General features: G+C 51.3%; 39 protein-coding genes and 2 other annotated features. Of the genes, 21 read left to right on the forward strand and 18 right to left on the reverse strand.

The window, feature by feature from the left end; genetic code table 11:
• Positions 1-108: 108 nt before the first annotated feature.
• A complete protein-coding gene (locus HOLDEFILI_RS11965; RefSeq protein ID WP_006059980.1) occupies positions 109-720 on the forward strand; it encodes a hypothetical protein in 612 nt (203 codons plus the stop codon).
• 86 nt (positions 721-806) lie between these two features.
• Here the strand turns inward: HOLDEFILI_RS11965 and HOLDEFILI_RS11970 are convergent, their stop codons facing one another.
• Positions 807-1,007, reverse strand: coding sequence for a cold-shock protein (locus HOLDEFILI_RS11970; RefSeq protein WP_006059981.1), 201 nt, complete (start codon positions 1,005-1,007; stop codon positions 807-809).
• A gap of 438 nt (positions 1,008-1,445) precedes the next feature.
• Here HOLDEFILI_RS11970 and HOLDEFILI_RS11975 point away from each other — a divergent pair, with 438 nt between their 5' ends.
• Entirely contained in the window at positions 1,446-2,639 is a 1,194-nt protein-coding gene (locus tag HOLDEFILI_RS11975; protein ID WP_006059983.1) for an FprA family A-type flavoprotein, read from the forward strand.
• Between the two features lie 222 nt (positions 2,640-2,861).
• On the opposite strand, the gene HOLDEFILI_RS11980 is transcribed toward HOLDEFILI_RS11975, so the two are convergent.
• The 6 genes from HOLDEFILI_RS11980 to HOLDEFILI_RS12005 form a co-directional block, all read right to left on the reverse strand.
• A complete protein-coding gene (locus HOLDEFILI_RS11980) occupies positions 2,862-4,652 on the reverse strand; it encodes an FAD-dependent oxidoreductase (protein ID WP_006059984.1) in 1,791 nt (596 codons plus the stop codon).
• Positions 4,653-4,754: 102 nt separating this feature from the next.
• Positions 4,755-5,312 carry an FAD-binding protein gene (locus tag HOLDEFILI_RS20380; RefSeq protein ID WP_279625256.1) on the reverse strand — a complete coding sequence of 186 codons (558 nt, stop codon included), beginning with the start codon at positions 5,310-5,312 and terminating at the stop codon, positions 4,755-4,757.
• On the reverse strand, positions 5,197-6,474 hold the full coding sequence (locus tag HOLDEFILI_RS11990; RefSeq protein ID WP_006059986.1) for an FAD-dependent oxidoreductase: 1,278 nt from the start codon (positions 6,472-6,474) through the stop codon (positions 5,197-5,199). The genes HOLDEFILI_RS20380 and HOLDEFILI_RS11990 overlap by 116 nt, the downstream gene beginning before the upstream one ends.
• Positions 6,471-7,751 carry an extracellular solute-binding protein gene (locus HOLDEFILI_RS11995; RefSeq protein ID WP_006059987.1) on the reverse strand — a complete coding sequence of 427 codons (1,281 nt, stop codon included), beginning with the start codon at positions 7,749-7,751 and terminating at the stop codon, positions 6,471-6,473. The genes HOLDEFILI_RS11990 and HOLDEFILI_RS11995 overlap by 4 nt, the downstream gene beginning before the upstream one ends.
• Positions 7,748-9,514 carry a sensor histidine kinase gene (locus HOLDEFILI_RS12000; protein ID WP_006059988.1) on the reverse strand — a complete coding sequence of 589 codons (1,767 nt, stop codon included), beginning with the start codon at positions 9,512-9,514 and terminating at the stop codon, positions 7,748-7,750. The genes HOLDEFILI_RS11995 and HOLDEFILI_RS12000 overlap by 4 nt, the downstream gene beginning before the upstream one ends.
• A complete protein-coding gene (locus HOLDEFILI_RS12005) occupies positions 9,511-11,022 on the reverse strand; it encodes a response regulator (protein WP_039864913.1) in 1,512 nt (503 codons plus the stop codon). The genes HOLDEFILI_RS12000 and HOLDEFILI_RS12005 overlap by 4 nt, the downstream gene beginning before the upstream one ends.
• A 324-nt stretch (positions 11,023-11,346) precedes the next feature.
• Between HOLDEFILI_RS12005 and HOLDEFILI_RS12010 the strand changes: the two genes are divergently transcribed.
• The 4 genes from HOLDEFILI_RS12010 to HOLDEFILI_RS12025 all read left to right on the forward strand — a co-directional run bounded on the left by HOLDEFILI_RS12010 (position 11,347) and on the right by HOLDEFILI_RS12025 (position 15,151).
• Positions 11,347-12,351 carry an ABC transporter permease gene (locus HOLDEFILI_RS12010; protein WP_006059990.1) on the forward strand — a complete coding sequence of 335 codons (1,005 nt, stop codon included), beginning with the start codon at positions 11,347-11,349 and terminating at the stop codon, positions 12,349-12,351.
• Positions 12,348-13,319 (forward strand): iron chelate uptake ABC transporter family permease subunit, encoded by a 972-nt coding sequence (locus tag HOLDEFILI_RS12015; RefSeq protein WP_006059991.1) that lies wholly within the window; start codon positions 12,348-12,350, stop codon positions 13,317-13,319. Before HOLDEFILI_RS12010 ends, HOLDEFILI_RS12015 begins: the two co-directional genes overlap by 4 nt.
• Complete coding sequence (locus HOLDEFILI_RS12020; protein WP_006059992.1) at positions 13,313-14,065, forward strand: iron ABC transporter ATP-binding protein; 753 nt, start codon at positions 13,313-13,315, stop codon at positions 14,063-14,065. Before HOLDEFILI_RS12015 ends, HOLDEFILI_RS12020 begins: the two co-directional genes overlap by 7 nt.
• Before the next feature lie 129 nt (positions 14,066-14,194).
• Complete coding sequence (locus HOLDEFILI_RS12025) at positions 14,195-15,151, forward strand: siderophore ABC transporter substrate-binding protein (protein WP_006059993.1); 957 nt, start codon at positions 14,195-14,197, stop codon at positions 15,149-15,151.
• A gap of 98 nt (positions 15,152-15,249) precedes the next feature.
• Here HOLDEFILI_RS12025 and HOLDEFILI_RS12030 read toward each other — a convergent pair whose 3' ends face one another.
• The 3 genes from HOLDEFILI_RS12030 to HOLDEFILI_RS20100 all read right to left on the reverse strand — a co-directional run bounded on the left by HOLDEFILI_RS12030 (position 15,250) and on the right by HOLDEFILI_RS20100 (position 18,751).
• Positions 15,250-16,863: a peptide ABC transporter substrate-binding protein gene (locus HOLDEFILI_RS12030; RefSeq protein ID WP_006059994.1), complete on the reverse strand. Its 1,614-nt coding sequence runs from the start codon at positions 16,861-16,863 to the stop codon at positions 15,250-15,252.
• A 190-nt stretch (positions 16,864-17,053) separates the two neighbouring features.
• Positions 17,054-17,262: a binding site (T-box leader), on the reverse strand.
• Positions 17,263-17,471: 209 nt separating this feature from the next.
• Positions 17,472-17,825 carry an OB-fold nucleic acid binding domain-containing protein gene (locus tag HOLDEFILI_RS18495; RefSeq protein WP_050766979.1) on the reverse strand — a complete coding sequence of 118 codons (354 nt, stop codon included), beginning with the start codon at positions 17,823-17,825 and terminating at the stop codon, positions 17,472-17,474.
• 104 nt (positions 17,826-17,929) lie between these two features.
• A complete protein-coding gene (locus HOLDEFILI_RS20100; RefSeq protein ID WP_006059996.1) occupies positions 17,930-18,751 on the reverse strand; it encodes a prepilin-type N-terminal cleavage/methylation domain-containing protein in 822 nt (273 codons plus the stop codon).
• Between the two features lie 138 nt (positions 18,752-18,889).
• Positions 18,890-19,098: a binding site (T-box leader), on the forward strand.
• A gap of 37 nt (positions 19,099-19,135) precedes the next feature.
• Here HOLDEFILI_RS20100 and metG point away from each other — a divergent pair.
• The gene (gene metG / locus HOLDEFILI_RS12045; protein ID WP_006059997.1) at positions 19,136-21,064 is read left to right on the forward strand and encodes a methionine--tRNA ligase; all 1,929 of its coding nucleotides are present in this window, start codon (positions 19,136-19,138) and stop codon (positions 21,062-21,064) included.
• Between the two features lie 113 nt (positions 21,065-21,177).
• On the opposite strand, the gene HOLDEFILI_RS12050 is transcribed toward metG, so the two are convergent.
• Positions 21,178-21,645: a hypothetical protein gene (locus HOLDEFILI_RS12050; RefSeq protein WP_006059998.1), complete on the reverse strand. Its 468-nt coding sequence runs from the start codon at positions 21,643-21,645 to the stop codon at positions 21,178-21,180.
• A gap of 188 nt (positions 21,646-21,833) precedes the next feature.
• Here HOLDEFILI_RS12050 and HOLDEFILI_RS12055 point away from each other — a divergent pair, with 188 nt between their 5' ends.
• A complete protein-coding gene (locus HOLDEFILI_RS12055; RefSeq protein ID WP_006059999.1) occupies positions 21,834-22,151 on the forward strand; it encodes a hypothetical protein in 318 nt (105 codons plus the stop codon).
• Between the two features lie 91 nt (positions 22,152-22,242).
• Positions 22,243-22,803 (forward strand): YdeI/OmpD-associated family protein, encoded by a 561-nt coding sequence (locus HOLDEFILI_RS12060; RefSeq protein WP_039864953.1) that lies wholly within the window; start codon positions 22,243-22,245, stop codon positions 22,801-22,803.
• 212 nt (positions 22,804-23,015) lie between these two features.
• On the opposite strand, the gene HOLDEFILI_RS12065 is transcribed toward HOLDEFILI_RS12060, so the two are convergent.
• The gene (locus HOLDEFILI_RS12065) at positions 23,016-23,543 is read right to left on the reverse strand and encodes a TetR-like C-terminal domain-containing protein (protein WP_039864915.1); all 528 of its coding nucleotides are present in this window, start codon (positions 23,541-23,543) and stop codon (positions 23,016-23,018) included.
• Between the two features lie 125 nt (positions 23,544-23,668).
• On the opposite strand from HOLDEFILI_RS12065, the gene HOLDEFILI_RS12070 reads away from it, so the two are divergent.
• The 3 genes from HOLDEFILI_RS12070 to HOLDEFILI_RS12080 all read left to right on the forward strand — a co-directional run bounded on the left by HOLDEFILI_RS12070 (position 23,669) and on the right by HOLDEFILI_RS12080 (position 24,970).
• A complete protein-coding gene (locus HOLDEFILI_RS12070) occupies positions 23,669-24,040 on the forward strand; it encodes a hypothetical protein (protein ID WP_006060002.1) in 372 nt (123 codons plus the stop codon).
• 116 nt (positions 24,041-24,156) lie between these two features.
• The gene (locus tag HOLDEFILI_RS12075) at positions 24,157-24,795 is read left to right on the forward strand and encodes a hypothetical protein (RefSeq protein ID WP_156788931.1); all 639 of its coding nucleotides are present in this window, start codon (positions 24,157-24,159) and stop codon (positions 24,793-24,795) included.
• Positions 24,773-24,970 carry a hypothetical protein gene (locus HOLDEFILI_RS12080; protein WP_006060004.1) on the forward strand — a complete coding sequence of 66 codons (198 nt, stop codon included), beginning with the start codon at positions 24,773-24,775 and terminating at the stop codon, positions 24,968-24,970. Before HOLDEFILI_RS12075 ends, HOLDEFILI_RS12080 begins: the two co-directional genes overlap by 23 nt.
• A gap of 278 nt (positions 24,971-25,248) precedes the next feature.
• Here HOLDEFILI_RS12080 and HOLDEFILI_RS12085 read toward each other — a convergent pair whose 3' ends face one another.
• The 3 genes from HOLDEFILI_RS12085 to HOLDEFILI_RS12095 form a co-directional block, all read right to left on the reverse strand.
• Positions 25,249-26,661, reverse strand: a complete 1,413-nt coding sequence (locus tag HOLDEFILI_RS12085; RefSeq protein WP_006060006.1) for a S10 family peptidase — start codon at positions 26,659-26,661, stop codon at positions 25,249-25,251.
• 100 nt (positions 26,662-26,761) lie between these two features.
• The gene (locus HOLDEFILI_RS12090) at positions 26,762-27,631 is read right to left on the reverse strand and encodes a damage-control phosphatase ARMT1 family protein (RefSeq protein WP_006060007.1); all 870 of its coding nucleotides are present in this window, start codon (positions 27,629-27,631) and stop codon (positions 26,762-26,764) included.
• Between the two features lie 252 nt (positions 27,632-27,883).
• Positions 27,884-29,695, reverse strand: a complete 1,812-nt coding sequence (locus HOLDEFILI_RS12095) for an FAD-dependent oxidoreductase (RefSeq protein ID WP_006060009.1) — start codon at positions 29,693-29,695, stop codon at positions 27,884-27,886.
• Between the two features lie 284 nt (positions 29,696-29,979).
• Between HOLDEFILI_RS12095 and HOLDEFILI_RS18500 the strand changes: the two genes are divergently transcribed.
• Positions 29,980-31,008, forward strand: a complete 1,029-nt coding sequence (locus HOLDEFILI_RS18500) for a MerR family transcriptional regulator (protein WP_050766980.1) — start codon at positions 29,980-29,982, stop codon at positions 31,006-31,008.
• A gap of 134 nt (positions 31,009-31,142) precedes the next feature.
• On the opposite strand, the gene HOLDEFILI_RS12105 is transcribed toward HOLDEFILI_RS18500, so the two are convergent.
• A complete protein-coding gene (locus HOLDEFILI_RS12105) occupies positions 31,143-33,425 on the reverse strand; it encodes a sensor domain-containing diguanylate cyclase (protein ID WP_006060011.1) in 2,283 nt (760 codons plus the stop codon).
• A gap of 218 nt (positions 33,426-33,643) precedes the next feature.
• Here HOLDEFILI_RS12105 and HOLDEFILI_RS12110 point away from each other — a divergent pair, with 218 nt between their 5' ends.
• From HOLDEFILI_RS12110 to ftsH, 7 genes are all read left to right on the forward strand, one after another.
• The gene (locus HOLDEFILI_RS12110) at positions 33,644-35,350 is read left to right on the forward strand and encodes an HlyD family efflux transporter periplasmic adaptor subunit (protein ID WP_156788932.1); all 1,707 of its coding nucleotides are present in this window, start codon (positions 33,644-33,646) and stop codon (positions 35,348-35,350) included.
• Entirely contained in the window at positions 35,347-36,066 is a 720-nt protein-coding gene (locus HOLDEFILI_RS12115) for an ABC transporter ATP-binding protein (RefSeq protein WP_006060014.1), read from the forward strand. The genes HOLDEFILI_RS12110 and HOLDEFILI_RS12115 overlap by 4 nt, the downstream gene beginning before the upstream one ends.
• Positions 36,053-37,339: an ABC transporter permease gene (locus HOLDEFILI_RS12120; protein ID WP_006060015.1), complete on the forward strand. Its 1,287-nt coding sequence runs from the start codon at positions 36,053-36,055 to the stop codon at positions 37,337-37,339. The genes HOLDEFILI_RS12115 and HOLDEFILI_RS12120 overlap by 14 nt, the downstream gene beginning before the upstream one ends.
• A gap of 160 nt (positions 37,340-37,499) precedes the next feature.
• Entirely contained in the window at positions 37,500-38,069 is a 570-nt protein-coding gene (locus HOLDEFILI_RS12125; RefSeq protein ID WP_156788933.1) for a hypothetical protein, read from the forward strand.
• A gap of 130 nt (positions 38,070-38,199) precedes the next feature.
• On the forward strand, positions 38,200-38,766 hold the full coding sequence (locus HOLDEFILI_RS12130) for a hypothetical protein (protein ID WP_039864920.1): 567 nt from the start codon (positions 38,200-38,202) through the stop codon (positions 38,764-38,766).
• 112 nt (positions 38,767-38,878) lie between these two features.
• Positions 38,879-39,313, forward strand: coding sequence for a MarR family winged helix-turn-helix transcriptional regulator (locus HOLDEFILI_RS12135; RefSeq protein ID WP_006060018.1), 435 nt, complete (start codon positions 38,879-38,881; stop codon positions 39,311-39,313).
• Positions 39,310-41,169 carry an ATP-dependent zinc metalloprotease FtsH gene (gene ftsH / locus HOLDEFILI_RS12140; RefSeq protein WP_006060019.1) on the forward strand — a complete coding sequence of 620 codons (1,860 nt, stop codon included), beginning with the start codon at positions 39,310-39,312 and terminating at the stop codon, positions 41,167-41,169. Before HOLDEFILI_RS12135 ends, ftsH begins: the two co-directional genes overlap by 4 nt.
• A gap of 212 nt (positions 41,170-41,381) precedes the next feature.
• Here ftsH and HOLDEFILI_RS12145 read toward each other — a convergent pair whose 3' ends face one another.
• Entirely contained in the window at positions 41,382-42,290 is a 909-nt protein-coding gene (locus HOLDEFILI_RS12145) for an AEC family transporter (protein ID WP_006060021.1), read from the reverse strand.
• Between the two features lies 1 nt (position 42,291).
• Positions 42,292-43,146, reverse strand: a complete 855-nt coding sequence (locus tag HOLDEFILI_RS12150) for a MurR/RpiR family transcriptional regulator (RefSeq protein WP_039864921.1) — start codon at positions 43,144-43,146, stop codon at positions 42,292-42,294.
• A 263-nt stretch (positions 43,147-43,409) separates the two neighbouring features.
• Between HOLDEFILI_RS12150 and HOLDEFILI_RS12155 the strand changes: the two genes are divergently transcribed.
• Positions 43,410-44,141, forward strand: a complete 732-nt coding sequence (locus tag HOLDEFILI_RS12155) for an amidohydrolase family protein (RefSeq protein ID WP_006060023.1) — start codon at positions 43,410-43,412, stop codon at positions 44,139-44,141.
• The last annotated feature ends 24 nt before the right edge of the window (positions 44,142-44,165 follow it).

Raw genomic sequence — 44,165 nt, forward strand, 5'->3', positions numbered from 1 at the left:
GTTTCCGGAAAAACTACCTGTCTGGGTTTTCGTGCGGTTCATCGCAGATCGCATTCATAATCAGGATATTCAGGGCATACACTGAAAACAGAATCGGAGGGTACCGCCATGAAAATCAGAATTCTGCAATGCGATCCGGTTGACCCGCAGGCCGAGGATCAGGTTCACCGGATCCGGCATCAGACGGGCGATCTCGTCATTGAATACATCCAACTCGTAGATGCAGCACGCCGCCCCGAAAAATGGGATCAAACTATTCTCTGTTCCTCAACCGCTGTCGATCCGCAGCTGGCTGCCGCTTTTACCGAACCGGTCCTGGTCCTGAGTCCCAAACCATGCAGAGCGATTCCGTCCTGGCAAATCCGCCGGGGATTGATCGAGCCATGGAACGGAGAGTGGCTGGTGAAGATGATCAGTCAGCTCGTTCATCAGGGACAGCCGCTCGATCGCAGTCAGACCCTGGACTTTGTCAAAGTGAAGAAGGAACGGAAGATCAGCGCTGAACTCGACCACCTGTTAAAAGGCGTTAAAACCAAGGACTATCCGTCCGCGGTGTGGCTGTTTATTCAGGATCGTCAGAACGACGCTATGGAACAGGACGCGGAAGAACCGCCGTTTCCCGTTGCCTGTTACTGGATGAAACAAAAAGCGGACATGAACGTCGCCTGTCTGGTCTATCCGCCCATGCCTTTAACGGACAAAGCGCCTGGGGAGAAATAAATTATAGTCTGACCGGTTTTCACAAGAAGAAAGATAAGAAAAAGCACTCGGATGAGTGCTTTTGCGCGTCCTGGAATGGAAAACGATTAGAGCTTGCAGACATTGGCCGCCTGTTCGCCGCGGTCGCTCTGCACGACTTCAAAGCTGACCGCTTCGCCGTCGTCTAACGTTTTAAAGCCGTCTGTCTGAATCGCGGAATAATGAACGAAGACGTCTTTTCCTTCATCCGTTGTAATGAAACCGTAGCCTTTTTCAGCGTTAAACCATTTGACTTTTCCTGTAACCATGAGCTGTCCTCCTATGCCACTATAATAAAAGACACATGAGCTTGGGTAGTAACTATCCTTTCGTCATGTGAAATTATAGTTATAGCCTAAAAAATCTATTTACAATATAGCACGATTCTCCGACAGAATCAATCCGGATTTCATAATAAACTTCGCCGAAATTGTCAATATTTGTTCGAAATCGAAGCATTCATGAAGAAATTCAGAATTATAAACCGACAGTGTTAAAGTCAGAGAACCGTGTTTTTCAAAGTGTTGCCGCGGCGTATTCCCTGATGCCGTGGAAGTCTGACTCACCTTTGCCCGTAAACCAAAAATTTCCTGATTTTGAGCATTCTGATAGAAATTTGTTCAGAATTTGACTATGATGGTCAGGAATAAAAGATTTTTGTTAATTTCCCGGATTTTGGGAAACAATGAATGAAGGAGTGATGCAAGATGGCAATCCATCAACAATTAACGAACGACCTGACCTGGGTGGGTGTCCAGGATCCGCAGCTGAAGGTCTTTGATATTATCATGGAAACAGAATATGGAACGACCTACAATGCTTATCTGTTAAAAGGCTTGGAAAAAACCGCGCTGATCGAAACGGTCAAGCTGCCGTTTTTTGACGAATTTCGAAAGCGTATCGAAGCGGTGCTGCCGATCACGCAGATTGATTATTTGATCGTCAATCACACAGAGCCGGATCATGCGGGTTCGATTGCCAGGCTGTTGGAAATCAATCCGGACCTGACAGTGGTCGGCAGTCCGGCGGCGCTGCAGTTCTTAAAGGAAATCGTAAATCAGGATTTCCGTTCGCTGATTGCGAAAGAAGGCATGACGCTGGACCTGGGCGGAAAGACGCTGCAGTTGATCATGGCGCCGAATCTGCATTGGCCGGATACGATGTACACGCTGGCGCAGGAAGACGGGATTTTGTTTACCTGCGATTCCTTCGGTGCGCACTATGCCTTTGAAGGGCTGCGCGTGAGCGAGGTCAAGGATCACGAAGCGTATCAGAGCGCATTAAAATACTATTACGATCACATTCTAAAGCCGTTCCGTCCATTTATGCGGAAAGCGCTGGACAAGGTTGAAGGTCTGGATGTGAAGATGATTTGTCCGGGACACGGACCGGTGCTGGATTGCGGGTTGGATGGGATAATAGAGCAATATCGCCAATGGAACGTTGAGCCGCAATTAGAAAATAAGCTGATTCTGGCGTATGTCAGTGCTTACGGCTACACAGAGCAGCTGGCCCAGGCCATTGCCCGTGGGATTGAAAGCGCCGGCTGGCAGGCAGAATTGGTAGAACTCACGCAGACGCCAGTTGCGGAAGTGGTGGAAAAACTGGAACAGGCCCGGGGATTTCTGCTGGGATCGCCGACGATCCTGGCGGAAGCGCTGCCGCCGGTCTGGATGCTTCTTTCCTATTTGAATCCAGTTGTGCATGGCGGAAAATACGCCGCAGTTTTCGGCAGCTATGGCTGGAGCGGGGAAGCCTTCGCGCATTTGGAAGAACGGTTAAAGCAGCTGCGGATTACGGTTATGCCTGCTTTGAAAGTCCGGTTTAAGCCGTCGCCGGCGCAGCTTGCGGAAGCGGAACAGGCGGGCCGCCGCTGGGTGGAACAAATCACCGGGGAATAAGCTGGATTCCTTCAGCCGGTAAGCCATCTTTCTGTCATTAAAGAAATCCGCTTTCTTTTGGATTCGATTCAAGATCAACAGTGAAATAACAAAACAGACGGTCGCCGCCGCAGCGGAAATCGTCTGTTTTGTTTGGGGGGAGATTGTTTTGGATCTTCGCGATCCAACTTCAGGTTAACGCTTTACAGTAAGGGAGTTTAAAACGGAAGGGAATCGCGTTGTTTATTGCTTTAACGCATTCTTGACCGCTTCGCGCAGGCCGTTGCTGGAATTGGTTGCGCCTGCGACGGCGTCAATTTCCAGATTCTGCGTTTTGATCAGTTCCGGAATGAACTGTTCTTCCGCTCCGGCATAGATGTTTGGGGTTTCCGCCTGTTCCAGGACCTGGATCTCCGTGATGCTTCCGTCTTTGACTGTGACTTCTACTTTGATCGGACCGTTGTTGCCCTGGCCTTCACCGGTAAACGTGCCGTCCGTGAAATTGCCTTTGGCGGTTTCCGCGTTATTTTCCTGCGGAGTATCGCGGTCAAACGGAACATGTTCAGTCAGTCCCTGGCGATCTTTAATGTATTCGATCGCATTGCGGGCAGAGACACGTCCGAAGACGACCGCTTCGCCCAGGCCGACAGAATAATAAGCACCCTGAACATTGCCGATGACTTCGCCTGCCGCGTACAGGCCTTTGATCGGCTTGCCTTCCTTATTGATAACGCGGCCGGTAGTATCCGCCAGGACGCCGCCTAAAGTATCCATGACGCCCGGTGTTAAGGTGACGGCATAGTAAGGACCTGATTTGTAGGTATCCGCCAGTTTGACAACTTCTTCGTTGCCGATGTTGTCTGTCTTTAAGCCGTTCATGGTCGCCAGGAAGGTTTCCTGATCGACGCCCAGCTTTTCCGCCAGTTCTTCCAGCGTATCCGCCTTGATGACGGTGCCGCTGTTGTCGATGCCGGTCATGCGGTATTCATCGAAGAAATCTTTTTCCTCAATTGCCATGAACGTCTGGTAAATCGTTTCGTTGTAAACGCCGAAGCATTCCGCGTCGGTTTGCTTCAGGATATCCTCGGTAATCCGACGGTCGGAGCTGGCTTCGCTGTATTCATTAGTGAAACGCTTGCCTTCCTTATTGATGAAGACGACGCCGTTGTTTTTAATCGGCAGCTGCATCTGGATGGAGAACGGAGCGACTGCGCAGGACAGCTGGATCAGATCCATGTTGCGAAGTTCTGCGCCCAGCTTTTCCGCCATCACGATGCCGTCGCCCATATTTCCCTGGCTTGGCGCTAAATGAATATGGGCCAGACCTGGATTATCGTATTTCGCGATCATTTCCGGGTTGCTTTCAAAACCGCCGGTTGCCAGAATGACAGCCTGAGCGTCAATGGTATATTCGCCGTTGGCATCTTTGACCTGAACGCCGCTGACCCGTCCGCTTTCATCGGCGATCAGATCGACGGCCGGACTGTTGTAGCGGATTTCAATGCCGTTTTTCTCCGCCTGTTCCTTTAAGACCTTGACTAATTCAACGCCCGGGATTGTGCCGTCGGTCGGGCAGTGCAGGTCGGCATAGCGGATCTTTCCCCATTCGGATCCGAAGCCGTCCAGCCATTCGATAACCTTCGGCGTTTCCATCGCGATGATGCCGGCCATGTCGACATCCGCAAAACCTGCGCCGTTTTTGACGATTTTGTCTACTAACATCACCGGGGTTTCTTCTTTCCCCTGTTCATCCATGAAGCGGGAGTTCGTGCAGTTGAAGCCGCCGAACGCCATCGTTGTGCTGCCGCCCGCAAAGGACATTTTTTCTAAAACCAGGATGTTGTCAGCGCCTTGTTCGTGCGCTTCCACGGCCGCGGCCAGACCGGCGCCGCCGGCGCCGACGATGACGATGTCAAATTGTTCGTTGCCGGATTCCGGTTGGGTTTCCGGTGTTTTTTCGGCGGGCGTGCTCGCGCAGCCGCCTAAGCCCACAGTCAGGCATAAGCCAAGAATCAGGGCAAGGTATTTCTTCATTTCTCTTTCCTCCTTGAATAAGGAAATTATAAAAAAATCACAAACGGGGGTCGAGCGAAAAACCGGACATTCTGTTCAAGTTTCAGATATCCGGATCCGGATTTAATTCCGGGCAGCTTCAGTTCCCGCGATCCGGCCGAAAACAATGCAGTCCGGGAATGAATTGCCGCCTAAACGGTTGGCGCCATGAATTCCGCCGGTGACTTCGCCCGCGGCGAAGAGATGAGGAATCGGCTGCTTCTGCGAATTCAGCACTTGCGTCCTTTCATTGATTTCCACCCCGCCCAGCGTATGATGCACGGTGACGGTTTTTGCGGTAGCGTAGAAAGGGGGATGATCGATTTTGTTGATCAGCGTTTTGCGGTGGAACCGGGGATCGTTCTGCGCCTCGACGCTGCGGTTATAGTCGGCAATTGCCGTATTCAATAAAACCGGATCCAGATCCAACAGGCGGGCCAGCTCGTCCAGACTGTCCGCTTTGACAACCTGCCCCATCAGCACCAGTCCTTCCAGGAAGTCACGGTCTTCCTGCAATGTGGAAAAATCATCGTCGGCGATCGAATACACAAAACCATGTTCCTGGCTGCGGATCGCTTCGGCCAGCTCGTCGCGGCCGGCGTCTTCGCGGATAAAGCGGTCGCCCTGCGTGTTGACGAGAATGCCGTGGTTGATCGCGTTGGGAATGGAATTGTGCAGTCCTCCCGTCATAAATATCGGCCATCGGATACAACTCAATGTATTCCATATTTATTAAGGAAGCACCAACGGCCTCCGCCATGACGATCCCCTCACCGAGCGTTCCCGGAGCATTGCTGCAAAGCAAGTCGCCGGTTAAGCTCTGGTCATAGTGCATCCGCATCTCCACGTTATAGCCGAAACCGCCGGTCGCCAGAATCACACCCCGGCGCGCCTCGAACTGAATCGTCTGGCGTTCATGCGCCGCCGCCACGCCGAGAATTGCGCCGGAGTCGTCCTGAAGCAGGGCTTCCGCCTTCGTATTGAGATAGAGATCGACGCCTTCCCGGGCGCAGGCGTCGCCGAGCACCTGAATGAAATCCGTTCCGTTATGCGCTTTGGAGTAATGTCCGCGGGCATGTTCGCCGCCCAGACAGTTGTCGATCACCGTGTCGATCTGCAGCCCCAGCTCCTGCAGGAAAGCTAATCCTTCATCGGCTTGGGAAGTCAGGATCCGCACGAGTTCCGGCTTGGCCTTCTGATGCCCGCCGTTGTAGGTTTCTTCAAAAAACAGTTGTTCGCTGTCCGCAATGTTGAGCGGACGCTGAAGCGCGTCGTCGACGCAGTTATACATCGCCGTGGCCCGGATCGTATTGCCGCCCAGACTGCCGGTTTTCTCCAGTACTGCGACCGACGCACCCTGCTGAGCTGCGCTCACCGCGGCCGTCAGCCCGGCTCCGCCCCCGCCGATCACAACGACATCGTAGGTTTTAAGCGGTTCTTCCTGCTTGGCCGGTGTTTCCGGGAGCGGCCGGAAACATTGTTCATCGGTAAAGCCCTGACGTTTCAGAAGTCGTTCAATCCCGCGGCGCAGAGCCTGACAGGATTCGGTCGCTCCGGCGACGGCGTCGATCTGCAGGGTTTGATATTCCAGCACCTGAGCGATGAATTCCGCAAAGGCCGGATCGGCAATTTCCGCGGTATCTTCATGAGAAAGAACGCGGAGTTCAGTAATTCGCTGATTCTGACTGCGGACTTCGATTTCCATGGGCCCCAGATAACCTTCGATTTGACAGCGGGTTGAGGAAGCGGCGCAGCCACTGATCAGCGTCAGGCTGAGCCAGGCCAGAATGATTTTTATTTTCATGCGGATTCCTCCTGATAATCGGGCAGCCGCTGACGCAGCTTTTGTAAAAACAAGGCGTAAGCTTCCTCGCCGTTCATTTCCGGCGTCCCCATCATTGTCCGTACGGTCTGCAGATAGACTTCCTTTAACAGCGCTTCATTTTCACCGGCGGGCCGGGTCTGGACTTCGGGAAAAATCTGATCGAAATACATCTTGCCGATGTTCTGGCCGGCGAAATCCTCCATGATCAGATCCTGATATCCTTCCTCAGCATAGGCCGGACTGTAGCTGATGAGCGTGCCGGTGCCATGATTCTTCGCATAAGCCGCACCCGAAGGCGAAAGCAGCACAGCCTGAATAAAGTTCCAGGCAGCTTCGGCATGGCGGCTGGTCTTGGGGATCGCCCAGACCGTGCCGCCCCAGGCATAACTGCCGCTGGGCGCCCGGGTGAACCCCCAGGATTGACCGGTATGGAAAATGCCCATCGACATTAACCAGAGCGAGCAGGGATAAAAGAAGACCTGATCTGTTTCCAGCGAATTCATCCACTGCGGCGAATATTGTTGATAGGACAAAGCTAACCCGGCCTCCTGCAGCGCGTCCAGAATCTGGAAAGCGTTAAGGAAGCGGTAGGGCTGTAGCAGCGTATTATTTTGAAGGTAAGGCGTGCGGGACTGACCAAACAACATCACCGCGGCGTCTTCCAGGGAAGCGAACATCGCCTTCTCCGGGAACTGCTTCCGGAACTTCAATCCCTTGCTGATGACATCGGCCCAGCTGCTGAAGACGATGCCGACCTGAACCGGATCTTCGGTTTGTAAGAAAGCCTGGGCAATGGCGCGGTTGTAGGCGATGCCGCTGGCAGACAGTGTCGCCGGCACGGCCCATAGATGCCCCTGAGCATTCTCAAACTGGGCCAGCCGGAACTCTAGCACCTGATCGCGGGGTAGAGAATAAGGCGCTTCCTCCAGATCGAGAAACAGCTCAGACCCATCGATCCCATCCAGCGTTTCACTTTCCAGAATACAGATGTCCGGCAGCGGCTGATTGAGCGCCAGCGCCAGTTTGAATCGCTGCAGCATTTCGCTTTTTTCTACTACGGTGTAGTTAAGCGTGATCTCAGGATGCGCTTTTTGGTATTCAGCGAAGGCGTCGGGGAGAAAATCATCCCAGCCCCAGACAGTGAGCACTTCCTGCGGCGGATTTGCCGGCGCGGCCGGCGGCGCTGAAAACGCGGCGGACAGAAAGAGCGCGAGGGCCAGTGTTAAAACGACCAAGCTGAGGCGGTAAAATTTCATGAGGTGCTTCCTCCTTTCGGCACCAGCGGCAGATCGAAGAGAAAGGCCGTCCCTTTTCCAAGTTCGCTCTGTACTTTCAGATGGACGGGATGACCATAAAGAAATTCCAGCCGTTCGCAGACGTTGACCAGCGCGATCGAATGCACGCTGTTTTTCTCTGCCTGACGGTGGGCGCTAAGCGCTTCCGCTCCCTGTTCGATGAGCGCTGCCAGTTCCGGACGCAGACCGACGCCGTCGTCGCGGACCTCAACATGCAGCTGATCCTGCCGCCGATGAATGGAAAGCGTCAGCTGTCCGGGCCCATCCTTGGGAATGATCCCGTGGAAAATCGCATTTTCAACAAGCGGCTGAAGGATATTCTTGGCGATCAGCTGTTCCTCCAAGCCGGGCTCAATATCGTAGACGACGCTGAATTTCTGCTTATAGCGGTAATTTTGAATTGTGACATACGCTTCGATCACGGAACGTTCGCGGGCGATCGTATCCATCAACAGATCTTCATGCACCGCCATTCCATCCTGTAAAATCAAGATCAAAGCCCGTACCATGTCGACAACCTCCTGATTTCCGCCCCGGCGGGCCATCACGATCACGGAATTTAACGTATTATAGATGAAATGAGGATGAATCTTCGAGATCATCATGTCGAATTTTAACTTCTTGCGGATTTTTTCATCTTCCACTGCCTGATCCAGCAGCTGATGAATCCGGACAACCATCGTATTGAACGTATCGCCCAGCACTTCCAGCTCATCGTGGCTATGGATGTCAATCTGCGTTGTCAGATCGCCGGATGCAAATTGATTCAAGCCGTCGGTCAGCGTGGTTAACGGGGCGGTGAACTGTTTGACGATGCGCGAAAGAATCAGTAAAAACAACAGGAAGATCAGCAAGGAAAACAAGATAAAAAAGACGATCAGAAAGGAAGCCCGGCCGCGCAGCGCGGCATGCGGCCGGTAGGAAAGCAGCGTATAGGGCGTGCCCTCGACCGGACTGGTCAGGTAGTATCCGCTTCGGACCGGCTGGACGGCGGCGCTTGAAATGGCATTGATGGCGTCCAGTCGTTGTTCGTTGATTCCGGAAGGGGAGGGAATCAGAACGGTTTGTCCCTGCATCAGCGTCATCTCCTGCTGAGGCAGATTCCAGGCTGCGATCCGGGATTCTAACTGCCGCAGGTCCAGCAGAATCCACAGCTCGCCAATTTTCTGCTGAGGATGGGCGAGATCGGAAATCGGCGTATGATAAGCGGCCAGCCAGAGGGAATCGACGCCGGAATGAACTTGGAAGGCTTCCGTGAATCCAGCCGGACGTATTTCATCCGGCGGCGTTTTCAGTGCGTCAAAGGTTTGATCGAGCGGATAGAGATTCCATAGAACCTGATCCTCACGCAGAATCAGCGCACTGTGAAGCAGATCCTGAACCGACAGATAGCGGGTTAGCAGCTCGGCGGCTTCCTCGCGTTGGAAATAGTCGGGATCTTCGGTATGGCAGAATTGCTGAAGCTGGGGGTCAGCCAGAAGATTCCGCGTGATGATCATCAGTTCCTGCACGGAGCTTTCCAGCTGCTGGGCGTTTTGCCGGAGCACCTGAGCGTCTTTTTTCAGGTTTTCCTGGGTCAGGATGTGCGCGAAATAATGATAGGAAACGAAGCTGGTTACGCTTGTCATGACCAGCACCAGCGCCCCCAGCGCCGCGGCCAGCTTGACGGAGAGCCGGGGCGGAAGCAGCGAAGCAAGCCGCCTGCGGAGAATTAAGGGCCTCATGCGTAAGGCTCCTTCAGTATATCGCTGGGATAAACGTGGTATTTCTTATAGAAGACGATCGCGAAATACTGGCTGGAATGGAATCCGCATCGCTGCGCGACCTCATAGATTTTCAGATCGTTTTGCTTGAGCAGCCGCATCGCTTTCTGCAGCCGCAGCTCCAGCAGCGTCTGCGCCAACGTCTGACCGGTTTCTTTTTTCAGCAGCTTGCTTAAATATTCCCGGTTCATCTGCAGCGTCTGCGAGAGATCGTCGAGTACGTTTTCATCGGCGCAGTGTTCCTGTAAATAGTTCAGCATGAAACTGGTTTTGCGGCTGGTCTGCGCCTGAGTTTCTAAAGCTGGCAGCCAACGATGCACAAACGCGTTCAGCTCCTGAAAGGTACTGATCGTTTTCCATTGGGAAAAATTGTCGTCAGCGAGAACGGCAGCCGGCAGCATTTTCTGCAGCTTCTGCAGCATCAGCTTGATCGCTAACAAGACCTGCGGCAGCGGCGGCCGATGCTGCGCGAGTGCGTCGAGAAACGCGGAAAGCACCGGACGCAGTGCAGCGAGGGTGTCGGTCTGGGTCAGCCGCACTTCCCAATCCGCGCTGTCAAAAGGATCAAAAGCCGGACATTCATGGAGTAAGGTAATCCGGCCGGGGGCAAAGTAGAACAGCTGCGTCTGCCGCTGGTTCATCAGACGATACAGCCGGCGCAGTTCCTGGCGGTCGGGGGCGATGGGACTGACAAAGAATCCGGCTGGAGTGAGTTTGTTTTCTAACGCTTCACGCAGCGCGGTGCAGAATTCATAAGGTACGCTGTCTCCCGGCTGGTCTGCTTCCACGGCAAACCACAATTCCTGTGCGGATTGAGGAAAGACCAGAAAGGAAGTGGTTTTGCGCAGCGGAAGCAAAGCTTGCTGGACGGAAGCTAAAAAAACGTCTGTAGACAGCGTGTCCGCAGGATGACTCAATTCGTCCAGTGAAGGCAGATGCCGCAGGCAGACCAGACCGATTCCCTTGTGGGAAGCAAACGGTTCGGACGCGGAGTCCAATGCGCCTTCGTCGTTGCCCCAAAGCAGCTGGCGGAAGCGGGTTTGTTCATCCAGATAGCTGGCGGCCTTGCGCTGCCTACGCTGTTCGCACATTCCGCGCAGATTTTCAAGCAGCACCTCGGCGGTCAGCTCATGCTTGAGGATGTAATTGTAGACACCCAGCGAGACCGCTTCCCGCGCGTAATCAAAGCGTGAAAAAGCGGTCAGCAGCAGCGTCTGCACCTGCGGATCGATCTGGCGCAGCCGGCGGATAAAATCCAGTCCGTTTAACCGCGGCATCTCGATATCGACGAAGACCAGATCCGCCGGGGTCCGGGCTAGCTGTGCTAACGCCTGTTCCCCATTGCCGGCGGTTCCGATGATTTCAAAACCTTCCGCTTCCCAGGCGATTAATTCCCGCAGATCATCCAGAACCAGAAGATCGTCGTCGACCAGGAAAACACGGCATAAAGAAGACTCGGATTGATTCATAGCACCCCTCTTTTTCTCTCGTTGATTCCAGTGTATCATAGTTCAGGAATTCAGGCAAAATGAGAACCTGGCTGTCTTGACAAAACAAGCTGGCTGAAAACCATCCAGGGAAGAAGGAAAAATCACTGACTTTCGTTTCTTAACAATATATACCAGCGAAGCAGAAAGGAGAGGACTTGCTTTTTTCCAGAGTGCATGGTAAACTTAACGAGCTTAAAGTTAGGCCAAGCTAACTTAAACAGAAAGAATCGATCCGACGTCGACTCTTTTCTTTTTCAATCAAAGTTAGTTTAAACTAACAACTATTTCTGAAAGGAGATCGCTATGTTCCAACGAGTTAGAAGTACGCTGCTTCTGGCGGCAGTTCTGGTTCTCTGTTCCGTGCTTTCACTGTTTATCGGTGTGGTCAATTTCAGCGTGTCAGATGTGCTGAACGGAAACTGGGAAGCGCTGGAAATTCTGGTGCTGTCCCGCTTGCCCCGGCTGTTGGCAATTTTATGCACCGGAATGGGCATGAGCGTCGCGGGCCTGATCATGCAGCAGCTGTGTATGAATAAATTTGTTTCGCCTACGACCGGCGCAACGATTTCCTCTGCTCAGCTGGGAATTCTGTTCGCTTTTCTGTTCATGCCCGGCTCGACGCTGTGGGTGCGCGCGGGTTTTGCCTTCGTCAGCGCGATTGCGGGAACCTGGATCTTTGTGGCGTTTATTCAGCGGATTCAGTTCAAGGACGTCGTGATGGTGCCGTTAGTCGGCATTATGTTCGGCAATGTGATCGGCGGAATCACGAACTATCTGGCGTATAAATATGAGATGACGCAGGCGCTCTCCTCGTGGCTGGTCGGACACTTTTCTCTGGTGATGAAGGGCCGCTATGAGCTGGTCATTCTGGTTGTGCCGTTAGTTCTCGCGGCGTTTCTGTTTGCCAATCATTTCAATATCGTCGGTATGGGCAAGGATTTCTCGAAGAACCTCGGCGTGCCTTATAACGCTGTGTTGTTTCTGGGACTGACGATCGCCGCAATGATCACCGCCAGTATCGTCGTCGTGGCCGGCAGTATTTCCTACATCGGACTGATTGTTCCCAATCTGGTGACGATGTTCAAGGGCGACAAGCTGCGCGGGACTTTGGCCGATACCGCGCTGTTCGGGGCGTTGTTTGTCCTGGTCTGCGACATGCTCGGCCGGGTGGTCATCGCTCCGTATGAGCTGCCGATCGAGCTGATCGTCGGGATTCTGGGCAGTCTGATCTTCATCGGTCTGCTCTGGATGCGGCTCAACGGGAAAGCCCGTATCGTCAGAAAACCGGAAGGAGGCTGCAGGGGATGAAACGCCAAGATGTCAATCAAATAAAAGCAGCGATTCTGATCACACTGGCCATTCTGGCGGTGATCGGTTATCTGACGTTCAATGTCAATCCGAAATATGTCGAATTCGCGATGCGCCTGCGCGTGCCGAAATTGTTAGTCATGCTCGTGACAGCTTTCTGTATCGGCGGCGCGTCGATTGTCTTTCAAACCTTGATTCAGAACACGATTGTGACACCCTGCCTGCTGGGGATGAACTCACTTTATGCCCTGATCCATACCGCGGTGGTGTTCTTTCTCGGTTCCGGCAGTTTGATCGCCCGACATCCGCAACTATCATTCCTCGTCGATCTGACGATCATGGGAGCGGCGGCGATCCTGATTTACGGGACGTTATTTAAAAAGATGAAGTATCAGATTCTCTATGTGCTGCTGGCGGGCACGGTCATGTCGACGTTTTTCTCCAGCATGCAGACGACGCTGATCCGGATCATGGATCCCAACGAATACGACGCGCTGTTAGGCTCGCTGGTCGCCAGTTTTTCCAACGTCAATTCCAGTTTGCTGGCGATCTCGGCCGTGTTGATCGGCTTGGTGATCTTCGCGCTGCGGAAAGAGCTGAAGCTGCTCGATGTGATCGCGCTGGGCAAGAATCAGGCGATAAATCTGGGTGTGGACGTGGATAAGACAATCCGCCGGTTATTGCTGGGCGTGACGGTGCTGATCGCGATCGCCACGGCACTGGTCGGTCCGATTTCCTTTTTGGGCTTGATCATCGCGAATCTGTCGCGGCAGTTGTTTAAGACGTACAAGCACACCTGGCTGATCTTCGGCTCGGCGGTGCTGGGAATGATCGTTCTGGTCGGAGGACAGCTGGTGGTCGAGCATGGCTTTTCTTACAGCATTCCGATCAGCGTGCTGATCACGATCGGCGGCGGTTTGTATTTCCTGATTTTATTATTCGGCAAAGGGAGGCAGCGGATATGTTAATTCAGCAACTGACAAAACACTACGGCGCTAAGCGCGTTGTCGACGAAGTCAGTTTCGAGATTCCCAAGGGCAAGGTTCTGTCCCTGATTGGGCCCAATGGCGCAGGCAAGTCGACGGTGATGGGGATGATTTCCCGGCTGGTCGCCAAGGATGCGGGGCTGGTGCATTTTGAAGGCAAGGATCTGGCGCAATGGAACAGCCGCGACTTGTCCAAGCGGCTGGCGATTCTGACGCAGTCCAACAACATTCAGATGAAGCTCACGGTGCGCGAACTGGTCAGCTTTGGCCGTTTCCCTTATAGCCAGGGGCGGCTGCAGGAAGAAGACCGGCAGAAAGTGGACGAAGCGCTGGCCTACATGGAGCTGGAAGTCATCGCCGATCAATTTATCGACGAGCTGTCCGGCGGGCAGCGGCAGCGGGCGATGATCGCGATGGTGATTGCTCAGGATACCGATTATATCCTGTTGGACGAACCAACGAACAACCTCGACATCTACCATGCGTCGAACATGATGAAAATTGTGCGGCGACTGTGCGATGAATTGGGAAAAACGGTGATTCTGGTCCTGCATGAAATCAACTATGCGGCGTTTTATTCGGATTATATCTGCGCGTTTGTGAATGGCAGAGTTGCGCAATTTGGAACCGTTGAGGACGTGATCAGCAAGGAAAACCTTTCGGCGATCTACGGCGTGGACTTTGAGATCCAACAGGTCGCGGGCCGGCCGTTGTCAATCTATTATTAAAGACCTGATTCGCAGGAAGGTCAGAGAAAAGTTGCCGCCTGACTTTGAATGAAGGACAGTTGGCGGGGAAGTTCCCGCCTGAAACACCCGATCAAGACTTGGAAGAAATAAATAAAAAGGAGAGAAACAATGAAAAAATTAGCAGTATTCATGGCCGCCGGCTTGTTAATGCTTACAGCCTGCACCGCCAAACCCCAGAATGAGGGGCAGTCGGAATCGAAGCCCACGATGACGATCATGACGCTCAACGGCAATCAGGAAAGGGTGTCGCTGGAAGTCCCGGCGGATCCGCAGCGGATCGCGGTTCTGGATATGGCGGTGCTGGATATGCTGGACAGCTGGGGCCTGGGCGGCCGTGTTGTCGGCATGCCGAAATCCTCGACGGTCGATTATTTGAAAACGTATAATGAAAACGAAGCGATCGTGAATCTGGGAACGTTGAAAGAAGTGGATATGGAAGCGCTGATGGCCAGCGAACCGGATCTGATTTTCATCGGCGGCCGGCTGAGCGCGCAATACGATGCGTTGTCTGAGATTGCCCCGGTTGTGTATCTGAGCACGGACGCCGAGCTGGGCGTTGTGGAAAGTGTGAAGCAGAACGCCATGACCGTAGCTTCCTTATTTAATATGGAAGACAAGGCTAAGGAACAGCTGGCCGGTTTTGACAGCCGGATTGAAACGCTGCGCCAGGCGGCGGAAGGCAAAACCGCGGTGATCGGCATGGTCACTTCCAGCAACTTCAATACTTTAGGCAATGGCAGCCGGTGCTCGTTGATCGGCAATGAAATCGGCTTTACCAATCTGGCGAACGACATTGATTCCACGCATGGCAACGAATCGTCGATGGAACTGCTGGTCAAGCTGAATCCGGAATATATCTTCGTGCTTGACCGGGATTCTGCGATCAATACCGAAGGCGCAAAGCTGGCGGAGGAAGTCATGAAGAACGAACTGACTGCCAAGACGCTGGCTGCGCAGAACGGCAATATCGTCTACCTCACGCCGACGGTCTGGTACCTGGCGGAAGGTGGAATTACCGCGCTGGATGTGATGCTTCAGGATCTGGAAGCGGCATTACTGAAATAAAAAACAAAAGGATGAAGGCGGCTTCGCTCATGAGAAGCACACGTTCATCCTTTTTTATCGAGTGTAAGGGAGTTCAGCGGGGAGAGAAAATCCGGGAGCTATTGCAGTGTGACGTAGCCGTAATACGGCGTCGTTCCCTTCTTGGTGGCATTCTGGATTTTTTCACTCTTGAGAATCGGCGTGTTGTAGCTGAACAGCGGAATGATATAGGCTTGTTCCTCGATCAGATATTCTTCAGCCGCATGCAGCGCGTTCATGTATTCCGTATGATCGACGATCGCCGCTGCCTCTTGAATCATTTGATCATAAGCAGGATCCTCGACGGCCGGAACAACCTGCTGCCCGATTGTCCACAAGGTCAGAAATTGGGAAGGATCGTCGCTGGCGGTATAACCGTAGCGGGAAAGATCGAAGTCGCCGTTGTCGATCTGATTGTAGAAAACGCCGGATTCCACGACTTCCAGTTCACAGTCGATCCCGATGGTTTTCCACATCGCTTCCAAGATTTGCGCGACATCAGCGTGAATAAAGGAAGAAGAATATTTGTATTTGATTTTCAACGGATTTGTTTCATCATACCCGGCTTCCTTCAGCAGTGTCTTCGCCTGTTCCGGATCGTAGGCCTGCATAGTGCCTTGCGCGTCGGCTTCCTTCCGGAAGTCCCCATCAGCCCCATTCAGTCCGGATGGAACGTAGCCAGCTAAGGCCTGATAGTATTCTTCCGGTCCCAATGTGGACGCCAGAGCTTGTTTATCAATCGAAATCGCCAGCGCTTTCCGCACCCGGCTGTCTTTCAGACATTCCGGAGCGGTAGATCCAGAATTGAGCGCGATGAAATAAGAGGTCGGAGAGGGAATATTCCAGACTTCGTTCTGGTTGGGATAATTGACGCCAACGTCAACCGGAACATTCATCGCGATATCAATTTCACCATTTTTATAAGCGAATGACTGGGCGTCGCTGTCCGGCATAACCAGGAAGGTGATCTGATCCAGCGTGATCGCATCGGCATTGTAATAGCTGTCATTTTTAACGATGACGGCTTTTTCATTCTCGTTGCACTCTGCCAGCTGATACGCGCCGATACTTGGATACCCCGGCTTCAGCGCCCAGGTGGAATCATGCGGATCCGCAAAGTCCGCTCTTAATGGCGACCAGACGTTGCCGCATAACAAATTCAAGAAAAAGGCGCAGGGTTGTTTCAGAGTCAGAACGAGCGTCGAGTCGTCCGGTGTTTGAACGCCGTCGATTTCCAGCGTGGCAGCGTCGAGATCGGTATTCGATGCGATTTCTTCCGCGCCTTTAAGATAGGTGATCAGATTGTAGATCGTCAGGGAGTTTTCCGCTCCATAAGTCAGATTCCGCAGGATGGCATATTTGAAGTCCTGCGAGGTCAGCGACTTTCCGTCACTCCAGGTCAGTCCGTTTTTGATCTTTAACGTATAAGTCAGGCCATCATCGCTGACCGTATAGCTTTCGGCCAGTTCCGGAATGACGTTGCCGTTCTCATCCTTGGTCATCAGGCTGGAAATGGTATGGGCCAGAATGTAATTGTTGACGGTTTCCGTATTGAAGCCGGGATCCAGCGTCGTAATCTGTCCGCCGACTGCGACGACGATGGAATTTTGTTTTGTTTCCGGTGTTGGTGAAGAAGGGTCAGGCTTGGAAGAACAAGCGGTGTTCAGGACTAATAAGCCTGCGCAGAGAAGCATATTTAATTTTTCATGGTAATTTTCCTTTCTTAAATGGGTTTTGGTAAAGAAGCAGAAACATCGTCGGTAGCGTTTCCTAGAATGTTGGGTTTCTGATTTCTGTTTATAAGTTGTTAAATTTACAGGGGGAATCATCAACATCACTCCTTTCCAGAATCCTCAGGGAAAATAAAAATCGTCCCTAGCTTATGCTAGAGACGATGGATTCGCGGTGCCACTCTAATTGCCGGTCTATCCCGGCCTCCTCAAATCCTTAACGCGGATATGCGGACTTTCCTACTGAATTCAGAAAGTCATCTCCCAGATGCGTTTTCACCGGAACAAGTGCCGCTGACCTTTCACTCTGTGTCAGCTCGCTGATGGATTCTTCCGCTTACTTTTTCTGTTCATCGATTTTATGATTCTTAGTCTAAACGACAAATGAAAATCTGTCAACAACAAAATGAATAAATTTTCGGAAAGTTAGAAATTATTTTCATCAGGAAAGAAAGCAATAATTCAACCATGATTTTAAACGTTAGCGAAACTCGCGTTTTCCTAATGAATCAAACGTGAGAAAAAAAATGAGGAATTTTCCATCCTCATCCTTTTGTCATTTCTGTTTTTGATCAGTTCACTTTTTCAACTTTGATCGTCGTCAATTCTGTTTCGCCGGTGACGCTCAATTCTCCGGTATATGTGACTTGAACCTGATCGCCGTCTTGGATTCCGTCCATTTTAAAGTTTTCATCAATCGGAAAAACATAGGCCTCTTTTCCATCATCCAGAATGAACATGACATTTTTAATATCGCTGATTTTTCCGGTGATGGTTTTTTCTTCCCCTTGCTTTGTCTCTGAAGTCGACGGAGATTCAGCAGCTTCGGGAGTAAGGGGTGGTGTTGGCTTGTCTTCTTTCGCTTGGCAGGCGGCTGTTCCCAACAGTAAACCTGCGGTTAAGATGATCATGACTATTTTTCTCATTACTTTATCCTCCATGTACCCTTTTTGGTGATTCCATAAGATTAGAAGGATTAAGGAATGAAAAAATTGAAGTAATTGGAAAATGTCATGAAGTTGTCATAGTTTTATTCGCTGTATTCGACGGGCTTCCAGCCTTTTTCTTCCATTAGTGTTTTTACCTCTGTCCAGGTCTTTCCGTTTATAACTAAACTCTTACCTGAATACCATTTATTATCATCTTGATTGTAAATAAGACTCGTATTCCAGTTTCCCCCTTGAATTGTGGAAGCATAGATAATCGCATTTTCTGGAACAGGATTGTTATAAGGGTTTTCCACATTTGGATCAGTCACATGTCTATAACAAATTTGTATTTTATAGTCGCCTTTTGGCAAATTTGCTGCATTAACAATTCCATTATCCAAAGCCGGCCAAGAGCCTCCGTATATTTCATTTTTCATAAAATTTCGGATAGCGTCATTGTTTAGTTTAGAATTTCCAGTTAACTCCCTAATTATACTAGAGTTAGTTTTCTTCTGTTCATTTAAGAATTTCATGAATTCCAACATCGCGCTTTGAATACCTTTCGGCGTGTAATCAAGGTTTCCACTTGAAATGCTTCCATGTTTCGAACATTTGATGAGTGTCACTAAACCTTTAATTTCAACAACACTGTACTTTCCTCCTGATGCGCATTTCGGTGTGGAAATAAAATATTCATCATCTTTGTTCTTTAATAAATCCTCAATCGACACCGGTTCGCCTTTGATCTGGTAAGCATTATACATTTCCATGACTTTCTGCCGGGTCTGCTGACACTGGACTTCAGCCGCCGTCGACGTAAAGCCTGTGAGTCTTGGAACCAATATGAGTAACAAAGCAACCAGTATCGCAACGACGACGATTAACTCGATTAATGTGAAACCGCGCTTCTTCTGTTTTCGCATAATTATACACTTCCCTCTTTGATAACCATTATATCATGCTTTAGCGATAGAGAACTAGTGAAACAATCGTAAGAAAAAAGCATTGACAGGCGAGATTAAGGCTTTACATCGGCAGTTTCTGTGACTATAATTAAGGGCGTAAAGGTAGAGAAAAGAAGAGTAGCTTCTCCATTTTCTGAATCAGAGAGCCTGGGCAGGTGAAAGCAGGACGGAAAACAGAAGCGAACATGGTCTTGGAACTGATTATCCGAACAGCGTAGGATAAGACGTGACTTCGCGTTAAGAAGCAAGCGCATATCGAAAAGATATGAAGTAAGGTGGTACCGCGCGAAATCAGCGTCCTTTCAAGGACGTTTTTTTATTATAAAAAAAGGAGGAATTATCATGAGCGAAAAATATTACATTACAACGGCGATTGCCTACACATCGGGCAAGCCGCACATCGGCAATACTTATGAAATTGTTCTCGCCGACAGTATCGCCCGGTATAAGAGAATGCTGGGATACGACGTTTTCTTTCAGACCGGAACGGATGAACACGGTCAGAAGATTGAAGATAAAGCCAAAGCCGCAGGCGTAGCGCCGCAGCAGTTCGTCGATCAGGTCGCAGGGCAGATCAAGGAAATCTGGGATCTGATGAATACGTCCTATGATAAATTCATGCGGACAACCGATCCGGATCATGAGCGTCAGGTTCAGAAGATTTTTAAGAAGCTGTATGATCAGGGCGATATCTACAAATCAGAATACGAGGGCTGGTATTGCAAGCCTTGCGAATCATTTTTTACTGAAAGCCAGATCGTCGACGGGAAATGCCCGGATTGCGGAGCGCCGGTTGAAAAAGCGAAGGAAGAAGCTTATTTCTTCCGTATGAGCAAATATGCGGATCGCCTGCTGAAGCACATTGAAGAAAACCCGGAATTCATTCAGCCGGAATCCCGCAAGAACGAAATGATCAACAACTTCATCAAGCCGGGTTTACAGGATCTTTGTGTTTCCCGCACTTCCTTTACCTGGGGCGTGCCGGTTGATTTTGATCCGAAGCATGTCGTGTATGTCTGGATCGACGCACTGACCAACTACATCACCGGTCTGGGCTACGATTGCGACGGTAATCATGGCGAAAAGTTTAAGCACTACTGGCCGGCGGATGTCCATCTGATCGGTAAGGATATTCTGCGTTTCCACACAATCTACTGGCCGATTATGCTGATGGCGCTGGATCTGCCGCTGCCGAAGCAGGTGTTCGGTCATCCATGGCTGCTGGTGGGCGAGGGCAAGATGTCCAAGTCCAAGGGCAATGTAATTTACGCGGATGATCTGGTTCGTTACTTCGGCGTCGATGCCGTGCGCTACATCATGCTTCATGAAATGCCGTTTGCTCAGGATGGCACGGTCACCTATGAATTAATGATTGAACGGATCAATTCTGATCTGGCGAATATCCTCGGCAATCTGGTCAACCGCACGCTATCGATGACCAATAAGTATTTCGGCGGATTAGTCCATAACGCAAATGTCAGCGATCCGATTGATGACGAACTGATCGCCTTGGCTAAAGCAACGCCGGCGAATGTTCAGAAAAAGATGGACGAACTGCGGGTCGCAGACGCGATCGACGAAATTTTCGCTCTGCTGCGCCGAAGCAACAAATATATCGACGAAACGATGCCGTGGGCGCTCGGCAAGGACGAAACAAAGAAAGACCGGCTGGCTACCGTTTTGTATAACCTGCTGGAAAGCATCCGGATTGCGGCGATTCTGCTGGAAAGTTATTTGCCGGAAACGTCGAAAGCCATTCTCGATCAGCTCAATACGCAGCAGCGCAGCTATGATTCCGTGCTGACTTTCGGGCAGCTGGAAGATGGTATTCATGTAACACCGAAGCCGCAGATTTTGTTTGCGCGGATCGATGAAAAGGAAATGCTGGAAAAGATCGAAGCGGAACAGCCGAAGAAAGCGCCGGTAAAACCAGCGGAGCCGGCGAAACCGCAGATCACGATCGACGACTTTGCGAAGATTGAAATGAAGGTCGGGCAGGTTCTGTCTTGCGAAAAGCATCCGAAAGCGGACAAGCTGTTGGTGTCTCAGATTGACATCGGCGAAGAAAAGCCGCGGCAGATTGTCAGCGGCATCGCGGGCAGCTATAAGCCGGAACAGATGGTCGGCAAGAAAGTTGTCGTCATCACCAACTTAGCGCCGGCCAAGTTAAGAGGCGTCGAGTCGCAAGGCATGATTTTAGCCGGCATGGGCGAGGATCAGATCGAGGTGCTTTCCGTTGAAAAGCTGCCGGTCGGCAGCACGGTTCGCTAAGCCCCAGAAATTCCTGATTAAGAACAAAAAAGAAAGAAAACGCAGGTTTAGAGGGTTCTCTAACGCTGCGTTTTTTTGATGTTGATCACCGGTGCTCTCTTGGATTCTATTCCTTACTTAATGCTTTTGGCATCCATCTTTTTATATTGCGTGTAAGCCTGTTCGATGCGGTCAAGCAGGGAATCCGTCGGGTTGCTGAACCATCCGGTCGAATAAGCCTGATAGTTAAGGCGAAGTGTAGAATCGCCGTAGATCTCAAGATTCCAGGTCTGATTTCCATCGCTGAGAAGCAGCATCCCTGTTCTTAAGGGAATGTCATGAGCGGTTTTCTGTGAAAAGAAGAAAGTACGGGTAAAACGATCTTCCTGAAAAAGCAGGCTGAGCTCCTGAATTATGTCTTCCTCTGTGATTTCAATCGGATCGCAAGCCGTATTGCTGGTTGTCTCTTCACAATAGATCAGGGTGATTCTCTCGGAATTGGCAATCAGCGCCCTTAAAGAAACCGTCGTTTTCATTTTAAAGCCGCAAAATCCGAGAAGCAAAAGGATAAAACCCAGGCCCAGTCCGATTCTTTTCTTCATTTTAATCCTCCCTGGTGAAGTAACTTTTTGTAAATATGCTGTCTGTCAGCTGGCTTTTCATCCATCACCGCTTTGCAACTGCGTTTAACGAGCGACGGTCAGACATCGTTTCTGACTTTATCATATCATAAGCCGGCGGCGAACTTCCATGATATAATCAAGCTAACAGAGAGAGGGAGGTCAGACCCATGCGGATTGACGATTATGCAAAATGGCTGCGGACGTTAGTTTCCGAAGCTGTCGTTCAGAACTATATCAAGCGCTGCCAGCGCGTAGAAAAGAATCTGGACGTCAGTCTTGATCTGGAATTCAGAAAAGACAGGGGGGCTTCCCTGCTGGATCAACTAACGTATACGACGGAAGACTGGCAGAAACATCGGCCGCTGCGCTGCTCCATAAATTTCAGGGCGGGATCGGATTGGTACAAGGGATTGGCTTCTTTAAAAACAGCGGTGAATAAATATTTTGAATTCTGTCAGGTTTCCGCCGCCTCGCGGGACTGTTGAGCTTTTGATCATCAGAGTCATAAAAAAAGAAATGCGCAGTACAGACAGCACTGGTTAGCTTGATGAAAAGCTGGAAATGGAGGATCAGGAAATGAACGAAACAATTCAATTCGCCACGCGCGGAGAATTCAGGGCATGGCTGGAAGATCATTGCTTGTCTGAGGAAGGGGTCTGGCTGATACTGGGCAAGGCCGGAGGACCGAAAACGATCAAAGCGGGCGAAGCGCTGGAAGAAGCGCTTTGTTTCGGCTGGATTGACGGTCAGATGCAGAGTCTTGATGATAAAACGTATCGCAAATACTTTTCGCAGCGCCGCGGGAAAAGCAAGTGGTCGGAAAAGAACAAGCAGCTTGTTCAAAGGCTGGAAGAACAAGGCCGGATGACCGACTCAGGTCGGAAAAAGATCGCGGAAGCCAAAGCGAACGGACAATGGGACGCACCAAAACCGGCGGCGGTCACGGACGAACAAATCGCGTCGCTTTCCGCTGTTTTGGAAGCTTATCCGCAGGCGTATTCCAACTTTCAGTTGATGTCCATGTCGGTTAAGAAAACATACACCCGCGCTTTCCTGGATCCTAAAACCGAGGCCGGGCGGAGAAAGCGGATCGCCTGGATTGTCGACCGGCTGAACAAGAACTTAAAACCGATGTAATTCAAGCAGGAATTCAATTCTTTTTGAGAAAACGCCGGCTTTTCCGGCGCTTATAAAACTTCAATTTTCCTTCAGGGAAAAAGGACACTCAAGAACGAAGCGGGCAGGCAAAACTCTGAAAGGGTATGCTTAGCCGGCTTTTTTGCGTTAATCAGTCAGAGGAGAAAATCCGGGACACGGCATGTTTTTCCGCTCTGTTTGAGTTCAATCATTCAACGACCCCGACCCTGATATTCGCTGCGGACAATGTGGTCCATTTCTTCCGGCGTTTCCCGGCATCCTCCGGCAAGCCACCGTTTAATGATCGCCGTTAATCCGCTTTTGAAAAATTCCATGTGGTAATCAATGTATTGATTATTGAAATCTTGTTTAGCTTGTTCGGTATCGTAGAACTGGATTTCATACTGATTATCATAGCCAAGTTTAAAATAAGTGCGGTAAAACAACTGATTCTCCTGAATATGTCGGAATAATCGGAGATAATCGTTACTGTTGAATTTTTGAGTTCGTTCGGTCTCATAAAGGTGATTGACTTCACTTTCCAAATGAACCCTTACCTTGTCGGCCAGATCGTAAAGATCAACATAATTAGCGTAAAAGGTGCTGCGGTTCAGTTCGCAGATTTTACAAAGATCGGAAACGCTGATTTCGTTCAGCTCCCGGGTCTGTAATAATTCAATGAACGCTTTCTCTATCCGTTCAATCGATTCCCGCCGGCGGCGGTTATTTTTGACATTCATAGACATTTCCTCCATTAATCCAACACTTGTCTTCAAATTGATGATGGTTTTCGCTTCTTTGAAACAGTATACTAGGTTTACATTAAAACAACAATCGTTGCTTTAATAAACGAGGAGGTATCAGTATGAAAAAAAGTAGTTTTACAGCTTTGATGTTAGGAACTGTCAGCGGCGTTTTGTTTGCGCTTGGCTTTTGTATGGCGCTGATTCCCGAATGGAATGCATTCAAACCCGGGATTGTATTTGGCAGCGTGGGATTGCTTCTGGGCTTGATCACCTATCTGCTCTGGCGGAAGATGGAACATAAGAATCCGATTCAAATTTCAGGAAAAACTCTGCTCACGCTGCTGACAGGCATTCTCGGCGCGTTAACGCTGGGGATCGGCATGTGTTTCAGTATGGTTTGGAACAAACTGGCGCTGGGAATCGGCATCGGATTAACAGGGATCGTAATCTTGCTTTGTTTGATCCCCTTGACTCAGGGAATCAAAGACTAGAGAACATTTGATAAGAGAATTCAATGACCGCCATGAAGCGAATCTGTAAAAATTCGAAGATTAAAAACCAGCGGAAACAAACAGGAATGCCATCTGATGGCTATGCGGGTATACTAATGGGACTGAAACAAAATCCGGAACACAGACTTTTGTGGATGGCTGCGGGTAGTCTGTGTTTGAACCTTACATATGTGTTTTATAATGGCCTGCTGGGGGTAACGTATCAGTCGTTATGGTTTGTTACGCTATGCATGTATTACGGCGTCTTGAGTTTTATGCGATTTATCGCTGTGGTCTGCGGCTTAACCTGGTGGAGGAGTGAGACTGCGGACGGACTGGCGGCGGTGCTGTGCGGGTGCTTGCTGACAATCCTGAGCTTTGTGTTGATGGGCGCTCAGTATTTGAGTTGGGTCCGGAATAGGGCGGCTGTCTATGATGAAATACTCATGATCACGATCGCCGCGTATACATTCTATAAGCTAACCTGGACGATAATCCGGGTATTTAGGAAACAGAAACGGCTTTTATTCCAGGTGATCGGGAATATCTCGCTGGCAGAAGCGGCCGTGTCGGTTTTGACCTTGCAGCGGTCGATGATCGCGTCCTTCGGAGCGATGGGGCAGGAAACGGCAAGGCTTATGAACGGATTGACCGGAGTTGGTGTCTGTCTGTTTGCCGGAGGACTCGGTGTGAGGATGATCCAAAAAGGAATTGGAATAAGGAGAAAATTAAATGGCAAAATCAAAATTTGTTGAATTGAATCAGAAGATAGCGGAAAATGTTACCGGCGTTTTTGCCGCAGTAGAGGACAGCGTGATTTCCGGATATACAAAAATTGAAGATGCGTTCGTCGACCGGTATTTAACCCGCGAAGGAGAAACCACCGAAGCGGCTAAGAAACGCCTGCAGGAAGAAAAACATGCAAAATAGACCAGCGTTAAGAATTGAAAATATCAGCTTCAGTTAGGAGGCAAGGGAAACGAACAAGCGGACAAAGAATTTCTGATGACAGGGACAGAAGTAAGAAATATCAATTCGTCGGCATGACATTTTATCCGGCAGGAATCGAGAAAAGAAGCGGCCAGCCGCCGCTTTTTTGAATTAAAAGCAGGCGTGGAAAATGAAAAAGACCGGCGTCTTTTAAAACGCCGGTTTTTGATTCAACAAATATTCTGATTTCAAAAGAAGGGCTGCCGAACGAAGAAAATTTATTTTCCGATCGCCTGAGTGAAGAATGCCCGCATATCCGCTCCGAGTAGTTTCGCGCTTTCTTCCCCCAGATAAGCCATGTGGCCTGACGGATATTCGCCGATCACCACCCGGCTTGGATCTAAATGCGAATGCGTTGCCAGATAACGGGCATTGCCGGCCGTCGTGCAGAGATCGTACAAACCGCTGGCAAAGAAGACGCGCAGTTTTGGATTGCGCCGCATCGCTCCCGCCAACGCCTGAGCCGGCGAGGATTTCGACTTCCGCTGCCATGTTTCGTTGACGTCGAAAACCAGTCCCTTACTGCTGCGGTTGAAGCTGATGTTCAGCTCCTTGCAGATCAATGCGAAAGCCGTCTGGAAGGCCGGTGTGTACTGACCCATTGCCGGGTCGTCCGCAATGACGTTGGAATCCCGGATCGCCGGATCGTCTTTCCAGGCGTAACGTCCGTCATAGAAGCCGACGGCCAGTCCCTGATCCTTTAACAACAGATGGGCGAATTCCTTCTGCATGTCGATCCGCAGATGATGGCGAACCCAGAACTCGGTTTCGATACCGGTAAAATACGTCAGCTTTTCCGCGATCGCTTTCTGTTCCGCTTCCGGCAGCGCGTCGCCCTGAAACAAAGCGCTCAGGTATTCTGTTTTGGCAAAATCGAAAGCCTGGGCGATAAAGGTATCGCGATCCGGTTTGCCGTCCGGGTGATGATAATGATTCGTCGCTGCCATCGTGATCAGATTTACGGCTGACGGTTCCGCCGGATTGGCTTCAAAGAAGGTGCTGCCTAAAAGCATGATGCCGCTGACGGACAGCCCCAGCGTATCCGGCTTGATCGGTCCCGCGCCCAACAGCTCGGCCGCTAGCAAAGCCGACCGGCCGGTGCCGTAGCTTTCCCCCGCTAACAAGATCGGACTGTTGCGCCGGTTGTAACGGGTCAGCCATTGTTCGATGAACATCGCCATCGCTTTGACGTCGCCGTCCGCGTCATAAAAATCCGGGCGGGCTTTTTCCTGGATCAGGCGTCCAAAGCCGGTGCCTACGGGATCGACCAGAACGATATCGCACAGATCGAGCAGACAATGCGGATTGTCTTCCAGCTCAAACGGCGGCACGGTCGGCAGATGCAGCTCGTCTTCCAGCTTCACGCGCCGCGGGCCAAACAGCCCGGCATGAACCCACAAACTGGAGCATCCCGGCCCGCCGTTGTAAGCGAACAAAACTGGACGGGTCGTCGGATCCGCTACGTCGCTGCGGAAATAGGCGTACGAAAAGATCGTCGCCGTCGGCTGACCTTCCTCGTCGACAAAGAAATTATCCTCGCAGACGGTGCGGTATGGGATCGGCTGACCGTTTAAGACAATGGAGCCCTGGGCTTCAAATCGGGACTTTTCAAGACATTCTTCAATTCTCATGGATTTCTCCCCCACTTTCTGATTGCTTAGTTTTTAGTATACACCACGGCTGAAGCGAATGACAAGCAACGCATATCAAACGATGAGCATTCCGATGAAATCAAAGTCCGGCGGGAGCGGCGAGACAGGCCAGCGTGCCTATGGACAGACCGGTGCGCAACGCCAGAACGGAACATTTTATCTTCAATAGAAAATAACGGCTTTTCTCAGGCTGATCGATCAGACACTCATAATTGGCCTGACCTTTGCATAACAGAAGATCGGCTTGATGATAAATCGCCTGGAACTCCGGACTGGTGCGCGGCAGCAGTGTGCCCAGTGCGTCGTCGCCGTTGCTGAGAATTCGGGCCCAGCGATGAATACCGGCCTGACGGGCGTCCTCGGCGATCACATTGTTAACGACCGGTTGCCCGCGCACGGCATAGACCAGATTCAAGTCAGGATTCAGCTGGTGGATCTGTTCTAAAAGCAGCGCATCGATCACAACCTCGCCAAAGTTGTCTCCTAACACTAGCACAGTCCTCGCTTCGCTCAGCGCCTGTTTCAGCGCCGTCGTTTCGAGATCGAAAGGGACGTCCAGTGCGGTCTTGAATTCATTCAGCATGCGATTGAAATCCGGATGATGGATCGGGTTGAAATCGAAGCCGTTAGCCAGAATTGCCAGCCGCAGCGCTTCCGCAAACGGATCAGAAGCTTGGCTGATCCGCAGGCTCAGCGCCGGCACCTCCGCAAGCAGATTCTCGTTCACCCTTTGCCGCAGCGAAGCGTAGGGGTCCTCTGTTCGCAGCGTCTGTTTTACAAGTCGGTAAACAGCGCCGATCGCCGCCGGTGCCGGCTGATTAAAATCAAGCTGAGCTAAGGTGTGAAAGACTGAACGGTAAAACGCGGGGCGGTCGGCTTCTGGAATCAAAGCGGCACAGCTGACTGTCTGAGCTGTTATGCAAGGCAGGCAAGCATCTTGGATCTTCATCGTATTCCTTCTTTCATGAGAGATCTTCTGCGGAATCCTGGAAGCAGGATTTTTCCCTGCTTCCAGCGTAACAAAAAAATGGGGACTTCCGCAAGTCAAAGCGTCAGCTTACAGAGCTTTCTGATCGCCGCTGACCTGGTTTACAAGGCAGATGAGGAAGACCTGGCAAGCCGGTACATATAAAAAAAACGACAGAGACCGCGAATCTCGCCGGTTTTCTGCCGTTTTCTTTCTTGTGTGTTGAAGATCGATTTATTTGTTGGCCGCTGCCAGCTGACCTGCGATCCGTCCGTAGTAGACAGCGCCGCCGATCGCCATGCCGCAGCACGGATATTCGTCGCCGAACAGACCGGTGAAGGCAACTTCGCCCGCGGCGTACAGACCCGGAATCGGATTGTTTTCCGTATCCAGAACCTGTGCGTTGATATCGGTGACCAGACCGCCGAAGGTGACGGTTACGTTTGGCCGCAGCTTCAGCGCGTAGTAGGTTTCACCTTCAACCGCGATCATGTGATCCGCCGGTTTGCCGAAGTCTTCATCCTTACCCGCAGCGCACAGCTCGTTGTAACGATCAATGGTCGCCTGCAGCTCAGCCGCGTCGACTTCCATCAGCTTCGCCAGTTCTTCGATCGAATTCGCTTTCAGCGTCTTGTCCAGCGTCATCGCGTACTGAACGGTCGGCGCCGGATCGTTGGCCGTAGCGATATACCAGCCGTAACCGCTGCCGCTCTTGGCGATCGCGTCCGCAACATGGTACTGATAAGTGTATTCGTTGGCGACACGCTTGCCTTCCGCATTGACGATCAGGCCCGCTTCTTCATTGATGCCGACGCCGGAATTGAAATCCAGGTAAACTGTCTGCGTTGCCGGTGCGTCATAAATCTGTGCGTTGACCTTTTCCGCCATCGTCAGACCGTCGCCGATATTGCCGGCTGGAACGGAGGTGACAAAGCCTTCGGTGGTCTGCGCATAGCGCTTCATCATTTCTTTGTTCTGCGCATAACCGCCGGTCGCGATGATCACGTTTTTCGCGTTGACCGTCAGCTTGCTTCCGTCCGCTTTCGTTCCGCTTAAGCCGACGATTGCGCCGTTGGCGTCAGTCAGAATCGTATCCGCAGTCGTGTTGTAGTAGATTTCGCCGTTGTTCTTCAGATATTCTTCCGTCATCGGCACGGTGATGTTGCCGCCGAAGCCGTCGGTCATACCGCCGCCGTGATGGCCTGCCGCATTGGTCGTGTTGTGCACGCGCCATGGCGTCAGGGACTGGTGAATCGCTTCAACGTCATAGATCATGACGCCCATGTCTTCCAGCCAGGTCATGTTTTCAACGGAATCATCGCAGAACGCCTTGACCATTTCTTCATTCAGCTGGTCTGCGCCGTCCATTGTTTTCATGTAGTCGAACATCTGCTGCGGGGTATCTTCATAGCCCTGCTTCTTCTGCCATTCCGTGCCGGCCGCTAAGAGCTTGCCGCCGCTGCGCGTCGTTGCGCCGCCGGTTACGCCCTGCTTTTCCAGGATGATAACCTTGGCACCAGCCCGGGAAGCTTCGATGCCAGCCGCTAAACCCGCTGCTCCCGCGCCCGCGATGACAACGTCGGCATCCAGCGTCTGGTCTTCTGCGGTTTTCTCAACCGGAACGTTCTTCAAGGCTTCCGCATCGCCGCCGGCTTCCGTAACCGCGCTGGCGACCGCGTTCTTGATCGCCGCGGTTGTGATCGTCGCGCCGGTGACGTTATCGACGCCTAACGACTGTGTTTCGACAATCTGCTTCGGCAGGACTTCCACCGGGGAGGTTTCCAGACCGTAGCCGATGCCGTAGGTTTCCTGATGTTCTTTGACGACGACGTCCGTGATCGCGTCCTCGCTGACGGTGACTTCTACCGTAACGTCACCCTTCATGCCGGTTGCCGTGCCGGTGTAGGTGCCGGCTGTGTAGGACTGCTTGGCAGCCGCGTCCGGGGTTGGTTCGGTTTTCTTACCGCCGTCGCCGCAGGCCGTTAACGACAGAACCATCGCTCCGCACATCAGCAGCGCCGCAAACTTGCTTGCTTGTTTCTTCATTTCTTTCCACTCCTTTTTGTTAAGGCTTTCGCAAGCTCATTATACAATGTCCTGTGACAGGAAGGTCAATCCCCACTTTTTTGACCCGCGGGATTAGTGTATAATGAAGAAAACAGGGAATTACGTGAGAAGTGGAAGTGCTTTCACAAAGTATCCATGATTAAACCGTTCCCTTAGGGAATGGTTTGGGATAAGATTTAACTCCTTCGTTCGAATTATAAAATCAGGGATGGTAACGATCTCAGAATCGTTATTTGAGGTAAAAAAGAAACGAGGTGATTTCTTTGCGGATTCAGGAAGTCTGCCGGAAGACCGGGCTGACGAAAAAAGCGATCTATTTTTATATTGATCAGGGATTGATTATGCCTGATCGCAATGCTGAAAATAATTATCTGGATTTCAGCGAAGCCGATGTCGACCGGCTGCAGATCATCGCGCTGCTTCGGCAATACAATGTTCCCGTCGGCGCGGTCGAGGAATTATTCCGTTATCCCAGCATGACCAATTTCTATCTTCACCGGCAGCTGGCGGATTTACGGGCGCAGCTGCTTCGGCAGCTGGGATTGATTCGTTCGTTATCGACGCTGCTGACCGAGCTGCCGCCGCAGTACAACGTTGCCAACCTTAAGGAACAGGTCGGCCGTTCAACCGCCGCGACGGAAGCGGATCAGTCGATGCTGGATTTGGTGTGTCCGGATCAGGATGCGCGGATGATCTCCATCTTTATCTGGAGTTCGTTTCTGAATGTTCCCAAAAGTGAATACCGGTTGTTTTTGTGGGGGAAAATTACCGAGCAGGCGCAGCAGGAGCTCAAGGGATCGCTGCGGTATGTTGCCCGGATCATTTATGCGCTGGACAGCGAGCAGATTGAAAATGACGCGCGTCAGCGTTACCACGATTCCCAGGCCATCCTGAAGCTGCAGGAGGAGAGCTATGGGCAGCTGCGGCAGCGGATCATGAAGCGGCTGCGGCATTTAGCGGACGATCCGCGGGATCAGGCTTATTGGACGCTGAACTATGAGAAAGTGACGCTGCCGCTGGTTCGTTTTGTCAATGGCCCGTTAGGCGATTTGATTGCCGAATATAACTCGGAATATCTGATCTATTTAAAAAACATGCAGCGGCTGGCAGCCAGTGTGCGCCGCGAGCTTCTGGAAGGCGCGGAACGGGACTTGTATGAACGGCTGATACGGGTGCTGAACGGAAAACTGGATCTGGATCAATACCCCGGACTGATCAGCTTTTATACGTTTGAAATGGGCTTGTATATGATCCTGCCGTTAGCGAAGCAGCGGCAGCTGCTGGAAGAATAGCTTGTGGCTTGCGCTGCGATGTTCGATGAGATTGCAGCCGGGGCTGAACCGAGACAAGGATCCGGATCAAAACAGAGCTATGCAGGCTGGATATAGCAGAAAAGAAAACTCCCTGCCGCCGGCGGGAGTTTCTTTCACTTTACTTTTAAGCTGGATTCTAACTGCTGAATCCGGTCTTCAGCCCGTTTTTTCAACAGGAAGACGCTGAGAATTTCCGCGACATAGGTGAGGACATTAATCTGTTCCTGATCCCACAGCCGTTTTTCACGGCATTCGTCGAAGCCGATGTAACCCCGCGGACGCCCACGGTCCTGAATCAGGCATTGCAGCAGTGATTTGATTTTCTGCGGTTCCAGCAGGCGGATCTGCGCGGGATCCAACGATTGAATATCCTGGCAATAGAATAATCCATTTTCATCGAAATTGGCCAGATATCGGCCTTCGAGATCATCTTCATACGAAATGTGCCGCAAATTCTCTTTTTCCGGAGGAATTCCCTCGTTGCACCATTCAAACGTATTGGTGCAATATTGATCATCGTCGCTGTTTTCAAAAATATAGACGCGGCTGACGTCGAAATGCCGTCCGATGATTTCAAGAATTTCCTGAATACAACGCTCTAAATCCTGAGCTTCGTAGAGCTTGTTGAAAATGAATTCGCTGATCCGCGGTGTTTCGTACTTTTTCAACGGGTTGGAATCGATCCGGGCATTGACGGCCGAGACTCCTTCAACCATCGGAAAGAACGCGTTGTCGTCAGCGAGCTGATTGTAAAAGGCATATTGATTTTTACCCTGGCTTTTCATGGAATACAAGGCCTGATCGGCACGGTGGAACCAATAGTGGAAGTTCGGATTGACCGGCGAAGTCATCGCAATCCCGATACTGCAGGATACTTTGAGGATCTTCTGATTGCGAAGCTCAATCGACTGGAAGGCTTCGATAATCTGCCGGGCCTTCTTTTCCGCCAGTTCTCTGTCAGGGATATTCTTCATGAAGACTAAAAATTCATCGCCGCCAACCCGCCCGAGGATATCTTCGCTGCGGAACAGCTGCCGGATCCGCGATGTCGCTTCAATCAGGAAGGCGTCGCCGAACAGATGGCCGAGCGTATCGTTGACAATTTTGAAATCGTCGATATCGATGATCATCAAGGCGTTCTGCACCGGCTGAGTTGACAGCCAATCCTGAATCAGGGTTTGGGCTGTTTCCTTATTATAATACTGCGTCAGCGGATCGCGCTGCGCCTTTTCAAGCAGCTTCTGGGCCCGCTGTTTATCCTCGTCGATGTTGGAGAGAATGCCGATAGCCTTGATCGGTTTTTGATTTTCATCCAGCTGGGTTGTCACGCGGATTCGGAACCAGTTTGGCTGGCGATGAATGTCATGCAGCTGCAGTTCGTCTTCAATGTAAGCCTGGCCCGCCCGGATGCGGCGGCACAGATCCGCAAATAAACTCCGTTGTTCCGTATAGAAATTTGTGTTCTTTTCATCCAACAGTCCGGAGACGGTGGTCTGCCGCGGATAGCCCAGGTATTGTTTCCAGTTTTCAGAAAAGGTGAGTTCGTCCGTCGCGATGTTCCACTCAAAAATAATGTCCTGGGTTTGATTCATGATGATTTCATAACGCTCTAGGCTTAACCGGAATTCCTCGGCGATCCGCCTGGATTCTGAAATGTCGACAAGAATGCAGCAGAAATATTGCCGCCCCCATTCGTCCTGCAGATAACGGCCTTTATCCAGCACCCAGATCGGCTCTGCGTTTTTGCGCAGCAGCCGGAATTGTAATTCTTTATCACACCCGTGGCGCAGCTGTTCGCGGACCTCCCACAGCGTATTTTCATAATCCCGCGGGTCGATCAAAGCGCGGAAACTGTTGTGCAGCTCCGTGCGGATTTCTTCCCGGGTATAGCCGGTCAGCTGCAGGAAGCTGTCGCTGGTCTGTAAGAGCGTCAGGGGTTCATCGAATAAACAATGGAAGATTCCACCCGGCATCTGATCGGGCAGAAACGTCAGGGCCAATTCTTGATTTTGATAGGCTTCAGAAGCGATTTGCGCCGGACAGATCTGAACAAAACAAAATTTTCCGCTCTCCTGATCCTGGATCAGCGTCAGGATCAGGGAATGGCAGTCTTTGCCCTGCATCAGGGCTTTGACGGTGATTAACCGATACCGGTCGTTCAGCGCGGAACTGACCGGCGCTGTCGTGCAGATCAGCGTTTCGCGGTGCCGGTGCATTTGACTTTCGATATGATCGCGAACCTGACTGAGACCGGAATAATCCCGGCGCGGTTCGGTAGCGTGCCATTGAATGTTTTCATCGAGTAACGATTCTAAACAGGTCCAGTCGTTGTCGACAAACAAGGCCTGGATGAGGGGAAAAACCTGCGGTTCGCCAGAGAATTCCGAATTGTTCATGTGGACGATCCTTTCTTCAACTAAAAGCGTATGTTCGTTATTCTAAGTTTACACCATTTAACAGCTTTACAAAAGACAGGAATGACGAAATTGCGGTCTTTGTCGAAAGGACACGGGAAAAGCACGGAAATCCCGGCCTTCGCCAAAGCTTCGCCGGAAATTCAGTTTACGGTCATGAACTATTCAAAAACAATTCACATGGCCATGGGAGAATAGCGGTGCTTATTAGAAGTGTGGAAAGCGAGCGTGATGAAATGAAATTCCAATTCTCACTGAAATCCCTGCGATGGACCCGGAAGAAAACGGTGATCCTGGCTGTCGGCATCTGTCTGGCCGGTGCGGGGAGTTTTTATTTTTCCCGTCAGGGAACAACCCGAAAGAACACCACTCAGGCTTCCTTTATCCGAACGACCGTTCTGAAAAAAACAACGCTGAACAATTCGATCAGTCTGACCGGCACGGTGGAAAGCGCGTCGGTATCGAACGTCACGACGAACCAGTCGCTGGCGGTGAAGTCGATTCCCGTCCAGGTCGGGGACTGGGTAGAAGCCGGGGATATCATCTGTGTCCTGGACACGGATGAAATTGACAAAAACATTGAAAAGACGCTGGAAAGCTTGCAGGAAAATATCGATAACGCGAAGGATTCACTGGCTTCCGCGGAAGAAAATCTGACCTGGGCGCAAAGCGACGCGGACAGTGCGTGGAATACGATGGCGGAGAAAGAAAGCGCGATGAACAGCGCAAAGACGGCGTATGAATCCGCGCGCAGCTCTGTCGACGCGTTCCAGGCTAATGTCGATCAAGCGCAGGCGGCCTATCAAAGCGCGGTGGAAGCGGAAAATCAGGCACTTTCAGCCCTGAACAGCGCGATCAGCGACGGGACCTGCACGGGGCTGGAAGATACAGCCTGCGCAGCCGGGACGGCTTACAATGATGCCAAGCAGGCCTCCGCCGACGCCAAATCAAAGGCTGACAGCGCTCAGCAGGATTTAAAATCCGCGCAGTCGGCGATGAATTACGATACCCTGGCGGCGGCTTACAATACAGCCCAAAGCGCCTACAACGCCGCGCTTACCGCCTGGAATACAGCCCGCAATAACCGCGACAGCTGGCAGACGAAAGTCGAGGACGCCAAGGAAGCGGTCACGAAGGCTTCCTCCAGCGATACGCTCGACGATCTGTACGAGAAGAAGGAAAACTGCACGCTGACGGCGGAAACCGCCGGCAAGGTTACGGCGATCAACGTCACAGTCGGGTCGATGGCGACCAACAACACGACGATCGCGACGATTCAGGACACGGACGCGCTGAAAATCACTGTGACAATTCCGGAATATGAAATTCAGAACGTCGAATTGGGGATGACTGCGAAAATTACGACGGACGCCACCGAAGGGGAGATCGAAGGGACGCTGACGCAGATCTCGCCGGTCGCTTCTTCGCAAAACGGCGGATTTTCGGCCGAGGTGACGGTCACGACGCCCAACAGCGGTCTGTATGTCGGCATCAACGCCACGGTGGAGATTATTCAGTCCACTGTGGATAACGTCTTCGTCGTTCCGATCGATGCGGTCGGCACCAATGACGCCGGGGAATCGATCGTGTTCGTCAAGGAATCCGGCTCCGGCAGCGACGCCGTCTTTAAGGAAGTCGTCGTGACCACCGGGGAGGAAAATGATTACTATGTGGAAATCAGTTCAACTCAGCTCAGCGAGGGCATGGAGGTGCGCAGCAGCGCAGATCCGGAACAGGCTCAGGTTAACGGGAGCGAAAGCGGCGAACAGGTTCAGATGAACGGCGGCATGCAGATCGACATGGGCGGAGCGATGCCTTCCGGAGAAATGCCTGCCGGTCAGATGCCTGCCGGAGGACCGGGCGGAAACGGAGGCGGAGCGCCAGGCGGCCGGGGAGGCAACGGATGAGTCCGGCACAGCCTGTTATCGCGATGCAGGGCATCGTCAAGCGGTATTACATTGGCAAGCCCAATGAGCTTGAGATTCTGCACGGCATCGACTTGCAGGTCGAGCCGGGGGAGTTCATCGCGATCGTCGGCGAAAGCGGCAGCGGCAAATCAACAATGATGAACATTCTGGGCGCGCTGGACCGGCCGACAGAAGGCCACTACAAGCTCAATGGCGTCGACATCCAGACGGCCGGGGATAAAGAACTGGCAAAGATCCGCAACCAACAGATTGGCTTCGTCTTTCAGACCTTCAATTTGATCGGCCGGATGAGCGCGCTGAAAAATGTCGAGCTGCCAATGCTGTACGCCGGGCTGCCGGCCCGTGAGCGATCGGAACGGGCGGCGGAACTGCTCGATCTGGTCGGCATGGGCGAACGGAAAAAACACCAGCCCAACGAGCTTTCCGGCGGACAGAAGCAGCGGGTGGCGATCGCCCGGGCCATGGCGAACGATCCTTCGCTGATCCTGGCGGACGAACCGACCGGCGCGTTGGACACGGCGACCAGCCGGATTGTCATGGATCTGTTTCATAAGCTGCATGAGGAACAACACAAAACGATCGTGCTGATCACGCACAATCCCGAGCTGGCAGAGGAAACTCAGCGCGTGATCACGCTGCGCGACGGTCAGATCGTCAACGTTCGGAAAGGAGCGGGCATCCATGGGTGTGCTTGATAATATCCTGATGGCGCTGTCCAGTCTGAAAGCGAATAAGATGCGTTCGCTGTTAACAATGCTGGGCATCATCATCGGCATCAGCTCGGTCATCGCGATCATGACTGTCGGCGACTCCTTGACCGGTTCGATTACCGACAGTATGTCAGGCATGGGCGCAAGCAACATCACCGTATCACTGCAGAAAAAAAGCAGCTCATCTTCTGACAGCTATGGCGGCGGCCGGGTATTGATGTTCGGTCCGAGCAGCCCTGACGAGGAAGATCTGATCTCGGAAGCGATGATAACAGAATACCGTTCGCTGTTCGACGGCCGGATCACAGCGCTATCTTGCTCAGAGAACGTCGGCAGCGGTACGATCAGCCAGGCCGAGGTGTCCGGCAGCGTCAGCGTGAGCGGTGTCAATCCTGACGCCCTGACTGTCGAGGATCTGGACATGATCACCGGGCGGTTTATCAACGAGAAGGACAATACGGATACGAAACGCTCGGCCGTCATCTCGGATTATCTGGCGGAAAAGCTGTATGGCTCCGTTGAAAAGGCGATGGGCGAAAAGCTGGAGGTCAGCCTCAACAACGGCGTGCAGGTGTTCTATGTCGTCGGGATTTACCACTATGATACTTCCAGCAGTATGATGGCGGCGCTCTCGGACAGCGATAACCTTTCGACCTCGATGTATGTTCCCGTCGCTACTGCAAAGAAGATCACCCAGGCCGGCCAGGGCTATCAGTCTGTCACGGTCGTCGGGGCGGCCGGCGAGGACGTTGATACGCTGCTCAGCGATACCGAAGCATTCTTCACCAGCTTTTATACGCATAACGATTCTTACACGATCTCTGCGTCGAGCATGAAGGAAATGCTGGAAACGATGACCGAGATGCTGGATACCGTCAAGGTAGCGATCGCGGGCATCGCGGCGATCAGTCTGTTGGTCGGCGGCATCGGCGTTATGAATATCATGTTGGTGAGCATCACCGAAAGAACCCGTGAGATCGGCACCCGCAAAGCGCTGGGCGCGCCGAACCTGGCAATCCGCGTTCAGTTTATCATCGAAGCGATGATCATCTGTATGATTGCGGGACTGTTAGGCGTTTTACTAGGCGTGGCGATGGGCGCGGGTGTGGCGAATTTGTTAGGCTATCCAGCCAAACCGTCGGCTGCAGCCTGTGTCTTAGCGGTCGGCTTCAGTATGGCGATCGGTGTGTTCTTTGGCTATTACCCGGCTAACAAAGCGGCCAAGCTCGATCCGATCGACGCGCTGCGCTACGAATAAATTAAAAAGCAAACCAGACAGGCCGCGGCAGCGGCCTGTCTGAGCCTGAGTTTGAGTTTCAATCTGCCGCGGCGTTCCTGAATTTCATTGCGAATTGATCGGAAAGACCCGGTCCGGTCTGTCGTTTCCTGTTATAATAAAGGAAAAGGGGATGACGGAAATGAAACGGATTGAAGCGGGTTTAATCCGCAAGGCCATGGCGGAGCCGTGGGAGAAACTGAGCTTTGCGCTGACGCTGAATCTATTGGCGCTGACGATTTCTTTTTTCAGCGGTACACTGTGGCTGTTGTTTTTTGTCAGTCTGATCTTCGATGTTTTAGCAGTCATGGATTTGTTGGTTCAGCGGAACCGGGCCCGGCATTTTGTCCGGGATCTCGATTTGAAAGAATCCCTGCCGTTGTGCAAACAGGCGGACAACACGTTCTTTCTGCCCAACAAGCTGATTTCCTGGTACCGCGGCAAAGGTTTGTGCGTGCGTTACGAACAGATCAAGAACTGTTATCTCAATCAGATCAGCGAGAATTCACGGATGAAATTTGACAGCCGGCGGCGCAGCTGGAAATTACAGATCAACTGCCGCGATAAGCGCTATACCGTTCTGGCGCTGGAACGCAAGGACGATTGCATGACTGTGCTGCGGTTTCTCAAAACGATGAATCCGTCGCTGGTCGTCTATGATGAAGTCCCAGCCAAACCGCTGACGCTGGCAGAGCTGCCTGAATATGAATGAAACCGGGGGAGATTGAAATTCACAATCCTTCGGTTTTTTTGTACAATTTCTGAAATCTGTATAAGAAAAGAATAATGAATACGAGAAATAAGAAAAATATGATACAATGAATTTAACGGAGGTGATGGTTATGAAACACATCACGGAACTCATTCAGAAACAGGTCGTCAAAAAACACAGCCGAGCGCTGATGTTCTATTTATTTTTGTTGATCGCGGCAACTGTTCTGGCCTGGATCAGTCAATCGCTTTACGTCAGCTTGTTCATCGTCGTTTTCCTGGCAGCACTGGCGGTTCGCTTAATTCAGGCGGTGCATGAACTGGGCCAGGTCAAACGCTTCACCCAAAGCCTGCGGGGACCGCAGCGGCTGCTTTACCGGCAGGTTGATACGACGTTCTTTCTCGAAGACCGCTGGATCTCCTGGTTTAACAAGCAGGGTGTCCAGGGGACTTATGATGAAATCACAATGTGCAGCTATGCGCAGGTGCCGCTGCGGAAGTCGGAGAAGCTGTACGCTCCGTGTCAGCTGCAGATCAATGCTCAGGGCCGCAGGACAACCTTGATTCAGCTGCAGCATGATCGCGACGCCCAGACTGTCATGGCGTTTCTGAAAACACAGAATCCGGCGATCCTGTTCTCAGAGAAGCTCACCGAACGGAAAGTGCAGCTGGAAGATCTGCCGGAAAAAATGGAGTAAATTTGTGAGATTGTGTGAAGTGAAGCAGAAGTCTTGTCAGAAATGAGGAGTGGAACTATAATCTTCAATAGATAGATATTCAATGCGTTGAATATTTAGGAATGGAGGATTTATGAGTGAGCAAGTCATGGAAATGATGTCGCTTTTACGGCAGATTAATATGCGCCTGCATCATTGCCTGAAGGAACTGTACGAACCGCTGGGCCTGACTGGTCCGCAGGCGGTCGTGATGATCGAGCTGTTTAAAGAAGACGGTCAGCGGATCTGCGATCTGGCGGAAACGGCCGGCATGACCGTCAGCAATATCTCAGCGATCTGTCAGCGGCTGGAGCGCAACGGCTTTCTGCATCGCGTGCGTTCTCAACAGGATCAGCGCACGGTGCGGATCTGTCTGTCGGAGAAATCGCTGCAGCTGATCCGCGACTGCGATCATCAGATCGCGCTTCAAAGTGATCAGATTTCGTTAAAGATGACGCCGGCGGAGCTGGATGAAATTAATTCAGGATTACGGAAGTTAAACGCATTCCTGGATCGGGAGGATTTATGAAAACAGAAAAACCAAAAAATAAGAAACCGTTAATTTATTATTATTTCGTGATGTTGATCGCGCTGATGGCGTTCAATTTGTTCGTGACGCCGATGATCCAGAACCAGCGGATCAAGGAAGTCGGTTACAGCGACCTGATCGCCGCCCTGGATGAAAAACAGGTCGACGAGGTAGAAGTGGACAACCAGACCGGCAAGATCGCCTACACGATCAAGGATAACAAGAAAAATGTGTTCGTGACCGGCATTATGCCCAACGACACGACGCTGACAGAGCGGCTGGAACAGAGCGGGGCGCAGTACACGGCGGTTATTCCGCAGCAGAATTCCTTCTTGATGGATATGTTGATGTGGCTGGTGCCGATCATCATCATCCTGGGCGTCGGCCAATTGTTCTCGAAACAGCTGGCGAAGAAAATGGGCGCGAACACGATGACGTTCGGGAAATCCAGTGCGAAAATCTATGTTTCGGCGGAAACGGGCAAGACGTTCCAGGACGTAGCGGGGCAGGATGAAGCGAAGGAAGCGCTGAGCGAGATCGTTGACTTCCTGCACAACCCGGATAAATATAAGAAGCTGGGCGCGAAGATGCCGAAGGGCGCGCTGCTGGTCGGGCCTCCGGGCACCGGTAAGACGCTGCTGGCCAAGGCGGTTGCGGGGGAAGCGAACGTCCCGTTCTTCTCGATTTCCGGTTCGGAATTTGTGGAGATGTTCGTTGGCATGGGTGCCGCGCGGGTCCGCGATCTGTTTAAGCAGGCGCAGGAAAAAGCGCCGTGCATCGTCTTCATCGACGAGATTGATACAATCGGCAAAAAGCGCGACAGCGCCAATGGCATGGGCGGCAACGACGAGCGTGAACAGACGCTGAACCAGCTGTTAGCGGAAATGGACGGCTTCGACGGAAGCAAGGGCGTCGTCATCCTGGCGGCGACCAACCGGCCGGAAACGCTGGATAAAGCGTTGTTAAGACCGGGACGGTTCGACCGGCGGATTCCTGTCGAACTTCCGGACTTAAAGGGCCGTGAAGAAATCTTGAAAGTTCACGTCAAGGACATCGTCGTCGACAGCGATATCGATTACCGCACGATCGCGTTATCCACCTCGGGCGCTTCCGGCGCGGAGCTGGCGAACATTGTCAACGAAGCGGCGTTAGCGGCGGTGCGCAACGGTCATTCCAAGGTCATGCAGCACGATTTTGATGAAGCGGTCGACACGGTGATCGCCGGGAAGGAACGCAAAGGCGCGGTCATTTCCGAAAAGGAAAAACGGATTATCGCCTATCATGAAATCGGTCACGCACTGGTCGCCGCGGTATCGAAGAATTCTGCGCCGGTGCATAAGATTACGATTATCCCGCATACCAACGGTTCGCTGGGCTATACGATGCAGGTGGCGGAGCAGGAAAGCGTCTTAATGAGCAAGGACGAAATTCTGGAAAAGATCCGCACGCTGACCGGCGGCCGGGCGGCGGAAGAATTTATGTTCAATATCTGCACCTCCGGCGCGTCCAACGATATCGAACAGGCGACGCGGCTGGCGCGGGCGATGGTGGCTCAGCTGGGCATGAGCGATCAGTTCGGCATGACGGCGCTGGAAACGGTGAACAACCGGTATCTGAGCGGCGACGCATCGCTGGTCTGCTCGAATGAAACGGCAACCTTGATCGACAAGGAAGTCATGGCGATCATCAAGAACGCGCACGCGGAAGCCCGGAAGATTCTTGAGGACAACGCGCAGCTGCTGCATGAGGAAGCGGAATACCTGCTTCAGAAGGAAACGATTACCGGTGAGGAATTCATGGAAATCTTCAGCCGGCATCAACAGCTGAAGGCGCTGCCGCAGCCGAGCGCGGAATAAAATAACAAGAGATTGAACCTGACACATCATTGCGTGCCGAAGTTCAATCTTTTTTTGCGAAAGGGAATAGCGTCGCTCTCTTATATAGTAAGATCTGATTTATAATGAAGGTGACAAGACAAAGCTCTGAAGGAAGAAGTTTTCGAAAGTTGACTCCTTTTTCTTTAGGCTTTCTGAAACGCAGAACTCAGAATAAAATTCACGACGTTTTTTTACAACTGCCAAAGAAAATTGGCCAACGTACTGATCAGCGGAATTGTCATTAGGCTGAGCATCGTGCTGGAAAGCACCAGCGTTGTCGCTTTGACCGAGTCTTGATGCAATGTTTCTGAAAACAACGCAACGCTAACCGCGCAAGGACAGCTGCTGACTAACGTTAAAAGCATTTTTAGCATTTCTGGAACAGGAAGTCCTTTTAATATTAAGATAACGAGCAGCGGCATGAATAAAAGCCGGGCCATAGCTGCTGGAAGACAGCGCCGGACTAATTTCCAGTTTTGCGTCAGCGTGGTTTTAGCTAGTAAGGCTCCCAGAATTAACATCGCCAGCGGCGTGTTCAAAGCGGCGGTCATCGTGAGAACATCGGCGATGATCGGCGGTAAGGCTAACGGTGTGAAATAAAGCAGCATCGCCAGCACGACAGCGATGGCCATAGGCGTCTTCAGGAATTTTTTCAAGGAGAAGGCTGAAGAATGATCCATCAAATAGACGCCGACCGTCCATTGCATTAATGTGTTGACGATCATAAACGGCGTTAAAAGAAAGACGGCGGACGATCCCAGAACAGCCTGAACCAGTGGAATTCCCATAAAACCGGAATTGGGAAGCAGCACCCCGTTTTCCAACACCGGATCGCGCTGAAAAAGCAGTAAAGCGGCGGTCAGGAATAAACAATGAAACACGATTGCTAAGATGAAACTCGTCAATAACCAGCGTGCCTGTTCCTGTTGGAAAATTTCATTGCCGGACAACAGAATGACGGATGGCGAGGCAACCTGAAGCAAAAGCTGGGTGAGCGAGGGTATATGATCAGCATGCAGAATTTCCCGTTTGCATAAGAACCAGCCGGCAGCAATCAACGCGGTCATGATTGCCATCTGATGAAAGATTGAAGTCGTCATCTTAATTCCCGAAATGCTTCTTATACAGTTTGTTCGTCTGCATCAGCTTATCGTAGAAATTATCGCTTTTCTTATTGACCAAGACCGCGTAAATCATATCAACAAGGCACAGCGCCGCAATCCGTGAGGAGAGCGACAAATTATTCTCGGGGTCGTCGATGCTGTTGATATAAAGATGAAGATCGCTGATTTCCAACAGTTCATTATTGTAGTTTTTGGTGACAGATGCCAGGAAAGTCCCCTTGCCGCGAATATGATCCGCAGCTTCCAGAATCACCGCGGTTTTCCCGGAGTATGAAAAAATAATGACGACGTCCTGCGGATCGGCGAAATAAGAATAGGTCAGAATATCGCATTCTGTATTGAAGTATTTGCAGGGAATACCCAGCCGGGAGAAACGAAGATGTGCGTCATAAGCAATAATGCCTGAAAACTGTACGCCAAGAAAGACGACATGGCGGCAATTCAGAATTTTGTCCGCTAATTTTTCAATATGTTCAACCGGATTGGTCCGCACGGTTTCAATGATTGAGTAAGTATCCTGCGATGTAATATTATCAATAATGCTGGAGGCATTGTCGCCTTTTTCAAATAACAGCGATGTACTGCTGGACATTTCATCCTTTAAGAACAGATTCAATTCAATTGCCAGCTGCATTTTCAAACTATTGAACCCTTCATATCCATTTTTCTTGCAGAAACGGGAAATTGTGGAACGCGACGTATAAGTTTCCCGTGCGAGATCTTCCATCGTCATTTCAATCACTTCGTTTGGGTGATTGATAATGTAATTAATAATACTTTTTTCAACGGGGGTTGAAGAATGATTTTTCTGTAATTCTAAAAAGAAACTCATTAGCGTCCCCTCCTGATCCATAGTCTTATTATACGTCAGGATTGAAAGCTTACTCGGATTCAACCGATGACACAAATGATTCAAAAATGACTCTGAAAAAAGAGGAAAAAACAGGAAATATCGCAGGTAATGTTTCTTCATGAAATTCATTATCATCAAAATTAAGTCGAATGACACAAGTGCGTCAGAGATTGAATCCGACCCCTCATTCGTTTTCTTGTATGATGTAAGCGTATACATCGAGGTGCCTCAGGGAGGTTGAAATGAAGTTTATGGATGCTCATGTGCATCTGAAAGATCGGAACGATGAAGTTCTGGACGTGGATGCACTCTTACAGGAAATGGACGCTTCCGACATCGAACGGGTATTTTTGATGCCGGCCGATTCCCGCCGCAGCGAGAATGAACGAATGCTGAAAGAAGTTCAGGGTCATGCCGACCGGTTCATTTTATTCGCATTTGTCAATCCTTATCATCCGGATTGTGTCGAATGGTTTGAAGAGGCGGTGAAGCATCGCGGCGTCAGGGGATTGAAGCTGCATCCGGTGCTGGACGCCTATCCTGCCGACCGGGCGTATATGCTGGATCCGCTGCTGGAAGTCTGCGACCGGTATCATCTCCACTGCATCATTCACTGTACATCCGATGCGCCGAACAGTTCGCCGCTGCAAATGGAAAGAACGGCCTGCCGGTGGCCGAACGTGACATTCCAGATGGCGCATATGGGCGGCTGCTGGTTAGCGAACGACGCGATTAAGGTATGTCAGCGCAATCAGAATATCTATCTGGACGGTTCGACAGTTTCCTTATCGGCTGTTAAACGGGCAATCGCTGCTTGTCCGGATCGGTTTCTAATGGGGACGGATGTTCCATTCTATCATTTTGAAATGGAAAAGCTGAAAATGAAGCTGGCAGTTTCGGATCCGGTCCTCTTTGAAAAAGTGACGTATGGCAATATGCGGGACTTGATAGCAGAGAGGGGGTTGGAACTGTGAAAATCATCGACGCGCATAATCATA

Origin of the sequence: Holdemania filiformis DSM 12042, from assembly GCF_000157995.1 — a bacterium.
Taxonomy (GTDB): domain Bacteria; phylum Bacillota_I; class Bacilli_A; order Erysipelotrichales; family Erysipelotrichaceae; genus Holdemania; species Holdemania filiformis.

Bases quoted from the DNA above. Each gene is read 5' to 3' on its own strand.
- HOLDEFILI_RS11965 (WP_006059980.1), top strand. From the start codon at position 109: ATGAAAATCAGAATTCTGCAATGCGATCCGGTTGACCCGCAGGCCGAG.
- HOLDEFILI_RS11970 (WP_006059981.1), bottom strand. From the start codon at position 1,007: ATGGTTACAGGAAAAGTCAAATGGTTTAACGCTGAAAAAGGCTACGGT.
- HOLDEFILI_RS11975 (WP_006059983.1), top strand. From the start codon at position 1,446: ATGGCAATCCATCAACAATTAACGAACGACCTGACCTGGGTGGGTGTC.
- HOLDEFILI_RS11980 (WP_006059984.1), bottom strand. From the start codon at position 4,652: ATGAAGAAATACCTTGCCCTGATTCTTGGCTTATGCCTGACTGTGGGC.
- HOLDEFILI_RS11990 (WP_006059986.1), bottom strand. From the start codon at position 6,474: ATGAAAATAAAAATCATTCTGGCCTGGCTCAGCCTGACGCTGATCAGT.
- HOLDEFILI_RS11995 (WP_006059987.1), bottom strand. From the start codon at position 7,751: ATGAAATTTTACCGCCTCAGCTTGGTCGTTTTAACACTGGCCCTCGCG.
- HOLDEFILI_RS12000 (WP_006059988.1), bottom strand. From the start codon at position 9,514: ATGAGGCCCTTAATTCTCCGCAGGCGGCTTGCTTCGCTGCTTCCGCCC.
- HOLDEFILI_RS12005 (WP_039864913.1), bottom strand. From the start codon at position 11,022: ATGAATCAATCCGAGTCTTCTTTATGCCGTGTTTTCCTGGTCGACGAC.
- HOLDEFILI_RS12010 (WP_006059990.1), top strand. From the start codon at position 11,347: ATGTTCCAACGAGTTAGAAGTACGCTGCTTCTGGCGGCAGTTCTGGTT.
- HOLDEFILI_RS12015 (WP_006059991.1), top strand. From the start codon at position 12,348: ATGAAACGCCAAGATGTCAATCAAATAAAAGCAGCGATTCTGATCACA.
- HOLDEFILI_RS12020 (WP_006059992.1), top strand. From the start codon at position 13,313: ATGTTAATTCAGCAACTGACAAAACACTACGGCGCTAAGCGCGTTGTC.
- HOLDEFILI_RS12025 (WP_006059993.1), top strand. From the start codon at position 14,195: ATGAAAAAATTAGCAGTATTCATGGCCGCCGGCTTGTTAATGCTTACA.
- HOLDEFILI_RS12030 (WP_006059994.1), bottom strand. From the start codon at position 16,863: ATGCTTCTCTGCGCAGGCTTATTAGTCCTGAACACCGCTTGTTCTTCC.
- HOLDEFILI_RS18495 (WP_050766979.1), bottom strand. From the start codon at position 17,825: ATGAGAAAAATAGTCATGATCATCTTAACCGCAGGTTTACTGTTGGGA.
- HOLDEFILI_RS20100 (WP_006059996.1), bottom strand. From the start codon at position 18,751: ATGCGAAAACAGAAGAAGCGCGGTTTCACATTAATCGAGTTAATCGTC.
- metG (WP_006059997.1), top strand. From the start codon at position 19,136: ATGAGCGAAAAATATTACATTACAACGGCGATTGCCTACACATCGGGC.
- HOLDEFILI_RS12050 (WP_006059998.1), bottom strand. From the start codon at position 21,645: ATGAAGAAAAGAATCGGACTGGGCCTGGGTTTTATCCTTTTGCTTCTC.
- HOLDEFILI_RS12055 (WP_006059999.1), top strand. From the start codon at position 21,834: ATGCGGATTGACGATTATGCAAAATGGCTGCGGACGTTAGTTTCCGAA.
- HOLDEFILI_RS12060 (WP_039864953.1), top strand. From the start codon at position 22,243: ATGAACGAAACAATTCAATTCGCCACGCGCGGAGAATTCAGGGCATGG.
- HOLDEFILI_RS12065 (WP_039864915.1), bottom strand. From the start codon at position 23,543: ATGAATGTCAAAAATAACCGCCGCCGGCGGGAATCGATTGAACGGATA.
- HOLDEFILI_RS12070 (WP_006060002.1), top strand. From the start codon at position 23,669: ATGAAAAAAAGTAGTTTTACAGCTTTGATGTTAGGAACTGTCAGCGGC.
- HOLDEFILI_RS12075 (WP_156788931.1), top strand. From the start codon at position 24,157: ATGGGACTGAAACAAAATCCGGAACACAGACTTTTGTGGATGGCTGCG.
- HOLDEFILI_RS12080 (WP_006060004.1), top strand. From the start codon at position 24,773: ATGGCAAAATCAAAATTTGTTGAATTGAATCAGAAGATAGCGGAAAAT.
- HOLDEFILI_RS12085 (WP_006060006.1), bottom strand. From the start codon at position 26,661: ATGAGAATTGAAGAATGTCTTGAAAAGTCCCGATTTGAAGCCCAGGGC.
- HOLDEFILI_RS12090 (WP_006060007.1), bottom strand. From the start codon at position 27,631: ATGAAGATCCAAGATGCTTGCCTGCCTTGCATAACAGCTCAGACAGTC.
- HOLDEFILI_RS12095 (WP_006060009.1), bottom strand. From the start codon at position 29,695: ATGAAGAAACAAGCAAGCAAGTTTGCGGCGCTGCTGATGTGCGGAGCG.
- HOLDEFILI_RS12105 (WP_006060011.1), bottom strand. From the start codon at position 33,425: ATGAACAATTCGGAATTCTCTGGCGAACCGCAGGTTTTTCCCCTCATC.
- HOLDEFILI_RS12115 (WP_006060014.1), top strand. From the start codon at position 35,347: ATGAGTCCGGCACAGCCTGTTATCGCGATGCAGGGCATCGTCAAGCGG.
- HOLDEFILI_RS12120 (WP_006060015.1), top strand. From the start codon at position 36,053: ATGGGTGTGCTTGATAATATCCTGATGGCGCTGTCCAGTCTGAAAGCG.
- HOLDEFILI_RS12125 (WP_156788933.1), top strand. From the start codon at position 37,500: ATGAAACGGATTGAAGCGGGTTTAATCCGCAAGGCCATGGCGGAGCCG.
- HOLDEFILI_RS12130 (WP_039864920.1), top strand. From the start codon at position 38,200: ATGAAACACATCACGGAACTCATTCAGAAACAGGTCGTCAAAAAACAC.
- HOLDEFILI_RS12135 (WP_006060018.1), top strand. From the start codon at position 38,879: ATGAGTGAGCAAGTCATGGAAATGATGTCGCTTTTACGGCAGATTAAT.
- ftsH (WP_006060019.1), top strand. From the start codon at position 39,310: ATGAAAACAGAAAAACCAAAAAATAAGAAACCGTTAATTTATTATTAT.
- HOLDEFILI_RS12145 (WP_006060021.1), bottom strand. From the start codon at position 42,290: ATGACGACTTCAATCTTTCATCAGATGGCAATCATGACCGCGTTGATT.
- HOLDEFILI_RS12150 (WP_039864921.1), bottom strand. From the start codon at position 43,146: ATGAGTTTCTTTTTAGAATTACAGAAAAATCATTCTTCAACCCCCGTT.
- HOLDEFILI_RS12155 (WP_006060023.1), top strand. From the start codon at position 43,410: ATGAAGTTTATGGATGCTCATGTGCATCTGAAAGATCGGAACGATGAA.